This is a genomic window from Providencia sp. 6390 (assembly GCF_058148425.1).
In genome coordinates, this window is record NZ_JBYVYL010000003.1 from 173,015 (window position 1) to 230,685 (window position 57,671).

Here is a 57,671-nt window from a genome sequence, read left to right on the forward strand (position 1 = left end):
CACAGAGTAATGAATAATCGGTAAGTTAATCACACCGATTAGCACTAAAATCGCAACCGCTTTGCCTGCGGTACGGCGGTCTTCAAAGGCATGCCAAAGTGCAATAATACCTACATATAAGAAGAACAAAATCAATTCAGATGTTAAGCGTGCATCCCAAACCCACCATGCTCCCCACATAGGTTTTCCCCATGTGGCACCCGTTACGAGTGCAATAAAGGTAAACACAGCGCCTATCGGTGCCATTGCCATGATGGCTAGTTCAGCCACTTTCATTTGCCAAACTAATCCGATAAAAGCAATGATTGCCATTGTGGCATAGATACCCATTGACCACATCGCTGCCGGCACATGCAAATACATAATGCGATAGCTATCACTTTGCTGATAATCGGATGGTGCAAACCCAAAACCCCAGCCCCAACCTAATGCCAAAAAAATGACACTCAGGGCCACAAACCAAGGTGTTAACCGCCCACATAATTGATATAGGTTGGCAGGAATAGCAAGTTGGTGAAGCTTTTTCCACATATTTTATGGCTCCGATTGATACCGCAAGCAAGCTTTGCGCCGATGCGATACAGCATATCGCCTTATAACAGTTAGCTTATTGATTTATCACAATGATAAATTGAGGCTAGTCAAACAATGACTGTTTAGCCAGCCCCTTCATTACCCATGATTGTTTTACTTAAAAACCGGGTTCAACATCACGCATATCAGGTAGCTTATGGGCTATCCCTTTATGGCAATCAATACAGGTTTTTCCATCAAGAACCGCTTGGTCATGCATTTTGGCCGCAACACTTTTTTGCGCAGTGAAATCCATATATTCAAAGTTGTGACAGTTACGGCACTCCTGTGAATTGTTGTCTTTCATCCGTCGCCATTCGTTTTGCGCCATCTCAAGACGATGTTCTTCGAATTTTTGTGGTGTATCGATGATGCCAAAAACTTTGCCATACAGCTCTTTACTGGCTTTAATCTTTCTCACCATTTTTGGCACAAATTCATGTGGAACATGGCAGTCAGGACAAGTTGCACGCACGCCACTACGGTTGGTGTAGTGGATAGTATCCATATATTCTTCATAGACGTTTTCACGCATTTCATGGCAGCTAATACAGAATTCTTCAGTATTCGCCTTTTCCATTCCTGTATTGAAACCGCCCCAGAAGATCACCCCACCAACAAAACCAATGATCAGCAACGTCCCCAAAGCTAAACGACTTGGACGCCACCACCACTGCCACACACGGCGGATAAAACCTGGTTTATCGTTATTCTTAGCCATAATTTACCCTTATTTTCCAAAACCTTTGGATGGGGTGAAAGTGTTGTCCACAATCGGCGAAGTATCTGACTGCGGTACATGACACTGCAAACAGAAATAACGATTTGGTGAAACTTCCCCTAAGACTTTACCTGTCGCATCAACAAAATGCGTAGGGCTGATGCGAGGTGCCCCCGTTGTACGATAGTTTTCGACACCATGGCATTGCAGGCAACGGTTGGTATTGGTGGTAATTTGATAACCATCAACGCTATGAGGGATCATCGGAGGTTGATTAACATAATTTAAGGCCATTCTTTCCTGCTCTTTAGGAATATGAATGCTACCTTCTTGCGTACCAGAGACTTCTGGCGATTTAGAAAGATCCACTCCATTTGCCGCCCAAGCAAGGCTCGTGGCAATCAGTGCCATCCCAGCCACCCAACGGCTCATTGTTTTAATCAGGGCATGGGTTTTCATCATTTCGCTCCCGAACTCCATCGTAGTGTTATTTTAAAAACATCCTCAGAACACACATCAATGCAGCGACCACAAGTAATGCAATCTTTATCTGAAATGAGTGCTGGGGCTTGTTTATCGAGAACCGGTGCACGCAAAACTTGCGGCTCCGGACAAATATGGAAGCAATCCATGCAGCGAGTACAGTTTTGTTTATTTGTCGCTGCGACTGCCAGTGCGCCTTTACAACTCGCAACACCATACAAAGCGCCTAGAGGGCAAAGGTGACCACACCAACCATGCTCCACAACCAATAAATCAAATAAAAACAAGGCGAGCAGCAATAATGCACCGCTACCAAAACCGAAAATGAGACTTCGGCCCATTAATGAAACAGGATTGATCCACTCCCACAGTAAAGTCCCTGTAATGGCTGAACCGAGCAGGATCACCACTAACAAGACATAGCGGATATAACGTGGGATGGTCGCTGATTGATTAAAATCGAACCTACGCCGTAGCCATGCCGCTGCATCAGTGACAGGGTTAACAGGACAGACCCAACTACAAAACAGCCGTTTTCCGAGCAATGCATACACCAGCAGTACAATCACCGCACCAATCAAAGCAGAAACCGCAGGCAAGTAGCCACTGGCTAAACTTTCTAATGTGATCAGCGGATCGGTGAGCGGTACGGTATCCAACAACAAGCTGCTGCTGTAATTACCATGTAAGATCCACACCCCAAACCATGGTCCACTCAAAAACATTGCCAATACCAATAGTTGACTGATGCGACGCATCCACAACCATTTATGGCTCTGCCACCAGCCTTTTTTTACCAGAGCTTCACGTCCGGCATCGCGCTTACGATTTGCCATCATTTCCCTCCAGCCAGCCAAAGCGGTAGTGATGCCCCAATTCTCCTTTTGCAAGGTTCCTTGGAAGCACTTTGATCGCAGCTTCCTCCAATACACAAGCTTGCTCGCACTTACCACAGCCAGTACAGGCATTGCTATGTACTGTCGGTAAAAAACGTGCGTGCTTACCTGTTCGGTGGTTCTGTTCCAGCTCCAATGTGATGGCTTCATCAATTAACGGACATACGCGGTAGCAAACATCACAACGCAGCCCTTGAAAATTGAGGCAATTTTCCTGATCAAGCAGTACCGCCAATCCCATTCGTGCATCATTGATAGACTCAATGTCCTTATCCAAGGCACCACTTGGGCACACTTTTGCACAAGGGATGTCATCACACATTTCGCAAGGATTTTCACGGGCAATAAAATAAGGTGTTCCCGCTGCTAGCCCTGAAGCCAATGTAGCCAGTTTTAACATGTCATAAGGGCATGCCTGCACACATTGCCCACAACGCACGCAAGCGCTGGCAAATGCATTTTCATTAATGGCTCCCGGCGGACGAAGGTGTACCCCGCTCGCTCGAGAAGTTTGTTGCTGTAGCCCCAGCACCACGCCAACAGCCGCGAGCCCACCTGCTGCGCGAGCAACATCACGCAAAAAACGGCGGCGGCTATTTTGGGGCTTCGGTTTCTGGGACATAAACAATTACACCTTTTCCAGTTTAACGGCGCATTTCTTGTAATCCGTTTCTTTCGAAAGTGGATCGGTCGCATCCAGTGTTAAGTTGTTCACTAGCTGTGACGCATCGAAGAACGCCATGTAAACCAGCCCTTTCGGTGGGCGGTTACGTCCGCGAGTTTCCACAATCGTCGTCACTTCACCGCGGCGTGATACCACTTTCACCTTGTCACCACGACGTAATCCTTTGTCTTTAGCATCAAGAGGATGCATAAATACTAAGGATTCAGGGAATGCGCGATGCAATTCAGGCACACGGCGCGTCATACTGCCAGTATGCCAATGCTCTAATACACGGCCGGTTGATAGCCATAAGTCATATTCTGCATCCGGAACCTCTGCCGCAGGCTCAAATGGCAGCGCAAAGATCACCGCTTTACCATCCGGTTTACCATAGAATTGGTAGCCCGTTCCTGCTTTCACATAAGGATCGTTACCTTCACTGTAACGCCATTGCGTTTCTTTGCCTTCAACAACAGGCCAGCGAATACCGCGTGCTTTGTGATAATCATCGAATGGCGCAAGATCATGACCATGGCCACGACCAAAGCTGGCGTACTCTTCGAACAGACCTTTTTGCAGATAGAAACCAAGTTCTCTTGATTCATCATTAAGTTGGTCTTCAGCGAGTTCAGAAACAGGGAATTTACTGACTGACTGGTTAGCAAATAACACATCGTAGAGAGTCTTGCCGCGATATTCAGGTTTCTTCGCCAGTAGCTCTTCAGGCCAAACATCTTCAGTTTTAAAGCGACGTGAAAACTGCACCATTTGCCATAAGTCAGACTTTGCTTCACCCGGAGCTTGAACTTGTTGACGCCAAAATTGAGTGCGTCGCTCTGCGTTACCATAAGCGCCTTCTTTTTCTACCCACATGGCCGTTGGTAGGATCAAGTCAGCTGAAATGGCACTCACGGTTGGATAAGGATCAGAAACGACAATGAAGTTACGCGGGTCACGCCAACCTGGCATACGCTCTTCATTGATATTTGGGCCAGCTTGCATGTTGTTGTTGCACATCACCCAATAAAAATTGAGTTTACCGTCTTTTAGCGCGCGATCTTGTGCAACCGCATGTAAGCCTACTTTTTCTGGAATTGTACCAGCAGGTAACTGCCATACTTGCTCAACTTTTTCACGGTGTTTTTCGTTAGTTACCACCATATCAGCAGGTAATCTATGGGCAAATGTACCGACTTCACGCGCTGTACCACAGGCAGATGGTTGACCGGTTAATGAGAAAGGACCGCAACCCGGCTGAGAAATTTTACCTGTCAGTAAGTGTAGGTTATAACACAGGTTATTTGCCCAAACACCACGTGTGTGCTGGTTGAAACCCATCGTCCAGTAAGAAACCACTTTGGTTTTTGGATCGGCATACAGCTGTGCGAGGGATTCTAATTGGTCTTTCGGCACGCCTGTCATTTCAGCAGTTTTATCAAGGGTATACTCAGCAACAAAGGCTTTATATTCATCCCATGTCATCGGATCTGATGCATCTGAACCTGGATTTTTGGCTTTTTGCTCTAATGGATGGGTTGGACGTAGACCATAACCAATATCCGTTACACCACGGCGTAGGTTAACGTGCTTATCTAAGAATTCCTGATTAACCGCATTATTCTGAATAATATAGTTAGCAATATAGTTCAAGATCACTAAATCAGACTGTGGCGTAAACACGATGCCATTATCCGCTAGTTCAAAACTACGGTGCTTAAAGGTAGACAGTACGGCAACTCGCACATTTGGATCAGATAAACGGCGGTTGGTGATACGTGACCATAAAATTGGGTGCATTTCCGCCATATTTGAGCCCCAAAGCACAAATGCATCAGCTTGCTCGATATCATCGTAGCAGCCCATTGGTTCATCCATACCAAAAGTACGCATAAAACCAACCACCGCTGAAGCCATACAGTGACGTGCGTTTGGATCTAAGTTATTCGAGCGAAAACCACCTTTAAACAGTTTTGAGGCTGCATACCCTTCCCAGACAGTCCACTGACCTGAGCCAAACATCCCTACGCCTTCAGGACCCTTCTCTTTTAACGTGGTTTTTAATTTTTCTTCCATGACATCAAAGGCTTTATCCCATGTAATTGGGGTAAATTCGCCATTTTTGTCATATTCACCGTCTTTCATACGCAGTAATGGTTGCGTTAAACGGTCTTTCCCGTACATGATTTTCGGTAAGAAGTAACCCTTAATGCAGTTCAAGCCACGGTTAACAGGGGCTTCAGGATCACCTTGGCTCGCAACAATACGACCATTTTGAGTGCCAACAAGAACACCACAGCCTGTACCGCAGAAGCGGCAAGGTGCTTTGTCCCATTTGATGGCCTCTTGTTGCCCAACTACCGCCTTAGCGATGCTGGGTACACCAATCCCTGCCGCCGCAGCAGCGGCCGCAACAGCATTGGCTTTCATGAAGCTACGACGACTGAGTTTCATCATTTTCCTCACATTGCTCATCCTGCTGGTGATAGACCAGCGAAACAGCCAGCACGCCATCAACATTACGTACTGAATCAATAGTATCTAATAAGGTGCTACTGTGTTCTGACTCAACAACCACGATCAATTTACCGGTTTCAGGTGATCTGATTGCCACCTCACATCCAGTTAATTGATTTAACGCGGTCGTGACAGTACCAACCTGTTCATTTTTTACTTGTACAATCAAACTGCATACTTGCCAGCTATTGTGCATTTTCATGCTCCAAGGTAATGGCTGATACAGGGCAACCGGCAACACAGGCGCCACAACCTGTACAACCCTGCTGATCAATTTTGGGCTGATAAATACCAGCCAGTGACGGGCGAAAAGAAATGGCTTGGGGCTCGCAGCTGTCTTCGCAACGCCGACACTCAATAGAGCGATAAGCTAGACAGGTTTGATCAATCGAAATCGAGATATCCCAAGGCTGGGTATTTTGCGGTAAGAATATTGGCTCAGGGCAGGCGGTGGCACATGCATAACAAAATGTGCATTCTCCTTGAGAGAAATCAACTGTAGGGTAACCACCAGGTCCCGAAATTAAAATTGAGGTTTCGCAATGCGTGAGGCATTCTTTGCAACGAGTGCAACTTTCAATGAAGCGATCTTCACTACCACTCCACGGCGGCCTGATAACTGGTGTTGTATTACGCCACGCACCAATTAATACTCCCCGACGGGTAATATCAACCATGTTCATTTCCTTAACATTGCTTAAACAAAATTAACGCAAATATTTAATATTAACCGCAAAATTTATATGTGTATTAATGACAAATATTATCTATTGAAGGGATAAAAATACATACTACCTAGTGGGTAATAATAATGATGATATTATTTATAACGGAATAAATTGAAAGAGCACTCAATTTATCAATCTTTTGACCATAATATGATCTGAATACGAATTAAATCATCTTTACAGAAATCCATTAACATATTTTAAATATAGAAAGCTAAATTTAACGCATTTCTCATGAAAAGTTCATTTAAATAACACACAAACATACCACTAAAGTGGTATATTTAAGCATTCCCCTATCCTTTAAATATTTAAAAATTAGCGTTACCGCACAATTTATTTTTTTACTTTAATATTAACTGGTTATCATTCATCAATCACGAAAACATCAATTAAGTTTTTTTTCGTTGATTATTCTCAACCCTATCTTTAAGAAGATAAAAATGGCATCACAGCACACCTGATTGATTAGTTTATTTTAATCTCAAGTGTGTTTTTCAAACTATATTTACCCCATAAACTCGATATTAATCACAATAAAATGATGACATTTCTTTTAATAAATTTACCTTTGATCAAAAACAATATTTTGTGTGTGGTTATTTGTTAGAGATATTAAGTTGCAATGTCATGATGGCATTAATGTGTATTGCCATCTCTTATAAATAATAATTTAACAGCCAGCGGGATGGCTGGAGGCTCTTATGGTAAAGATAAGAAATAATGCACTGTGCTTACTCAGCCTGCTTGCCAGTCTATTTATCTTTAGCACCTCAGTGCATGCACAAACACCGACAAAGGATACTATATCAACAATCAACACTAAAAATGAATCCTTTGCTCAAGCTCACCCTGATCAATACCATTCATGGCGTGCAACCTCAGAACAATCACAGCGGGAAGATGCGCTCGCAGAAGATCCACGTTTAGTGATCCTTTGGGCGGGCTATCCTTTCTCTCGTGACTATAATAAACCACGTGGGCACGCTTATGCCTTGATCGACGTGCGCGAAACATTACGAACTGGCGCTCCAAAAGATGCTCAAGATGGGCCTCTTCCTATGGCTTGCTGGAGCTGTAAAAGCCCTGATGTCGCTAGGTTGATCCAAGAACAAGGGGAAGATGGCTACTTCCATGGCAAATGGGCTAAAGGAGGCCCTGAAATCGTCAATGTGTTGGGTTGTGCCGACTGCCATAAAACGGATTCTCCTGAGTTCTCCCAAGGAAAACCTGCTCTGACCCTTACTCGCCCCTATGCTGAACGCGCAATGGAAGCGATTGGTAAACCATTCGACAAAGCCAGCCGCTTTGATCAACAGTCGATGGTGTGCGGCCAATGTCACGTCGAATATTATTTTTCGGGTGAAAACAAATCAGTCAAATTCCCTTGGGATAATGGTACTAAAGTCGAAGACATGGAAGTGTATTACGACAATATCGGTTTCTCAGATTGGACAAACTCACTTTCCAAAGCACCGATGCTAAAAGCACAGCACCCCGAATATGAAACATGGAGTGCTGGTATTCACGGTAAAAACAACGTGACATGCATCGACTGCCATATGCCTAAACTGCAGAATGAAAAAGGTGAACTCTACACCAGCCATAAAATCGGTAATCCATTCGATAACTTTGAGCAGACTTGCCGTAACTGCCACACTCAAAGCAAACAAGAGCTACAAGCAGTCGTTGCTGAACGCAAACAAGCCATCCAAGAAATGAAAATCAAAGTGGAGGATCAGCTAGTTCGAGCTCACTTTGAGGCCAAAGCAGCATGGGATGCAGGCGCAACTGAAAAAGAGATGGCGCCAATCTTAGCCGATATTCGCCATGCGCAATGGCGTTGGGATCTGGCCATCGCTTCTCATGGTATCCATATGCACGCCCCTGATGAAGGCTTACGCATGTTAGGTGGTGCAATGAATAAAGCGGCAGATGCACGAACTAAATTAGTTCGTTTGCTCGGTGCTAAAGGCATTACTCATGAAATCGCTATTCCTGATATTTCAACCAAAGAAAAAGCCCAACAGGCCATTGGTTTAGATATGCAAAAAATTAATGCCGAGAAACAAGAGTTCTTAAAAACCGTCGTACCTGAGTGGGATGCACAGGCTCGTAAAAATAATCTATTAAGCCAATAACCATCACCCGCCTTAGCAATGAGGCGGCAAAACCTATGGAGTCAATATGAGCGTATTACGTTCGTTATTAGCCGCTGGCGTGCTGGTATCAGGTTTAATATTGAGCATGGTAGCAAACGCTGCTACACCACCAGCCGATGAAAGCAATGAGCGCTGGGTTGTGACCCAGCAACGCAATCCTGATGCGGCATGCTTAGATTGCCATAAACCCGATAAAGAAGGCATGCATGGCACTCACGCATCCGTCGTTAATCCTAATAATAACTTGCCTGTGACCTGTACCAATTGTCATGGCAATCCAGGGCCACATCACCGTGAAGGCGCAAAAGATGTTATGCGTTTTAATGAACCGATGTATAACGTAGAGCAGCAAAATAGCGTGTGCCTGTCATGCCATTTACCTGAGCAGCTGCAAAAAGCCTTTTGGCCACACGATGTGCACGTCACAAAAGTCGCCTGTGCTAGCTGCCATGATCTTCATCCAAAACAAGACACCATGAAAGTTCTCAGTGACAAAGGACGGATTAAAATCTGTGTCGATTGCCACTCAGACCAACGCAATAACCCTGATTTTAACCCTGCAGCGGTGAAATTGCGTAAGGAGCAACCATGAGTTGTTCGCGTCGTCAATTTATTATTTATGCAGGGGCACTGGCGGCGTCTGGAGGGACAACAGTTCATACTCTAGCAAATAGCATGAAAGTCGATGGCGTACGTTACGGTATGATCCACGATGAAGCTTTATGTATCGGTTGTACTGCGTGTATGGACGCCTGTCGAGAAGTCAATCAAGTTCCTGAAGGCGTTTCGCGGCTCACCATTATTCGTAGTGAACCGATTGGTCAATTTCCTGACATCAAATATCGCTTCTTTAGGCATTCATGTCAGCACTGTGAACACGCTCCTTGCGTCGATGTTTGCCCTACAGGTGCTTCATTTATTGATAAAACCACCGGTATTGTCGACGTCAATCCTGATTTATGTGTTGGTTGCCAATACTGTATAGCAGCTTGCCCTTATCGTGTTCGTTTTATTCATCCAATCAATAAAACTGCCGATAAATGCGATTTTTGTCGTAAAACTAATCTAAAAGCCGGCAAACAGCCTGCTTGTGTTGAGTCTTGTCCAACCAAAGCCTTGGTCTTTGGTAATTTAGATGACCCGAACAGTGATATTTCTAAAATGCTACAACAGAAAACCACATATCGCTATAAACTTGCTCTCGGTACACGCCCCAAAGTTTACCGAGTTCCATTCAAATATGGGGAGGTCAGCCAATGACTACTTCTTCTGCTTTCCATTTTGAATCTCTGGTTTGGGACTGGCCAATTGCCGTTTATCTGTTCTTAATTGGTATTTCTGCTGGGCTCGTGGTGCTTGCGGTATTGCTACGTCAATACTATCCAACTGAAGCAACCAGCCAAAGCACGTTGATGCGAACCACACTGATACTCGCACCTACAACCATTATTTTAGGTTTGCTGATCCTCATTTTCCATTTAACGCGCCCATGGACCTTCTGGAAACTAATGTTCCATTACAGCCCAACCTCAGTAATGTCGATGGGGGTAATGCTATTCCAAGTGTATATGGCGGTGCTTGTCGTTTGGTTAGCAAAAATATTTGAAGTTGAATTAATTGCTCTGCAACAAAAATGGCTGCCTCGCTTTGGTTTTATTGGGCGGATCCTCAATCTACTCACTCCTGCAATGCGAGCGCTCGACATCATTATGTTAGTGCTAGCCGTACTTTTAGGGGCATACACAGGCTTTTTACTGTCAGCACTCAAATCGTACCCTTTCCTGAATAACCCCATTTTACCCGCGCTATTTTTGTTTTCGGGGATCTCATCAGGTATCGCCGTTGCTCTAATCGCTTTGGCTATGCGCTATCGTAAAAATATTCATCATCAAGAGGCTCGTTTTTTACATCGTGTTGAAGGTTTTGTCGTTTGGCTGGAAATCTTCTTGCTTGCAGCTTTTTTTGTCGGCTTAGCACTAGGGGATGATGGCAAAATGCGCGCACTTGAAGCCGCACTAGGTGGAGGCTTCTGGACTTGGTGGTTTTGGATAGGTGTCGTGGGGATTGGTTTTATTGTTCCACTTACTTTGAAAAAATGGGTTGAACACAGCCAAAATGCTTCACGAGTCCTTTTAATCAGTGGCGCAAGTTTAGTTGGCGTCTTTTTGCTACGCTTTTTTGTGCTATATGCAGGGCAATTGACGGTAGCCTAGAGGTTTGATAATTGGAACTATTCTTACCTGAAATTGGCTTTATTAGCTTATTACTAGCACTGTGTATTAGTAGCTATCATGCCATATTTGGCTTGATTGGCCTTTATCAACACGCCCCAAAAACCGTTTTGTGGGGCGTGCGTTGTTCTCTATTACAATTCAGTTTTTTATTAATAGCTTTTGCTTGCCTGACATTCAGTTTTATTCAAAGTGACTTTTCGGTTATCTATGTTGCCCAACATAGCCATCGCCTTTCCCCTCTGGCAATCAAAATTGCCGCTGTTTGGGGAGGCCATGAAGGCTCATTACTGTTATGGGTATTGCTGCTGGCAGGCTGGACACTGATGTTTGCCTACCGTTATCGTCAACAACAACATCCTTTATTTGCTTACTCATTAGCAATACTGGCGGCGATGGCTGCGGTACTACTGTGGTTTATTGTTGTTTATTCAGATCCTTTTGTACGTCTATTCCCCCCCGCCATCGAAGGGCGTGATCTTAATCCTATGTTGCAACATTGGGGCCTCATATTACATCCCCCACTGCTCTATTTAGGCTACGGTGGGTTAATGGTGGTTACTGCCTTGGTGCTGTCTGCCCTTCTTGCTGGTCATTTTAGTCAAGTCATCGCGTGGTTATGTTGGCGTTGGTTAGTGCCTAGCTGGTGCATATTAACGTTTGGCATCATACTAGGTTCATGGTGGGCTTACAGTGAATTAGGATGGGGTGGCTGGTGGTTTTGGGATCCCGTTGAAAATGCGTCATTACTACCTTGGTTATCAGCAACTGCCCTATTGCATAGTTTAGCCATATCAAGAAAACAAGGAAAATATCGCCATTGGTCGATGATATTAGCGATAACCACCTTTATTTTAGCTTTACTGGGAACACTGATTGTTCGTTCAGGCATTTTAGTTTCAGTACATGCTTTTGCACTTGATAATGTTCGAGCTATCCCATTATTTATTCTATTTATTATCATGAGCCTAATGGCGTTATTGGTTTACGCGATCAAAGCGAGACCTTCACCTATTTTAACAAAAAGCCAATTAACGCCACAAGAAACCTTCATACTATTAACGCTTATTTTATTTGTAATAGTACTGTTTATTGTATTAATTGGTACCCTCTACCCAATGCTTTACAGCATGTTTGGATGGGGAAAAATATCTGTCGGCGCACCTTACTTTAACCAAACATTATTACCGTTCGGCTTGCTCATGTTAGCGGTTATTGTTCTTTCAGCAAGATACAAAACGTCTTCACGACTTCGCGGGTATTTATATATCGGTATGACCATTATTATTGGATTAATCTATTACTTAACCACCAATGATAAATTAATTAGCAGTATCGCAACCGTAGCAACACTCCTTTTATTACTACTTTGGTTACGCCCTGTAACGCAAATACAAAAACAATTAGCTTCTTTAGTTGCCCATACTGGCGTGATTGTATTTGCTACTGGTCTCGCCTTTTCAGTTGTCAGCAAACAAGAAATTAGCGCTAATATTACGGTTGGAAATTCTGTCTCACTCGCAGGTTATCAATTTCACTTCAAACAAATCAAACTTGCTGCCACTCCTAACTATACAACTGAAAAAGCCCTAATTACGGTAACTCAGCAGAGCAAATTTATTACCGATCTGGACATTGAACGACGTTTTTATACAGCTCGCCAGCAATTAATGATAGAGCCTGCGATGCATTGGGGATTGCGACGAAATTGGTATGCAGTGCTAGGTGAGAAAACAGGCGATGAACGCTATGCAATACGTCTCTATGTGCAAGATGGCGTCCAATGGATTTGGGGAGGCGCTGTGACGATGTGTATTGGCGTTTTTATTGGTTGGACCAAAGGAAGAGCTAAACATGCGTAAGTTTCACCTTTACCTACTTGCCCTGCTACTGTTGTTGATCAACCTCGCCCATGCCGATATCGTTGATACTTGGCAGTTTACCAATACAGAACAGCAAACCCTGTCATTAAAAATCGCAGCACAACTGCGTTGCCCACAGTGCCAAAATCAGAATTTACTTGGATCTAACGCACCAACTGCGGTTAGCATGCGCCATCAGGTATACAAAATGGTCGCAGAAGGGAAAACAGAGCCACAAATTCTCTCTTACATGACCGAACGTTATGGCGATTTTGTACTCTATAACCCACCATTACAGGCAGGTACATTGATACTGTGGGCGGTGCCATTCGTTGCCTTATTATTCATTTGCTTATTTGCTTGGCGTTTACTGAAACATCGTTCTCTCATAATTTCCTCTCAAATCGAGAAAACAATTGCGGCTCAACGCCAACTATCAAAGCAACTTGAGAATGCGCTCCCTATGCAGACGACTAATAAAACATTTTATCCGCATAATCATTCATTAATAATACTCATTATAATAATTGCTCTAGTAAGTTATTTTTTATTACCTCGTTTCACAGCAACCTATCATGAATATCAACGTCTCTCAGATCCACTACAAATATTAACCCCAATAGAGCAACAACATAATGATTTTCTTCGACTGCAAAGTGATATTCGCCAATCACCTGAAAATGGAGAGCTTTGGGCGATCCTTGGTGAATATTACTTATATCAAAACAGTTATGATAATGCCTTAATCGCTTATACGCAGGCGCTGAAATATTCAGGAGAGAGTGCACAGCTCTATTCGGCTATCGCGACGGTGCTATATTATCAAGCAGGTCAGCACATGACCGATGACACTTTAGTCATGATCAATAAATCATTATCACTTGATAAACATGAAGTTACAGCTTTAATGCTACTCGCATCGGATGCATTTATGAATGCAAATTACGCTGAAGCCATTAATCTATGGCAAATATTACTCGATAGTAATAATTCTAGGATTAATAGAAAACAGTTAATAGAAGCAATTAATATGGCAAAAACAATACAACGTAAATAATAAAATCAATACAACTCTATTTATGAGATAAACTAAAACAAAAAACCATTACTGAAAATAAAAATTAGCACATAATAGTATGTTTAAATAAATTTAACATAACAATTCTTTTTAAATTGTAATTGTTTGTTTTTATTTAGCTATTGTTATTTCCGATCCATATAACCCTACTTTTATCCGTGCTATTTTATGATAGTCAAATAAAGATTGTTTTCACTCAGCAGATAAAAGAGCCATATCATGAAAAAGAACATATTTGCATATTTAATTATCGCGCTTATAGCGGGCGGTTCTTTTGTCGCAGGTATGATAGCAAACTACACGCCCGATCTTGATATCGTAAAAAAATCACAAAAAGCTGTTGAAGATTTCCTACCTTTTCCTGAAACCGCTGAATATAAAAATGTTCACTATTACTCAGTAAGAGAAACCCTTGATCACGGACTGTTAGGCTATGTTTGTGGTGATGTCCTGATCTTCAAGAATGAAAAATCCTTCAGCTATAGACGGTTTTTAGTCAAAACCTATATGCATAACGACGGTAGAAATGTCGTTTCTATCCCTTTGATTGAACGCCCAGAAAACAAATTCCCAAGTGAAGACTTCAATAATGTTTGGAATGATTTTTGCCATGAACAAACCGGTAGTTCACCGACTTATAAAGAATAATAGCCAATTATTATAAGGCATATTTATTATAAGGCTCTATGAGAGAATATTTTTAATTCACCCTAACCTCCTCATAGTTTGAACATTCTCTCTGTTTACTTAAAAATCAGATTGACTGGGAAAAATAATTAGTTGCATATTACAACTAATTGTCAGAGGAGGTTAACATGGATCCTATCAGTGATTTAACCAAGCAAATTCGTTCTTCATCAAGAATCATGGTCCGTGAGTTAGGTTTTATGCACTCAACCCTTGCCGCAACTGATTATAGCCCTTCAGCGGTTCACGCCCTACTTGAAATAGAACAAAACCCGCCCATTACTGCCGCTCATCTCGTCGAAATATTAGGTTTAAAAAAATCAACCGTCAGTCGTCTGATTCAGAAATTGATCCATAACGGTGAAATAGAAGAATCAGCCAATATTGCAGATGGGAGATTAAAAAACTTATCTCTTACCGCTAAAGGTAAAAGCTTAGTCAGTGACATTCATCGTTTTGGTCAACAACAAGTCACATCCGCATTGGCACAATTAGTCTTTAAACAGCAACAAATCGTTGCAGAAGGAATGACTCTTTATGCCAATGCACTTAAACAACAACGTTTAGGACAAACGATAACCTCCCCCCAATCAATCGATATTGTTGAAGGATATCAATCAGGATTAATTGGTCGAATGACCCAAATGCACGCTGAGTTTTACTTTAAGCATGCCAACTTTGGTGATTTTTTTGAAAGACAAATAGCAACAGGCGTTAGTGAATTTATTAATAGAATCAATGAGCCTTGTAATCAGATTTGGAGCGCGGTGCATAATAATCGTATTGTTGGTTCTATTGCCATAGATGGACAAGATCTCGCTAACAGCCATGCTCATTTACGTTGGTTTATTATTGACCAAGAATGCAGAGGAATGGGTGCAGGTAAATTGCTACTCGACAAAGCACTTTCGTTTTGCCACGCACAATCTTTTAATGCGATAGAACTTTGGACATTTAAGGGATTACTTGCCGCCTCTAAGCTTTACCAACAAGCTGGATTTCAACTTGTCCAAGAACAAGAAGGCACTCAATGGGGAACATCCGTCATAGAACAGCACTACATTAAAAAATTTATAGGCTGTGGCTGCTCTGCGTCATAAACGGTGAAGTTTCCCACATCTCAAGCCACTGCCGTCTATACCACGGATTTACGGCTGATTTAGCTAAGTAATTCGAGGTTCAGCTAAGTGACAAGCGAATGAGACGTTAGAAGTAGACATAAGTATGTGACTAGCGCTAGGGAGCGTAGTCACTGATGCCGTACTGAAACTTAAAGTATAACGAGTATAGTTAGCTAATAATCAACTCGCGAAGTGTAATAACATAATATAAGTTAGGTCGCCCATAACACTGCTGTGATACAGGGATTCGAACGGTGAATAAACCATTTTGATAGTTGCAGCAATAGAGTTACCGAGTAGCTCGATGGGGTCAAAGGCTGGCATAGTGTTCTCCTATTTTCTTTTTAGAGTAAGCGACTCTGTCACAACGCTCAATCAGAATAGTAGCAATCATGACTGAATTAATCGCTATTAATAGATTCAATAATTAGAATATATTAAGTTGCTCGCTGATTTGTGAGTTAATTCACATGCCACAACATTGACAGGTAGTCATACTTAATCGATATTTATGTTTTTTTACTCTATTTATTTGTATTAATTGGCAATTCTAAAAAACAAGACAGTAATGAGATTAATTCAATTAAAATCAAATCGTTACAAAAGCTCAACAATTAGCCAATGTGGTTATGCCTTTATTGATTTTCAATAAACCATAGAATTAATAAAATTTTTAAATTATTGAACGTGTATTATCCACTTTTAAAGAGTTAAATTTGATTTTTCCAAATTCTCTTTGAAAATTAACCGCACAAATAGCCAATAAAAGCTTCAATATTATATTTAAATCATATACACTTCTCACGTAACTGTGAAAAGGAATTGTTATGTTTAGGTTTATTGAATCATTTGTTAGTGAATTAACTCATGTGATGTCTGTAAATAGCCGCCGTATCATTGTAGGCATTTTAGCGATTGCGACTCTTTCAACAACGATTACCATGGAGTCAATAAACATCTATTTTATCGCTGCCTTTTTATCCGTCAGCATATCACTTTATCTACCTGAAATTTATAGGTTTTTAATGAATAAAGTCAACTAATCCCAGTATTCGCATGAGCATGGGGAATTCTTTTTATATTATATAATGATTATTCACTATTAGTTATCTTTAGACATTTACATGTTAGCCTCTCATTCAGCTATTTTTCATAATTTATAAAGTAATACATAGGCGATAAAAGAAAATTAATACTCTTCAGCATTAATTTACTACTTTTACCAATAATAACGTTGCGAATTCTGCCAGCGAAGATCATTTAACACCCTATTCAGTCAGGAACTGGTAACTTTTCAGGTGTTATTGATATTAAATCAGAGCTATATCGCGACAGTGTTTAGTAAAACTAGCTAAAAAAACCAGAACGAGTCAGCTCCCCAATACCAGTAATAACAAACTGCACGCCCATACAAACTAGCAAAAATCCCATTAGTCGGGATATTGCATCAATACCACCTTTACCAAAAAACTTCATAATAAGATTTGAGCTTTTTAGACACGCCCATAAAATGACGGCAAAAATCAAAAATACCAATGGTGGCGCAACGATAATAACCCAATGCGGATAAGCACTTTCATTAGTAATTGCAGATGAAGCCATACTGATAATCATCGCGATAGTACCTGGCCCTGCAGTACTTGGCATCGCAAGAGGAACAAATGCAACACTGGATGTGTTATCGACTGTCTTTTCCCCTTCATCATGAGCATTGTTTACGACGACAGGGAATAGCATCCGAAAACCAATGTAAGCGACAATAAAACCCCCCGCAATCCTCAAACCTGGGATAGTGACACCAAAAGTGTTCATGATCGCTTGCCCTGAATACCATGAAACCAACATGATAAAAAAGACATAAACAGGCGTCATTTTTATGGTTTTCTTACGTGCCTCAATCGTCATTCCACCCGATAAACCAAGAAACAATGCAACGGTAGTGAGTGGGTTTGATAATGGCAACAATACCACTAACCCAATTCCTATCGCTGTTAATAGCTCAAACATAACCACCTCTTACCTTATGAATATATACTCGTTATACTTCAAGTTGCAGCGGCGTTGACTACACTACGCTCGCAGAGTCACCGTGTTTTCGATGCTCCCCATCTATCTTCGCTTGTTGCCTACCTGCAACTCGAATTATTTAGAATATAACAAAAAGCCAATAACTTCTTTGGCATATTGAATACTAAAATCAGAATGGTTATTTTCCGAACCATTAAGAACTCTCAATATATTATCTTTATCATCTCTAATTGATACTGCATAAATAACCCTAACCATCAATTCTCTTACCTGCTCTGATTGTGACAATTCATATAAGCTAATCAAGGCAATTAACACGTAAAACTGGTTAATATTTTTATGCTCAGATAATGAATTTACGTTCATTAATAACGTATTACGAATTTTTCTAAGAACTAATTCATTTAATGATAATGTATTTATTTTGCATAAAATAAAATTAACTTTACGTGCTTCTCGCTGCTGTGCACGACTTAATGGGATAATATACAGCATCAAAATGACAATAATGATCGAAAAAATAAGCGCTATAGCAGTATTTGCGAAGAAAACAAAATCAAAATCCATCGGATTAGTAAAATTAATTAAAAATATTATTGAAATACACATAATATGAGAAATCAAAAAAGCTAACTTACCCATCGTTTTTAAGACACCAAGTATGATAAATATTGGGATCATGATCAAGGTAGCCTGTATAAAACTTGATGCTTGGATTAAAAAGAAAAATTTCAACACATAGCTCAAAGCGATAACCAAAAGTGCAACAATAAATACAATGAAAGCAAGCTTATTAGCATTGGGAATGGTAACCCCAAAGGTAAAAGAAATACTCACTAACACAGGTAATATGTAACCATATTCCCAACCCGTATTAAGCCAAAACATCACACTAATCACTAAGCTAACCACTAGCCTTAATGTGTTTAAAAAAGCATCTTTCCAATCAAAAAATGCATAAAACTGACAGTTTGAACCATCTTCAATTTCTTTTTTTAAGTTTAAAAACTGACTATACTTGGCGTACCTTAAAAATTTCCGGTCCACCATGCCAATCACTGACAAAGTCACTAACATCGGCAATTTTAATATTTGGCTACTCGCCTTCTTAAACGATAGAAAATGGCTTTCATACTGGCTCACTTCATCATAAGCAATACTATCCGCAATAATAATGGACAAGCCTTTTATGGTGCCATTCGTATCACCTTTGAATAAACTTGATAACACACTTTTTCTGTCTACCTTTATTTTACCCTTCAGTAGAACTGTTTGTGGTGTATTTGACCGATTTGGCAATGCATAGCTAATAAAGGTATAAACAATGATACCTATCATGACCTCCATTAACCTTTCTTGAGACAAATTAAATATTGTCATTGGCAATGGGTAAACCGAGGTACCAAAAGCTATAATCGCAGAAGTATATCCCGATAATGAAAACATATAAGGCATCATATAACGTGAAATTAATGCCATAAACAAACACACTGACAACCAAACAATAATCAAAGAGGTAAAGAGCCAATGGTCACTGAGACTAATATTCGCGATGAATGTAACTGCGATAACACCAATAAAACTTCCAGCAAGACGTGCTGCCATTTTAGCTAGGCTTAATGACGGATCAGGATAGCCGATGATAGCAACCGTCATCATTGACCAATAAGGTTTATCAAAACCAAAATATGATGAAATATACCAAGCCAATAAAATGGCTAGCGTATATTTAACTGCGAATACCCAATTTAATTTCATTACTTAATCTTCAATAAATACAGTGCAAGTCGTACCTGGAATAAGGGTAATGCCTTGTGTATCTTGTAATGATATCTTAATAGGTACTCTTTGCGCTAACCGAACCCATGGATAATTAGGCTGTACATTTTCAAGTAATTGGCTTCCTGTCGTTGAGTTATTATCGTCAATTGCACGACCAATGCTTTGTACTTTCCCTGCTAATTGATGATTGTTACCATATAGTTTTATCGTTGCCCTATCACCAACAACAACATTAGCCATTTTTGTTTCTTCTAAATAAGCGATAACATAAAAAGAATCTTTATCGACGATAGCAAACAGAGGAGAACCTGCGTTGATATAATTCCCTGCCCGTAAATTCAAATTGGTAATAAAGCCATTCACCGGTGAACGAATTTGTGTTCTTGATAGATCAAGTTTAGCTTTTTCAATCTTCACTTTTGCTAATTCAATTTTTTTAGCTAAGCTTTCTTGACGCGATTTTGCATCGTCTAGCTCTTCCTTCGATATTGCTACCTGACTTAATTTAGTACGCCTTGTTAATTGACTCTTAGCAAAATTGTATTGGACTACTAAATCATTAAGTTCTAATTCTGATTCACGTAGTTTAATTTCATAATCAGTAGGGTCAACAACTAGCAATAACTCACCTTGTTTAACCTCTTGATTATCGATGATCATCAGCTGTTCAACTTTCCCAGAAACCTCTGCGGTCACTTGGTTGATTTCAGCCCTCACTCGACCATCACGGGTCCATGGACTTAATGCATAGTGATCCCATAATAAATATATTGACGAAATGATGATGAATACAGATATTACAATTAATAAATATTTCTTTATATTCATTATATTACCAACCATGAATTAATAATCAAATGCATAATCAAAATACAGAAAAAAAGCATAGCAATGTCAAACAAGCTTCCTGCATATTCATATTTGCTGACTAAATTTGCATAAACAACTCTAATTAATAACCATGAAAAAAAACCTAAAAAAAATACCAAAGCAATGCCTGGTATAAAAACCGTGCCCCCTAAAATTAAATCTTCCATACGGTTATCCCATGAACAAAAAACGACCAAGCAATATTAATCATTATCTTATCTAGATGATTATATTACTAATAAATTACAATGTATAATTTGAAAGCATCAAAAGTTAACTTGTTAGAGTTAAACACCAAATCTAGTCATAATCCATCATTTTACAGATAAATAAAATCACGATAAATACCTGTATTCTCATTAGTCACTTAGTGAGTTTTCTAATTAAATTTACACCGTATAAATAACAACATAGCTCAATTGAGCCCCCTATATTCTAATCAAACAGGTGTTTATTTCGTTCACTGTTAAAGTCAATTACAACAAAAATGAGTAAAAAATATCTACCGTGTAATTCAATACTTATTAAGCCGAAATGACTTTTTGACTTCGCAGGTTTAACCTAAAACCTTTCATCTCATTCGAAAAATAAACATTTCACTCAAACAAGTTGTGACAGAGATCGACTATTCAAACTTTGTGATCATCAGTTAGTGATAAAGCTCTAGTTTTTATCTTTATTGACTAGAACTTGAAATGGAACCGGTCCCATAATTCATCATCAGCTATCGTCAAAGGCAAAGTAACTCGAAGCCGAGGAAAGTTATGAGCAAACAAATCATTGTCGTCACAGCCGCCTATGGGGCAAGTAAAGTCAAACATATGGGTGGGCAGAAGGCGCTATTAGATATTATTCATGAGGCAACCGCTGATGGCGTTGAAATTCGTCAAGAGTTGTTACTTGATGATGACAAACTGCATGAGATTTCAGCTAATTTACAGTCTCGCCAATTAACCGCTGTCTATTCAGTGCCTGACACATTATTTCATGACGGCATTTTGATTGAACAACAAAAATTGCATCGCTATTTAGAGCAAGCTCAGCAGTTGAACGCATGCTTCCTCAAATTATCTTTAGGCTATCTCCCCGTCAGCTATGACCTCAGTTCTATAGTTAATCTATTAAATGATTTCTCAGTACAACTCGTGATTGAGAATGATCAAACTGATGTTGGTGGCCATATTACGCCATTAAAACGCTTTTTCACCGATATCTCATCTCAAAAATTACCGATTAAGATGGCCTTCGATATGGCGAATTGGACTTGGCTTGATGAGGATCCACTACAAGCCGCTCATGAGTTTGCACCTTTCGTTGCCTATATTCATGTCAAAGCGAGTTATCTACGCTCAGATAAACGAATCGCTATTCCTTTAGATGACAGTGATGGCTCTTGGAAAAATGTGTTACTCGCCCTCCCTACAGACGTTCCACGTGGTATTGAGTTTCCTTTAGAGGGTGATGACCTAGTCACAATGACTAAACACTATGTTTCATTATTGAGGGGGATTTGAAACCATGACAAATCAATTAGATGTTATCACCCTCGGTGAAGCCATGATGATGTTCGTCGCAACACAAACCGGTGAATTACATGATGTTGAGTGTTTTCTCCGTCGAGCTGCAGGTGCAGAACTCAATGTTGCCATTGGTCTCTCACGTATTGGGTTGAAAAGTGGCTGGGTGAGTCGAGTGGGTAATGACTCATTTGGTCGTTTTATTCAAGCAACCTTGCATAAAGAGCAAGTTGATAGCCAATGCGTTAAGGTTGACTCGTTATATCCAACGGGTTTTCAGCTGAAATCTAAAGCTGAAGATGGTAACGATCCCACTGTTGAATACTTCCGAAAAGGCTCAGCAGCAAGCCACCTCTCTACAACTGATTTTAACCAGCCGTATTTTCATTCCGCACGTCATTTACATTTAAGTGGTGTTGCAGCGGCTTTATCCACAACCAGCTACGAATTGTGTTTATATGCAGCAAAATGGATGAAAAATGCAGGCAAAACCCGCTCATTTGATCCCAACTTACGCCCTTCTCTTTGGAAGAGTGAACAAGACATGGTCAGTAAACTAAACCAATTAGCCTTCCAAGCAAATTGGGTATTACCTGGCCTCAAAGAAGGGAAAATCCTCACTGGTTTTGATGCGCCTGAAGCGATCGCTGATTTCTATTTATCTCATGGTGTCGAACTGGTTGTTATCAAGACGGGTGAACAAGGTGCCTATTATAAAACCGTAGCCGGTCAACAAGGTGTCGTACCTGCATTTAAGGTACAGAACGTTATTGATACCGTTGGTGCTGGTGATGGCTTTGCTGTTGGCGTCATCAGTGCATTGCTTGAGGGTTTGACACTACATCAAGCCGTTGAAAGAGGTAATTTTGTTGGCGCTCGAGCTATTCAAGTCATTGGTGATAGTGAAGGCTTACCTACTAAAGCACAGCTGCAGCAAGAAATGGTATCACTTACTCCTAGTGTCACTGCCTAACGCGTTAAAGAAGGAATACATCATGACAATGAGAACCCCTGCCGCATCTCGTTGGTGGCGCATCATGCCAATTGTGTTTATCACCTATAGCCTTGCCTACTTGGATAGAGCGAACTATAGTTTTGCTGCCGCTGCTGGGATCAATGCCGATTTAGGGATCACAAAAGGCATGTCTTCACTGCTTGGCTCTCTGTTTTTTCTTGGCTACTTTTTCTTTCAGATCCCCGGTGCCATTTATGCTGAAAAACGCAGCGTACGTAAATTAATTTTTGCCTGCATTTTCTTGTGGGGACTGTTTGCTAGTTTAACCGGTATGGTCAGTAATATACCGATGCTAGTAATCATCCGTTTCAGCTTAGGAGTGGTTGAAGCTGCGGTCATGCCTGCCATGCTAATTTATATCAGTAATTGGTTTACGCAATCAGAACGCTCACGAGCAAACACTTTTCTGATCCTCGGAAACCCAGTCACTGTTCTATGGATGTCAGTTTTATCCGGCTACCTGATCCAAGCTTTTGGTTGGCGTGAAATGTTTATCATTGAAGGAGTGCCTGCCATTTTATGGGCATTCTTTTGGTGGAAAACCGCACGCGACAAACCAAAGCAAGTTAATTGGCTAAGCCAGCAAGAAAAAGATGATTTAGACAAAATACTCAGCGATGAACAAAAAAACATCAAACCTGTTCGCAATTATCGTGAGGCCTTCAAATCACGTAATGTTGTCTTACTGTGTGCACAATATTTCTGTTGGAGTATTGGTGTTTATGGCTTTGTGTTGTGGCTACCTTCGATTATTCGTGGAGCTTCTAACCTTGGTATGATTGAAACTGGTTGGCTCTCAGCGGTGCCTTACCTTGCCGCAACAATTGCGATGATCTTAGTCTCTTGGGCATCAGACCGAATGCATAACCGCAAATTATTTGTCTGGCCAATGCTCCTTATCGGCGCAATCTGTTTCCTTAGTTCTTATCTGCTTGGTAGCAGTAATTTCTGGCTTTCCTATACATTATTAGTGATCGCTGGCGCCGCCATGTATGCACCTTATGGCCCATTCTTTGCCATTATTCCTGAAATGCTACCCAAAAACGTCGCCGGTGGCGCGATGGCATTAATTAATAGCATGGGTGCTCTAGGTTCATTCTTTGGTTCATGGTTTGTAGGTTATTTGAATGGCGCAACTGGCAACCCAAGTGCCTCTTATATGTTTATGGGGCTTGCTTTATTAGCCTCGGTTTTCTTTACTATCATTGTAAAACCAAGCCAAAAACAAAGTGGTAATCTAACTACCATAAAACACGCTTAATCGAGATGAACAGACATGATGAAAAAAAATATTATTTTATATAAAGCCATACCATCTGACCAACTTGAGCGTTTACAACAACGATTTAATGTCACTATTTTCGATGGGATTACCCCAGAAAATGAAGCCGATTTCAAACAAGCGCTGACGACCGCTGATGGCATCATTGGAGCAAGCTACCCCATCACAGTAGATGAACTGTCAATCGCGCCTCATTTAAAAGTCGCATCAACCATTTCAGTTGGCATTGACCAATTTGATGTCGATGCCATGAATGAACGAGGTATCGCTCTAATGCATACCCCCAATGTATTAACAGAAACCACTGCTGACACCATTTTTACCTTAGTATTATGTAGCGCTCGACGGATCATCGAGATGGCCGAAATGGTCAAAAATGGCCAATGGACGAAAAGCATTGATGAAAGCGCCTATGGCAGCAATGTGAATGGCAAAACAATGGGTATTTTAGGTATGGGACGAATTGGCTATGCTGTAGCCAAACGTGCTCATGCAGGTTTTGGCATGCCAATTTTGTATTACAGTAACCACAATCACCCAGAAGCAGAAAACCAACTCAACGCACGCCGTTGTGATTTAGACACCTTACTTGCAGAGTCTGATTTTGTGTGTGTCGTTGTACCACTACTTCCTTCAACAGAGAAGTTGATTGGTAAAAATGAGTTGCAAAAAATGAAATCGAGCGCTTTTTTGATTAATGGCTCCAGAGGAAAAATTATCGATGAAAAAGCGCTGATTGATGCATTGGAACAAGGCACTATCCGCGGTGCGGGCTTAGATGTATTCGAAGTCGAGCCACTTCCATTGGATTCAAAACTACTAACATTACCTAATGTTGTTGCTCTGCCCCATATTGGCTCAGCAACCCATGAAACCCGTTATGCGATGGTTGAATGTGCAGTAGATAACTTAATTGCGGCTTTGGATGGCGATCTCAGCCATAACTGTGCAAATCTGAAATAAACGATACTGATTTGGGTAGTCGGTTACTCGTTACCGACTACTTCGTTCTACAATGTTGTTGAGTTACGTACCAACAACTCACCATTAAATAAATATTGAGTAGGTTCTTTTTCTGGATCTGCTAATTTCTCAAGTAAGCAAGTCACCGCTTTATGACCCATTTCAGCAGTAGGTTGTGAAACAGATGTAATACCTTGCCCTGCGAGAGCGGCCCAATCTAAATTATCGAAGCTAAGAAAGCCAATATCAGCCCCCCAACGTAGCCCTAATTTATTCAAAGCATAAGCCATTTGTAAGGTTAATACGCCATTGGCAGCCACCACCGCTTTACGCATACCGCGATGAGAACGACAAAATTCAGTAATAATCAGCTCTAGGCTGTCGGGATCAGGCAAAGTGACCTCATGATATTCCCCCTTTATCTGCTGATTGTCATGCAGAACGTGTTGAAATGCCTGTAAACGTTCTTGACGCGCACTATTATAAATAATGGGTTCAGTAATCAAACAAATGGCCTCAAAGCCTTGGTCTATTAAATGATGAAATGCCATATTGGCAGAGGCTGGATTATCTAACCCCACCATATCGCAAGGGAAATTAGCAATTTTCCTATCGAGTAAAACAAAAGGTAATGTGGTCTCTGCCAATGCATCAATAAATTGTTGATTAACACCAGCTGAGTTAATAATTAATCCATCAACTCGATAGCTTTTTAGCAGTTGAATAAACTGACATTCTCTTTCAATACTATTGTTTGCATTACAGACTACCGTCATAAAACCTTGTTTTATCGATTCTGACTCAACCCCTTTTAGGACTTCAACTGAAAATGGGTTAGCAATATCAGCAATAATTAAACCAATAAGACCCGTTCTACCTTGTTTTAAGCTACGTGCCATTTGATTTGGGTGGTAATTTAATTCACGGATCGCAGCTTCAATGCGTTGACGTAGTTTGTCTGATAATAAATGGAATTCACCATTTAAATAACGCGAAATACTGGTTTTACCTGCTTGAGCTCTGGCAGCGACATCTTTAATGGTAACAACCTTTTGTGTTTTACGAACCATAGCGTCAAATTTATCCATAACAGGTTTATCTATTTAGCTATCTTAATTGAAAGTAGGCCAATTCACTATAAATCCAATGATAGAAAACACGATGACTGGTGCAATTAAGCGTAGTCACATATACCTTAACAAAAAGCACTGCAATTTGAAGTATGGCGAGTATATCACTTTAGCTCGCTTAGATGCCGCTTAATTGCAGTTGAACACTGCTTAGCATCATCAATAGTGATAATTTTTGGAGAAAAATGTGGGTTTGACGCAAAAAACTGATCTAATTGACGATCAAATTGCTTGGCAAAATCAAGTAATTCAAAAGTATTTGCGACTGTTTCTTTCGGCGTTGTTGCTACTATTTTTGACCATAAGAAGCGCTTAACAATTCGAATCATACAAAGCCAATATGGCGTTTTTAGCCTAATAATCAATGAACAAGATTCAAAAAAAGGCACCATCCGCCTATCATAAGCCCCTTCAACTATCCAAGCATCTTGAGATTTTATATTGGAAACTAAGGATTCAATCACATGCTGATGATTTTTGATATATTCACCACCACTTTTATCCCAATACACATCATCATACCCATAATTTGGAGTATTAAATTCAATAGAAAGCTTTTTAGCTAATGTGGTTTTCCCTGCGCCTGAAATACCAACAATACAAATTTTCACATTAATCCTCTGAAAACAAAAGCAAAAAAACATTATTTAGTACAATAGATGGACGCTATGTTTGATAGTAAAAACATAAACGAATATATTCCCATCAAAGATGTTACACCCGATCATATAAAAAAAATACTATCTGAATTTACCAGTCGTGGAACATTCGCTGGGTAAATAAGGCTAGGTCTAACTTACCTGCTATATTTAACTTTGGGTTAATAGTTCCTGCGTAAATTTATAATATTCTTTAAGTCACGATAACTAAATCATCAAAAAATTAAATTAATCTAGCAACGCAGGATAAATACTATTCTGCTCCGGAAGAAAATAGCTTTACAAAAATAAGCTTGGGGGCATCAGACTGGAAGTCATTAATAGCGCCAATATAACCATACCGACGCTATTGCGATTATTAGAACCCAAACTTTCTCATCGAGGCATAGTTTAGCATAAGGAACGCCGTAAATTAGAAAGCCTTCACGTGACACTCAATCACTAAGGTACGCGCGATAGCAAACCCTAGTTTCATAAAAATAATATTATCTATTTATGGAGTACTGCTACACCTGAAATTTTATCGGATTCACAGCTCGTTATCTTAATAACCGAATTTGATAAATATGCCGTATTCATCAGCTTGAACATGGCTTGTCCGTAATAATTTATAATCGGTTCCGATACAGATATTTCATTTGTACTATCACTTTCATTAGTATTATTATTACGTAACGTTATAGTGAAATATGCCCGTTTATTACTGACATTTTGTGCGCCTAATGTTATTGAAGAGATTCTTTTCTCTTTATTAACATACGAACTACAATTCTCCGCAAATGCTTTATTCGCTTTATTTGTGCTCGCCATAACAAAACTTGGCACCAATAAACACATTAATAACATTATTTTTTTCTTCATTATATCGTTCCTATTTTTCAGAGTTAGTTTTAAAATAATTTACACATCCAGAGTAGCTAACAACAACTGAATTTATTTTATCGCCACTGCTATTTAATATAAAATAGGCTATTCTTTTAAGTACTATTTCGCTTCTTCCATTTTAAACTCTATGACTCAATTCCACTTGAATATCAGTTTTATTATTCATAGCACACTCACCATAATTAAAATCACGAAACAAATATTTATTTATCTTTATTTAACCAAACGATAGAGGGTAAAAGCTATTTTTAAAATTAGTAAGAAATGATGATAATAAACAGTCTATTTTAGAAATTATTCTATTGAAGCACTGTGTTAAATTAAAACCATAAAAAAATACAGACATTACTCACGTTTAATGTCAACAACACTAAAGAGAGGTCAGGCGGAACATTAATACCAAGTATTAGAAAAATATGAATTGATTCTAACACTGCATGGAAAGCCGCACTGAAAAGAGCAGGAATTGAAAAATTCCGCTTTCAGTTTTACAAGAAATGGGTAGATGGGGATCAGTTGATATGGTGAGAAGCTATGTGCACTAAACACCCAATCATTTAACTGAACACACAAAGCAAATAGATACTATTTTCGATACTTGCGCCCCAAAAACATCCCAGCTAGCAAGAGTGGAGAATTTTAAATGATGGTAATTGATTGAGAATTAATGGTACGCCCTACAGGGTTCGAACCTGTGACCTACGGCTTAGAAGGCCGTTGCTCTATCCAGCTGAGCTAAGGGCGCATTGGGGAAATGCTTCAGCCTATCTGGCTGATGGCGTTGAATTATACGGTTGCTACGCGCCGAGTCAATGGCTTTTCTCTACTAAAATAACTATCTGCTCATTTTATGTTACAGATGGGACTGACATTAGTGCTAACTTCTGACAAAATAGATCTATCCCCAAAGTCTCATATATGGATTAAGTCACAGATGTTAGCAAAAATTATTGATGGGAAAACGATTGCGCAGACAATTAGGCAGGAAGTTGCCCAAAAAGTACAACAACGTCTCGAGCAAGGCAAGCGTGCTCCTGGCCTAGCGGTTATTTTAGTCGGTGCAAACCCCGCTTCACAAATCTATGTGGGCAGCAAACGTCGTGCCTGTGAAGAAGTCGGTTTTCTCTCGCGTTCTTATGATTTGCCGGATACCACAAGCGAAGCAGAACTTCTAAAGCTGATTGACGATTTAAACCAAGACACTGAAATTGATGGTATCTTAGTCCAATTGCCACTTCCTGCTGGTATTGATAATGTGAAAGTGATCGAGCGCATCCATCCAGACAAAGACGTTGATGGCTTCCATCCTTATAACGTTGGCCGCTTGTGTCAACGTGCTCCACGTTTGCGCCCTTGTACTCCAAGAGGGATCGTCACGCTATTAGATCGTTATGGTATCAACACTTATGGCCTAAATGCCGTTATCATCGGTGCATCAAACATTGTTGGTCGCCCAATGAGCCTTGAATTATTACTGGCGGGTTGCACCACAACCGTAACTCATCGCTTCACCAAAGATCTAGAACAGCATGTCCGTAATGCAGATTTGTTGGTGGTTGCTGTGGGTAAACCTAATTTTATTCCTGGTGAGTGGGTCAAACCGGGTGCCATCGTCATTGATGTTGGTATTAATCGCCTTGAAAATGGTAAAGTTACCGGTGATGTTGACTTTGATGAAGCCTCAAAACATGCATCTTGGATCACCCCAGTACCGGGTGGTGTTGGCCCGATGACAGTTGCCACACTTATCCAAAACACGCTACAAGCGTGCGAAGAATATCACGATATTTAATGTAATCAGGAGCAGTAATGGAAATTTTCAAACTTGAAGGCTACCCACACATTGAACTGTGTGATTTGCTCAAAATTGAAGGTTGGGCAGAAAGTGGTGCAATGGCTAAAGCGATGATCGCTGACGGTTTAGTTCAAGTTGATGGCGTCATTGAAACACGCAAGCGTTGCAAGATCCCCGCAGGTAAAATCGTTTCTATGGGTAGCCAAAAAATCAAAGTTCAAGATTAAATACAAAAGTAGCTGATACTCGTATCAGCTACTTATCCCCCATTTGCCATTCATATCAAAAATTCACTCCCCTTTATCATTTTGTTGAGAGTTCGATCAAAAACCCTCTTGCTCACCGATAATCTGCCCAATATTTTTGTTTTTTTATTCATGACTAGATCAAAACATCACCTTCAGCAAGCTTCAGCAAAATATCATTTCGAGTGTTAAAATTAGATTGCGATCACATTTATGTATTAATTCATTAGTCATGTGAAGATAATATCGAGTAGATTAATTAAGCAAAACGAAACGATTCAGCGATAATGATAACGATAACAGAAGCATATTAAGTCAAATGCACCGTAATGAAACGACCCTTAGCTGAATCGATTCTACTATCATGATAATGAGGAGTGACTATGTTAAACCTGTCAGTACAAGATATACATCTTGCAGCTGCGGCGGATAGTAAAGAAGAGGCTATCAAGCAAGTTGCCGCAGCGCTAGCTGAAGCAGGCTATGTTAAAGATGGTTATGTACTTGGCATGCTCGCAAGAGAGAGCCAAGCGCCGACTTTCCTAGGCAATGGTATTGCTATCCCTCACGGCACCACAGACACCCGTGATCAAGTGATCAAAACAGGGGTAGCCGTATTCCAATTCCCTCAAGGTATTGATTGGGGGGATGATCAAGTCGCCTACATTGTTATTGGTATTGCAGCACGTTCAAACGAACATCTCGCACTATTGCGCCAACTTACACATGTCATCAGCGATGAAGCGACAGCTCAAACTATGGCGCAAGCAGATTCAGCTGAACTTCTACGTAGCCTTTTAATGGGCGAGAAAACCATTCAGCCGCTCAAGTTTGATGGCACCATGGTGAAATTAAACACCGAAGCTAGCAGTTTAAATTCGCTACAAGTCTTGAATTTGGCTCATCTGCAAGATCATCAAGCCATTAACGCTGAATTTATCTCTCATGTTTTGACCCATGATCCACATTACCTTGGACAAGGTGTTTGGTTAAGTGATAGCCCAGCAGGTAATCTGCACAGCGCAGTCACACTGGCCACAACCAAGTCAGCTCTGAGCTATCAAGATCATCCCGTTAAAATACTGATCACACTCTCATACGCAGATGAACAAGTCGCACTATTTCTTTCTAACCTGAATCAATTACTTCAGCACCAACAAATTGATACTTTGTTGCAAGTCACTGATGCTGATGCACTTGCCTCTTTATTAGCTGGTAGCAACCAACCTGAAACCACAGCGTCTGAAGGTATTACTGAGGAATTTGTAGTTCGTAATCCACACGGACTGCATACACGTCCAAGTACATTATTAGTCAGCACAATTAAAAAATTCGCAAGCAATGTCACTGTGGCTAACCTTGATGGTTCAGCGACCCCTGTTAATGGACGCAGTTTAATGAAAATGGTCAGTTTAGGCGCGAAAAAAGGCCATCGCCTACGTATCAATGCACAGGGGGCTGATGCAGCTGAAGCGATGTCAGCCATCAGTCAAGCTATCAATAGCGGGCTTGGAGAGGAGGTAGAATGAGTCGTAGGGTCGCAACAATCACATTAAATCCAGCCTATGACCTCGTTGGCCTATTACCTGAAATTGATAAAGGTGAAGTCAACTTAGTCAAAACAGCAGGCTTACATGCCGCAGGCAAAGGTATCAATGTCGCTAAAGTCCTTAAAAACCTTGGTATCGATGTCACTGTTGGCGGTTTTCTAGGAAAAGAAAATCAAGATGGTTTTCAAAAGGTTTTCAGCGAAACAGGCATCGCTAACCGCTTCCAAGTGGTCGATGGACGTACACGTATCAATGTCAAACTTACCGAGAAAAATGGTGAAGTCACTGATTTTAATTTTTCCGGTTTTGAAGTAACAAAAGCCGATTGGCAACGCTTTGTTTCTGATTCACTGAGTTGGGCTGGGCAATTCGATATGATTTGCGTTAGCGGCAGCTTACCTAAAGGTGTGGCATTAGAAGAGTTCACCAAATGGATGATGCGTTTACGCAACGAATGTATGTGTGTCATTTTTGATAGTAGCCGTGAAGCGTTTGTTGCAGGTCTAAAAGCCTCTCCTTGGTTAGTTAAACCAAATCATCGTGAACTCGAAATTTGGGCTGGTAAGCCATTACCTACCCGTAAAGATATTGTTGAAGCGGCTAACCAGCTCCGTGCACAAGGGATCGCCCATGTAGTGATTTCTTTAGGCGCTGAAGGTGCCATGTGGGTGAATTCATCCGGCGCTTGGTTTGCTAAACCACCACAATGTGAAGTGATCAGCACAGTGGGTGCGGGGGACTCAATGGTTGGTGGCCTGATCTATGGCCTAATGATGAGTCAAACCAGTGAACATACTTTACGCCTTGCAACTGCCGTATCTGCACTTGCAGTATCGCAACCGAATGTGGGGATCACTGACCGTGAACAACTTGCCCGTATGATGGCACGTGTTGACCTACAACCTTTCAAGCCTGAGTAAGGAAGGACATTATGAAAATATTTATCACAGCAAATCGTCAGCAAAACCCTGCTACGGCTTGGCTTGCGATTGACGCACTAAAAAATGCCGCTTCCACCCAAGAACTCACGGTCACTGAAGATCTATCAGAGGCAGATATTGTTATTGTTGCCGGTGATAGCCTCCCTGAACACTGTGATTTAAAGGGTAAAAAAGTCTATTTCGGCTTCCTCGATAGTGCAGTGCAAAACCCAAATCAATTTATTCAAACTGCACAGCAACAGGCCACTCTCTACCAAGCAACACAGCCCATTGCTGATGTTTCAGCCCCCTTCTCCGTACTCGCCGTCACGGCTTGTCCAACTGGGGTAGCACATACTTATATGTCAGCTGAAGCATTAGAGGCTGAAGCAAAAAAACGTGGTTGGAACATTAAAGTTGAAACGCGTGGCTCCGTCGGTGTTGGTAACGAAATCACAGAGGAAGAGATCGCTAAAGCAGACTTAGTGATTGTTGCCGCAGATATCGAAGTCAATGTCGATAAATTTGCCGGAAAACGCATGTATCGTACGTCGACCAGCGCAGCATTGAAAAAAACCGCTCAAGAGCTCGATAAAGCACAAACAGAAGCCACTCTATTTACACCACAAGGTGGAAAATCAGCAGCACAGGCCGGCAGTAAAAGTGAAAAAAGAGGCGTCTATCGCCACTTGTTAACCGGTGTTTCTTATATGCTACCGATGGTCGTTGCTGGCGGCCTATGTACTGCACTGTCCTTTGCGTTTGGCTTAGATGCATCCAGTGTCGAAGGCTCATTAGCATGGGCACTCAGTTTAATTGGTGGACAAACGGCACTTGCGTTAATGGTACCGGTTCTGTCTGGCTATATTGCTTACTCCATTGCCGATCGAACAGGTTTAACACCGGGCTTGGTGGGGGGCGTATTAGCAACCACTTTAGGGGCAGGTTTTTTAGGCGGGATAATTTCAGGTTTCCTTGCAGGTTACAGTGCGCACTTTATTAGCACTCGCTTGAAATTACCGCAAACTATGGAAGCGTTGAAACCCATCTTAATTGTACCGCTGATTTCAACGTTATTTACTGGTTTAGCGATGATCTATGTTATCGGTCACCCAGTTGCTTGGTTGATGGACTGGCTAACCAACTGGCTAAACACTATGGGAACAACCAATGCGGTCATTTTAGGCGCGATCCTTGGCGCGATGATGTGTACCGATATGGGCGGCCCTGTCAATAAAGCGGCCTATGCCTTTGGGGTTGGTCTATTGAGTTCACAGACTTATGCGCCGATGGCGGCGATTATGGCGGCAGGTATGGTACCACCATTAGCAATGGGCGTGGCGACCTTACTAGCAAGACACAAATTTGTTCCAGCAGAGCGCGAAGCAGGCAAAGCCTCTTTTGTACTTGGTTTGTGTTTTATATCAGAAGGGGCAATTCCCTTTGCCGCTAAAGATCCTATCCGTGTATTACCGACCTGTATTATTGGTGGCGCAATAACTGGAGCACTATCAATGTACTTTGGCATTCAATTAATGGCACCACATGGCGGCTTATTTGTGTTGCTGATCCCCGGTGCTATCAATCATGTATTACTGTACTTACTGGCAATCGTCATTGGTACGTTGGTGTCTGGTATCCTGTATGCCATTATCAAGAAAGCGAGCTCACAAGAGGCGCAACAAGAGATGGCAAGTCTTACTTGATGTTCATATAAACTGAAGTACTTGTATTTTTCCTCCCCCTATATGGGGGAGTTTTTATTTATTAGTACCAACTCGAACTTAGTTTTACTTACCTCGTTGTAAATTACCAAAAATTGGTTCCTCAATACCCGTGCTCCTGTCTGTATAAGCATCTTGCATATATTCTCTAGGTATTTTATAGGATTCTGGCGTTTTTACTGGGATAGGTGGTGGGGTATCATCCTCATCCCGATAATCACTCCATTCGCCTTTACTAGTGCTAATCTTATTTGAGTAAGGTGATCCCTCAGTTTTTTCCATCGCTTTATTTGGCACTGAATAAATGGCCTCATCATCTTTTTTTTCATTCATATTTTTCGACTGAGTTTCAGCTACCTCCGATGAGGATTTTAAAGGAACTACCTGCGGAGACTGATATTGATCTATAAGATCATAATCACTATCAGTACTGAATTCGATGTCATAATCAACACTTGGTGATGCTGTCGATGATGGCGGTAATTTTTGCGATGTATTATCTACATGCCTAGAAATAGAACTAATAGTAGCTAAATCAGTTGTATGAGCTACTGTTTTTTCTCTTTGAATTGAGCAAATTCTCAAAACAGAGTTAATCATAGAAGTGATAGTTTTTTTGACTGTTGCTGCAAATGCAGCAAATCTAGAAGGTGCCGTATCAGACACATTTTTTGTGCTTTTAATATTATCTGTAAAGCGACTTCCTGTTTCAGCGATTCCATTTGATTGTTCTTTCGGGCATTGAACATTCTTCGCTGCTCCAGAATTCCTAGATAATACTTGATTCAATACGTTAAAGTCATTTAAATTCAATTTATTTGGTATAGTACTGTTCATATTATTCCCTTCTTTTTTACCTTGAAAAAGGTAATCTGCTAATTCGTATTACATATTCTTTACCCTCATTATTAACTGTGGCTAAATTAAACTCTTTCAAATTTAGCCACTGTATTGATTGTTTAATTATTTATTCAAACAACTTAAAGTATCCAATTCCCCATTAAACTATTTTAGGTTCCAACTCTGTTAATGTTTGATACTGTTCTTCTGTCTGCACCATATGTGGTGTCCCTGTCTCACGTAACGACTTAACCACTTTATGGGTTGAATATTGATTATCTGGTTGAACTAATTGCATTGCTGCAACAACCGTTCCCGCACGCCCAGAACCTGACATACAATGAATAACTGGCAGATCACCCTCACCTTTAGCATATTGATTAATATCCACTGCTAGTGCGCGAAGTGCCTCTGCTGAGATCGTTCTTCTATCCCCCCAATCAGTAACATGAATAACGGGAAGCGCTACTTTTTGCCCATCTTGCCCATCTTTAGTTAACGTTAACTGATAAAGATCCGCACTAACTTGGCTTGCATATTTCACTGTGCCATTGGCCTCTGATTTGACCTCAACAGAACCATATTTAGCATGTTCAGCATAATAGGGTGGCAAATGCATTTCTTTGTTTGGTTTTATACTTTCCCCATCAATATCATTTTTTGAAGCAATAACTACTAGCACACTCGGTTTTTCTGCCATCAACATTTTTAAATGCTGTTCGATAGATAATGTATTATTTTTAGGATACTGGGTACGTATAGCAATATTTTTATCAGCAACTTGTAAATAGTTTGCTGGTAAAGGTATTAACTCACCCGTCGTTTCATCCTTAATAGAGACTTGTGTTTTAACTGCGGTTTTTATATCAGGGTAGCGACTTGAAGCAATGCCAGTGTAGTTGTCACTATGTTTATCAGTTTCTTTTTCAAGTTTTTGAAAGCCGGATAGTTCTTGACTAGGCTGAGTTTGCGGCAAACTAGATAAATTTAGTGTTAACTTTGGCCTTCTTTTTGCCAAACCGTTTGGCACAGACGTATTTTTTATCTCCGCTACCTGATTTAAAACTGAGGTAGGGTTAATTAAATCAGTTTTAGTGTTTGATTGGTTAGGGGTCAATGAAGTGGTTGGCGTTTTTGATGCATTTGAAATAGAAAACATATAAAATCCTTGTCTTGAGAATAATAATCACCAAAAGTCATTCCTGTTACACTTTTGTGAAAAAATTATTCATAAAGCAAGGCTAATTAGCTTGCAAATTTAGCTAATACCAATAAAAAACCCGTTAACAGTGCCAAACACCATTAACGGGCTGATTGATTATTTTAATATAGAAACTTACTTACGACGCCAGATAGTCCCTTGTGCACCATCTTCAAGCACAATACCCATTGCCGTCAGTTCATCGCGTGCTGCATCTGCTAAAGCCCACTCTTTGCTTTGACGTGCATCATTACGTTGCTTGATCAGAGCTTCGATTTTAGCCACTTCATCATCGCCTTCACTTTGTGCATTCCCCTGTAAGAAGGCTTCAGGTTCTTGCTCCAGCAGTCCTAACACATTAGCCAGCTTGCGCAGCTCTGCGGCTAACGCATTAGCAGCATTCATATTTTCTGATTTCAGACGGTTAACTTCACGCGCCAGATCAAACAGTACCGAATAGGCTTCTGGGGTATTAAAATCATCATTCATCGCTTCTTCAAAACGCTGTTTAAATACCTCTCCGCCAGCTGCTTCAACGGATTTATCAGTACCGCGTAATGCAGTATATAAACGTTCAAGCGCAGTGCGAGCCTGCTTTAAGTTCTCTTCTGTATAGTTTAACTGGCTACGATAGTGGCCCGATAATAAGAAATACCGCACTGTTTCTGCATCGTAATATTCCAGCACATCACGAATAGTGAAAAAGTTGTTTAGCGATTTAGACATTTTTTCGCGATCAACCATCACCATGCCTGAATGCATCCAGTAATTAACATACGGTCCATCATGTGCACATGAAGATTGAGCAATTTCATTCTCATGATGCGGGAACATCAAGTCAGAACCACCGCCATGGATATCAAAATGGTTGCCTAATGCCTTGCTGTTCATTGCCGAACATTCGATATGCCAACCAGGACGGCCTAATCCCCAAGGAGACTCCCAGCTAGGCTCGCCTTCTTTCGACATTTTCCACAACACAAAATCCATTGGGTTGCGTTTTACATCAGCCACTTCAACGCGAGCACCTGCTTGTAACTGTTCCAAATCTTGACGCGACAGCAAACCATAGTTTTTATCAGTTTTGACTTCAAACATCACATCGCCGTTATCTGCCACATAAGCGTGGCCACGCTTGATTAGCAGGTCAGTGATTTCAATAATTTCTTCGATATGTCGTGTCGCACGTGGCTCGCTATCAGGGCGTAAGATATTTAATGCATCGAAATCTTTATGCATTTCAGCCAACATGCGAGTGGTCAGCTCATCAACGGTTTCACCGTTTTCCGCCGCACGTTTGATAATTTTATCGTCAATATCGGTCACGTTACGCACATAGTTCACATCGTAACCTAAATAGCGTAGGTAGCGGCTAATCGCATCAAACGCGACAAATGTGCGCCCATGACCAATATGACACAAGTCGTAAATGGTAATGCCACACACGTACATCCCAATTTTCCCTGAGTGAATAGGTTTAAATTCTTCTTTTTGGCGACTCAGTGTATTAAAAATCTGTAGCATCTGATTATTCCATGTTATCTGTACGTGTGTTTTAGAGCTTCGCTTACTTAAGCGAATAATAAGAATAAATTATAACTATATTACAAAAGGCACTAGTTTTTATAAAATAACACATTATTCAAACCTGAACACAGCAATAATGCAAGGTTTAACCACAGTATTTATCTGTCTATTTTTCATCAGTGGATCAAGCTCCGTCACTTCAAGTTGGGATTCATCTGTGATATAAACTTTCTGACAATAACGCCTTCATCTGAAGGTGTGTAAAATACAATTATTCAGGATAGCTATTATGGTGACTTTTCATACCAATCACGGTGACATTGTTATTAAAACTTTTGACGACAAAGCGCCAGTAACCGTCGAAAACTTTTTAAATTACTGCCGTGAAGGTTTTTACGATAATACCATTTTCCACCGTGTTATTAATGGTTTCATGATCCAAGGCGGTGGTTTTGAGCCAGGCATGAAGCAAAAAGACACAAAAGCACAAATCAAAAACGAAGCTAACAACGGCTTAAAAAACACACGTGGTACGCTAGCGATGGCACGTACTAACGACCCACATTCAGCAACCGCACAATTCTTCATCAACGTGGTTGATAACGACTTCCTTAACTTCCGTTCAGAACGCCCAGATGGTTGGGGTTACTGTGTATTTGCAGAAGTGGTTGAAGGTATGGACGTCGTTGACAAAATCAAAGGCGTTTCAACCGGTAACAGCGGTTACCACCAAGACGTTCCACGTGAAGATGTTCTGATCGAAAAAGTGACTATCAGCGAGTAATTCGACGCAATATGTCCACTTATATCATTGCAGATCTGCATTTGAGTGAAGATGAACCGGCGATCACCGCCGGTTTTATCAATTTTATTCATCAGCAAGCCATCCATGCTGACAGCCTATATATACTGGGTGATTTTTTTAATTATTGGATTGGCGATGATGATAAAACGGAGCTCCACCAGCAAGTCGCTGACAGCTTAAAAATGCTCAGCGGGCGAGGAATTCCTTGCTACTTTATTCATGGTAATCGTGACTTTTTATTGGGTAAACGCTATGCCAAACAATGTGGCATGACCATTTTGCCTCAAGAAACCCTACTTGAATTGTATGGAAAGCGGGTACTTATCATGCATGGTGATACATTGTGCATTGATGACCAAGCCTATCAAGATTATCGTAAAAAAGTGCACTCGCCGTGGATCCAACGAATTTTCCTAACACTACCTTTATTTATTCGTCGCCGTATTGCTGAAAAAATGCGTAAAAACAGCCAATATGCCAGCAGTATGAAAGCAGAATCGATTATGGATGTGAACCCGCAAGCGGTTGTTAACGCATTAACTCACTATCAAGCAGATTGGATGATCCATGGGCACACTCACCGCCCTGCCATTCATGAAGTTTCTGTAGGTGATAAACAATGTTATCGTGGTGTTTTAGGCGCATGGCACCATGAGGGCTCTGCATTTGTGATCAATGAACAAGGTATTGATTTAATTTTTTTCCCATTCCAATCCGCATAAATAATCATCCTAACCTCTCTCGTTTGCTGACTTTTTAACCACGCAAACGTTTTCCTTACTCAGTTACCATGATATGATCAGGCCAATTCATTTTTCCCACCTCACGGTGAAAATTTATTAACCACAGGGATCACACCACATGACTGCCCAAGTACCTGCTCAATCTGCGGCAAAAATCGCCATTGTTATGGGTTCTAAAAGTGACTGGACGACCATGCAACATGCCGCTGATGTCTTAACTGAGCTGCAATTGCCGTTTCACGTTGAAATAGTCTCCGCACACCGTACCCCAGACAAACTGTTTTCCTTTGCTGAACAAGCGAAAGGCAATGGCTTCAATGTGATCATTGCAGGTGCTGGTGGTGCAGCCCACTTACCGGGTATGTTAGCGGCAAAAACGTTAGTACCTGTATTGGGTGTGCCTGTACAAAGTGCTGCATTAAGTGGTGTCGATAGCCTCTACTCCATCGTACAAATGCCTAAAGGGATCCCTGTTGGTACATTAGCAATTGGTAAAGCAGGTGCAGCAAATGCAGCGCTATTGGCGGCTCAAATCCTTGCAACCACTGACGCAGCTATTTTTGCTCGCTTATCGACTTGGCGTGAAACCCAAACTAACGATGTGCTAAATAACCCAGATCCTCGGGAGGCACAATGAAACCGGTTTGCGTCCTTGGCAATGGTCAACTCGGTCGGATGTTACGTCAAGCTGGTGAGCCATTAGGTATTGCGGTATTCCCTGTTGGTTTAGATGCCGAGCCTGAAGCGGTTCCCTATCAACAAAGCGTGATCACCGCAGAAATTGAACGTTGGCCTGAAACCCCTCTGACGAAAGAGTTAGAGCGCCATAACGCTTTCATTAACCGTGATATCTTTCCGCGCTTAGCCGATAGATTTCCACAAAAAAGCCTGTTCGATTCATTGAATTTATCAACTGCACCATGGACAAGACTTGAGTCAAAAACACAATGGCCTGAGTTATTTGCCACACTCGGTGATTTCTTGATCGTTAAACGTAGAACTGGCGGTTATGACGGACGAGGCCAATGGCGAGTTCGCCCCGGTGATGAAGTTGATCTCCCTGAAGAAATCTATGGTGAATGCATTGTCGAAAAAGGGATCCCATTTGATGCAGAGGTCTCAGTAATTGGCGCTCGCAATCGCGCAGGTGACTGTGTATTTTACCCAATCACCCATAACCTTCACCAAGAAGGTATTTTACGTACCAGTGTCGCCTTCCCTAAAACATCTAACTCGCAGCAACAACAAGCTCAGCACATGCTAAGCGCAGTGATGAATGAGCTTGATTATATCGGTGTGATGGCTATGGAGTGCTTTGTAGTTGGTGATAAACTGCTGATCAATGAGATTGCACCTCGGGTACATAACAGCGGTCACTGGACACAAAATGGTGCTTCGATTAGCCAGTTTGAGCTGCATTTACGTGCTATTTTAGATTTACCGATGCCATCACCAGAGGTTTTCAGCCCATCAGTCATGGTGAACCTGATTGGTACAGCGGTTAATCCACAGTGGTTAAGCTTACCGTTAGTTCATTTGCATTGGTATGAAAAAGAAGTTCGCCCCGTCCGAAAAGTCGGTCATTTAAATCTGACGCACAGCGATGCATCTGTTTTGGCAAACACGCTCACTTCGTTGGCAAGCATGCTACCAAATGAGTACAAAAGTGGCATTGAGTGGGCAAATGCAAAATTAGACTGGCACTGTAACTCATAAACAGCGAAAATACCGTCATTCGATGCCCGATTTTTCGGGCATCTTGCGTTTTACATCACTGTCGTTTTAGCCAACAAAACAGGCAGTGTGATTGGAGTTGACATGGCAACCACAAATTCCTCGCTGTTTAGCCCACTGTATCAGTGGAGTATCCTGATCCTATTAGGAATGGTGTATTTCCTTGCCACAGCAACCACCTTTACCTCACTTGGTGTCGTGCTGCCCGGTATGATTGGTGAGTTAAAATGGAGTTGGACTGAAGCCGGTTTTGGCTTCACATTACTGGGTTTGACCTGTGGCCTTGCCAGTTTTCTCCCTTCTTTATTGATCCGCAAAATCGGTGTTCGCCTGACACTATTGTTAGGTACCTTAGTATTTGTTGCCGGTTTTTATAGCCTCTATTCAACCGAAACCATTAGCCGCTATTTTCTCGGCACTGCCTTGATTGGTATTGGTTTTACTCTGCTGGCGACTGTACCGGGAACCTATGTACTCTCCCGATTATTTGAAAAGCAATCACTGGCCTTTGGCCTTTACTTCACTATTGGCGGTTTAGGTGGAGTCGCAGGGCCTTGGATCTATTTCTACGCTTCAAATCAACTTGGCTCATGGCGTATGCACTGGGTGCTATGTGCGATTTACCTCAGCGTAGTCACCTTGATCACCATACTGGCGTTACGTGAAGGTAAACGTGAACAAGAGCATGCTAAAAATATCATGCAAAAACAGGTCAGCGACGCTAGCAAACCCGTCTACCGTACCAAAGAAGTTTGGACAGTACGCCGTGCCTTACGCACTTGGCAATTTTATTTGATTGCCGCCACCTACACCTCCTTTTTATGGTGTGGGATCACCGTAAACAGTTTTGCTGTCGCCCATATTGAAGAACGCGGTTTTGGCATGACCGTTGCCGTTTCCCTGCTCAGCACTATGGCTTTTGTAAATGCGTTCTCTCGATTTATCGGTGGCGCTGCGGGCGAATGGCTAGAGCCTAAAAAATTACTGATAGGCAGCCTGATCATCATGGTGTTTGGTGTCATTTGCTTGAGCATCGCGACTTCATGGTTATGGCTGATTTTATTTGTGCTGTGTGTTGGAATTGGTTATGGCATGACCTTTTTGGCTTCGAGCGTATTACTTTCAAACTATTTTGGCCGTGGCCCTTATTTAGAATTGTTTTCAGTGGTCAATTTGATCTCCACTGTTGCTTGCCTTGCGCCATTTATTGCTGGTGCAGTTAAAGACTATACCCATAGCTTTACCCCTGCATTTTTAATTATTGCTGCGCCAGTCCTTGTGATCCTCATACTCACTTTAATGATGAAACCGCCTGTTTTGTCTGCAAAAAAATAAAAAAACTCGGGTGATGAGCCCGAGCAAAATCAATAAACAAGGAAATTAAGGATTTAACAACGCAGGCACTTTCAGCAAGATAAATTCGTTATCATCCGCTTGGTTTGGCTCACGGCTAGATGAAAATGGGTAGTTATTGTCGTTGCCAACAATGATGTGCTCATTATCAACAACATCAACGTTTTCAATGGTAAAGAATGGGAAGGTAAATACGCCATCATTTAATGGTTTTTTGGCGACACCTTCTGGGTCTTTAATATTCATTAAATCAATGTAAGCTTGCTTATCAACCGGTGCACCTTGGTTTTTATCTGAAAACTCAATACGGTAAACACGTTTGAATTTAGCTAAATTGCTAAAGCAGTTGGTGGTATCTGTTACCCCCTCCGCGCAAGCTTTATCAGCAGTTCCTTCGCCATTATCTCGTTCAATAATCAATCCATGGCTATCATCGATCATATTGAAATCGCCGATCGCATTTTGATTGTCTTCAAAGACATACAGCCAGCTACGGCCTGTCCATTGCTGATTTTTTACATCGAATTCAAGAATTCGTGCAGCGCGTTTACCATCAACATTTTCATAGTCTTGTTTTTCTTCATTCCATAAAGCGCCTTCTAGCATTGGATACAGCTTGCTGCCATCAGGTGAAGAAGCCATTCCTTCAAAACCTTTTGAACGATTGACTTGGAAACTCACTTTATCAGTAGGTTTACCCGGTGTGGTGACTTGATAGTGATCAGGTGAAACCACTTTTTTGCCATCAACTTGGGTTTCAAATAGCGCTAATACCTTACCATTGAGATCCATTTTTATCAGATAAGGTCCAAACTCTTCCCCGACCCACAGTGCACCATCTGCAAATTGGAAACTTTCAGGATCAAAGTCACTACCAGTTAAATAGCGCTTATCGCTACTTTCATTAATAATATGAAATGGAATGATTTTATCCGGATCATGGAAAAATACCGTTTTTAATGGATCCACTTTGCCTGTTTTAAAATCAATATCATATTGCGTTAAGTAAAGCATCGAGTCTGGTGAATTCACTTTATTACCATAACCATTATCGGTTAACACCCAATAAGTGCCATCGGCCATGCGTTTAATACCTGAGTGACCTTGCAGTGGCTGACCTGTGATTGGCACATGCATACCAGTCGGACGATCGGCTGACTTACCTTCAACCTTGCCTAACTGATCAATACGATTACCCGTCGTATATTTACCGCTAACTTGTAAATCTTTTGGCGCATCAGCAGGCGCGGGTACGGTAGAATCAACCGCTAAAATTGAGTGGCCAGCCAACGTTGCTGGTACTTCTTGTTGAGCATACCCTGTGGTAGAAAAGGCAACCAAAGTTGCAAGTAGTGATAATGAACTCAGTTTTATGGTACGGTGCGGCTGCATTATTTTGTTCCCATTCGTAACGTTTATCATTATTGACGATGGGATAATAAGCAGGATAAATGACAGTTTGGTGATGATTATAAGACGATTATTTGAATGGCTTCTTGCTTTATCAACAACAAGAAGCCACTAAGATCACACTGACATTCGGCGATGCTGATTGCCTGTACCTAGCAAACGCAGCCCAAGCCAGCTGCCACAGACTGATAATAGCAACGCAGCACATAGCGGTAACAATAACCACATTGACCATTCAGGCTGCCAAGGGAAATCAAACACTTTCGTTTGTAACAACCATAATGCCACTTCAGCACCAAAGGCCGCCGCTAGCCCAGCCATCAGTCCTAATAACACAAATTCGCTCCATAGCGTGCGACGCATCAGCTTTTTGCTTGCTCCTAATGTACGGTAAACCACTAACTCACGTTCTCGTTGGCTCATACCGACTTGAATTTGCGCCAATAACAGTAGTAAACCGCAGAAAATCACTAGCACTACCATCACTTCTAGCGCTTGGCTGACTTGCTGTAAGATCTGCTGAATTTGTGCGATCAATGCCCCTATATCTAATACATTGATTGTTGGGTAATTGCGGCTTAAATCAGTCAGTAACTTGCCATCGCCTTCATAGTGGAAACTGCTCATCCATGTCGCGGGCACATCTTTCAAGGTGCCTTCAGAGAAGATAAAGAAAAAGTTAGGCCGCAAGCTCTCCCAATCAACAGTGCGAATACTGCTTACCGTAGCGCTAAACTCCTGAGCACCTGCATTAAATGTCAGTTTGTCACCAATTTTAATGCCAAGCTCTTTCACGACGGTTTGTTCAATTGAAACTTCACCCACTTTCGGTGGCCATGTGCCTTGATCTAACACATTGGCTTCAGGCAACTTCGCTTGCCATGTTAAGCTTAATTCACGACGCACCGTGTTATTATCAGGGTCACGAGCGTCCGCCCACTCAATCGCCGATGTGTCATTAATCTCAGCTAAACGCGCTAACACAACTGGATAGAAATCCGTCGGTTTGACTTGGTTTTGAACCAATAATTCAGTAACCGGTTTGATCTGGCTTTCATTCATGTTGATCAGGAAATAATTTGGGCTATCGGCTGGCAATTGTTGCTGCCAGCGATCCAATAAATCCCCTCTGACTAAAATCAACAACGCTAACAACATAAATGACAGCGAAAATGCACTCATTTGCGTGATCGTCTGTAGCGGCTGGCGCAGCAAACGACTGACAGAAAGGCGCAAACTGAGTTGTTTGAACTTAAATTGGCGCAGTACCCATAAACCTAGCCAACCAATTAACGCCAATAGAACCGCAACAATCACAATACCAATTAGAATTGACCATAGCAGTGGGTTGACTCCTGCAAATAAAAATAACCCACCAACCACAATTAACGTAACAATAGGCAGATAGTAACGTAGTGGCCAAATTGGTGAAGCAGCATCCTCACGCAACACACGCGATGGCTGGGTTGCCATTAATTGGCGATACGGGCGGATCCCAACAATAATCGCAATCACAAATAAAGTGCCAATCGCCCACACCCAAGGCCATAAACTGGCTGATGGTAAGGCCTTAGGTAACATGGCACCCAGTATTTGCATTAAAATACCTTCAAACGCTAACCCAAGCAGTGAGCCTAACAAGGCTGCCGCAATGAGTATGACTAGCCACTGACCGATAATCCATTTTTGTAAAGCTGAACGACCCGCTCCCAATGTTTTCAGCACCGCAACTAACTGATGACGGCTACGGCAATAGTGGCTCATTGAAACCACCACGGCGGCTATCGCTAACAGCAAGGTCAGTAATACAGACAGCAGCAAAAACTGTTGAGCGCGCTGGAAAGTTTTGCCCACCGCGCCACTATTATCTTTTAAGGTATACCAACGCTGATCGGTTCTCAGTTGTTTGTCATATTGGGCTTCAAAAGCATCAATCACTGCCGTGTCACCTGCAAACATCTCACGATAGGTTAAACGGCTGCCAACTTGCACAGCACCTGTTGCTTGTGCATCATCGAGCGAAATCAATACACGAGGTGCAATTTGAAAAGGATTAAAGCCACTATCAGGCTCTTGAATTAACTGCCCTGCTACTTTCAATGTGGCATCACCGATATCGATGTCATCACCAATTTTGAGGTTGAGTAATTCAAGCAGGCGTGGCGTAACCAAGATCTCCCCTTTGGTTGGGCGAAGACCCGCTGGCTCAGTGACTAAATCACCGTATAACGGATAGGCAGCATCGGCAGCTTTAACCAGCACCAATTGTGGTCGTAAGTTTTCATCTGCCGTTGAATAAGCCATCGTCGAAAATGACATTTGCTGGCTGAGTTTCAAGCCATCGTCTTTAGCCTGTTGTAACCAAGTTGCCTCACTGGGTTGAGAGGAGCGCAAAACGAGATCGCCCGCCAGTAGCTCACGGCTCTGATAACTCATGCTATTTTCAATGCGATCGCTAATTCGTCCCAATGCCAAAACGCACGCAACCGCTAATGTTAGCGCCAGCCACACAATCAGCAGTGATGGCGTTTTCCATTCACGCCAAAACCAACGCCAAATCATGACTCTTCCCTCAACACACCATCAACTAACCGTAAACGGCGCTGACAGCGTGCCGCCAGCTCATTATCATGGGTGACAAGGATCAACGTTGTGCCGTGCTCTTTATTCATTGAAAACAGTAAATCTGCGATTTTATCCCCTGTGTGGCGGTCAAGGTTGCCAGTGGGCTCATCAGCAAACAAGATTTTTGGTCGACCATTGAATGCTCTGGCTAATGCCACTCGTTGTTGTTCACCACCTGAAAGTTGTGCAGGCATGTGTTTTAAACGGTTTCCTAGCCCCAGCTCCGCTAATAAATTGGCAGCTTGTTGTTGGCTGGCGGATTCAGGCTCACCACGCAATAAAGCAGGTAGTTGCACGTTTTCTAACGCATTTAATGTGGGTATCAACATAAAAGATTGAAAGACAAAGCCAACACTTTGTGCTCGCAAAAAGGCACGTTGCTCCTCATTCATTTGGGTGAGCTCTTGCCCCAGTAAACTGACGCTACCGCTACTACCATCATCTAAACCGGCAATAATGCCTAATAAGGTGGATTTCCCCGAACCAGACTCGCCGATCAAAGCAATTGTTTGACCAGACTCGACAATTAGCTCAACACCTTGCAATATAGTGAGCTCATGTTCACCCTGACCAACACGTTTAACGAGATGATGAACTTCAAGAATATTTTCCGCCGACATTTACTGGTATTTCTCCTGTTATTTGTCGCGAGTGGTCAAACACTCGCAGCCACAAAACTATTGATCCTTGGTGACAGCCTAAGTGCTGGCTATCGCTTACCGGCAGAGCAGGCATGGGCCTCATTACTCGCCGAGCGTTGGCAAAAACTGTCACCGCCCGTTATCGTGATTAACGGTAGTATCAGTGGCAACACCTCTGCACAAGGGCTAGAGCGTCTTCCTGCTTTACTTGAACAACACAAACCTGATTGGGTGCTGATTGAGTTAGGTGCCAATGATGGTTTACAAGGGCTATCTGTCGAGCAGATGGAAAACACTTTACAACAAATTATTCAACAAATAACCCAATCAGGCGCTAAACCGCTTTTAATGCAAATTCGCATACCGCCAAACTACGGTAAACGCTATACTTCTAGCTTTGAAAAGGTCTACTCTACATTGGCAGAAAAAAATGCGATTCCGTTACTGCCTTTTTATATGGAAAACATCATTACTCGGCCTGAGTGGATCCAACAAGATGGCATTCACCCAACCGTAGAAGCCCAGCCAACCATTGCTGATTTTATGGAAACACAACTTAAGCCCTACCTTGTACCATCAGCAAAATAGTTTGGTTCTAGCTTTAATTGAAGACAGTAAAACAGTTTTTATCTTAATTAGCGCCTACAGGTAGGTAAAGTTATGCAAAAATCGGTCTTTATCACAGGTGCATCCAGCGGTATCGGCTTTTGTGCCGCTCAAACTCTTCGTCAGCGTGGCTACCATGTCATCGTCGCTTGCCGTAAGGAAAACGATGTCTTACGCCTAAAAGAGCTTGGCTTTGATGCTGTCACACTTGATGTTGATGATTACCTTAGCATAGATCGTGCAGCCGAAGAGGTGCTGACACTGTGCCATGGGCGACTTTTCGGATTATTCAATAATGCAGGTTTTGGTGTTTATGGTGAACTGACTAGCATCAGCCGTGAGCAATTAGAGGCACAATTCTCGACTAACTTTTTCGGCGTTCACCAATTGACCCTGAAACTGCTCCCTGCCATGCTACAACACCATGAAGGGCGTATTGTCCAAACCAGTTCAGTCATGGGGATCATTTCGACCCCCGGTCGTGGTGCCTATGCCGCCAGCAAATACGCCTTAGAAGCTTGGTCTGATGCATTACGCTTAGAGCTCAAAGGCTCGGGTATTCATGTCAGTTTAATCGAACCGGGGCCAATCCATACTCGTTTTACCAACAATGTTGCTCAAACCCAGCAAGACAAACCCGTGAAAAACCCCGGTATTGCAGAGCGTTTTACCCTGACACCTGAACATGTGGTTGCAAAATTAGTGCATGCGCTGGAAAGCCCTCGACCACGTATTCGCTACTCAGTGACACTATTGACCGTCGTGGTACGGTTTTTAAAACGCATACTTCCTGACTGCCTAATGGATAAAATACTGGCTGGACAAGGCAAGAAGGCTTGAAAAAACACAATCTAGCCCCACCTTTAAAGTATTAAATAATTATTTAAAAGAGATCAACTATGCAAGCTTTTGCCCAAATCGTGGATGTTAATGAACAAAACCTGCACCAAGTGGTAGAACAATCAATGAACATGCCTGTTATGTTCTATTTCTGGTCAGCTCAAAGCCCCCACTGCCAAGAGTTTGGCGCGACACTTGATAAAATTGCCAATGACTACGCAGGTCTATTTATGTTAGCGCGTGTTAACTGTGATGTTGAACAAAACGTTGCTGCGCAATTTGGCCTTAGAGCGATCCCAACTGTTTATATCTTACAAGAAGGCCGCCCTGTTGATGGTTTCCAAGGCCCTCAGCCTGAAGACGTCGTATTAGAAATGCTGTCTCGCGTATTACCAAGTCCAGAAGAGCTGAAAGCCGCACAAGCAGCCGAGCTAATCGCGGAAGGGAAACTGCAAGAAGCGCTACCGCTACTCAAAGAAGCACACCAGTTAAATCCCAAAAACAGTGACATCACATTTTTGCTAGCCGAAACGCAAATCGGCCTAGGCCAAGTGGATGATGCTGAAAAAACACTGTCAGTCGTTCCGATGCAAGATCAGGACAGCCGTTATCAAGGGCTAATTGCACAAATCGAGCTATCACGACAAGCGGCAGATACCCCTGAAATTCAACAATTACAGCAACAATTCACAGAAACACCCGAAAATGCCACCCTTGCTGTGCAATTAGCGCTAAAATTACATGAAGTGAATCGTAACGAAGAAGCGCTAGAAATTTTATTTAGCTTCTTGAGAAAAGACCTTGGTGCCGGAGACGGCGCTGTGAAAAAAACCATGATGGATATCATGTCTGCGATGGGTACAGGGGATGCTGTAGCCAGTAAATACCGCCGTCAAATGTATTCATTACTTTACTAATTAAGGGTTAACAATGGACTTGTTCGCATATGGTGCAATACCAATAATCATTTTTATTGCCATTGTTATTGTTTTTACCTGTGTAAAAACCGTACCACAAGGCTACCAATGGACCGTTGAACGTTTCGGCCGCTATACCCGTACGTTACAACCGGGGCTACATATCCTAGTGCCATTTATGGATAGGATCGGTCGCCGCATCAATATGATGGAACAAGTTCTTGATATTCCTTCACAAGAAGTTATCTCTCGCGATAATGCTAACGTGACGATTGATGCCGTATGCTTTATTCAAGTGGTCGATCCGGTTCGCGCTGCTTATGAAGTCAGTAACCTTGAGTTATCCGTTCTCAACCTCACCATGACCAATATCCGTACTGTACTCGGTTCAATGGAATTGGATGAAATGCTCTCACAGCGTGACTCGATTAACTCACGTCTTTTACATATTGTCGATGATGCGACCAACCCTTGGGGGGTTAAAATCACCCGTATCGAAATCCGTGATGTAAAGCCGCCAAAAGAGTTGATCAACGCCATGAACGCACAGATGAAAGCTGAGCGAACTAAACGTGCTGATATTCTTGAAGCGGAAGGTATTCGCCAAGCGGCGATCCTCAAAGCCGAAGGTGAAAAACAATCACAAATTTTGCGTGCTGAAGGTGAGCGTCAATCAGCCTTCTTACAAGCAGAAGCACGTGAAAGAGCCGCTGAAGCCGAAGCAAAAGCCACTCAAATGGTGTCTGAAGCCATTGCGGCGGGTGATGTGCAGGCTATCAACTACTTCGTTGCTCAAAAATATACCGATGCGCTAACCAGTATTGGTTCCGCTGAAAACAGTAAAGTGATTATGATGCCACTTGAGGCAAGCAACCTGATGGGTGCGATAGGTGGGATCACAGAACTTATCAGCGAAAGCAAAAAAGTCGGTGCTGATAAGAAGCAGGCTAAGCCATGATAGAGCTGATCAGTACCCAACCGGCATGGTTTTGGCTATGCCTTGGTGGTTTATTGCTAATTGCTGAATTATTGGGTACAGGCGGTTATCTATTATGGTCGGGGGTCGCCGCAGTTGCCGTGGCGATCATCGCACTGGTATTGCCTTTCATTGGTTGGGAATGGCAAGGCATTTTGTTTGCTATCTTAACCATTGTCTGTGCCGTGTTGTGGCGTAAATGGCTTAGCTTACGCAAAAACCCTCAGGCCGATGATGTTAACCAAAAAAGCCACCAGCTCATTGGTCACAAAGTACGTTTAATTTCAGATACTGATGAAGGTTTTAGCCGTGTCAAACTTGCCGATGGCAGTTGGCGTGCCTATAGCGAAATTCCACTGAAAGCAGGTACTGAGGTGGTGATCACCTCAGTTGATGGTATTACACTGCACGTTAAGCCTTGCCATGATGGCAGCAGCTTCGAGCCAAGTGATCAATAATCGGGCAATCTGCCCCTTCATCACCGGGGCAGGCATCCACTAAACTTTGCAGAGTCTCTTTAATGGCAGACAATTTAGCGATTGTCTGCTCTAACTCGGTAATTTTTGCCATCGTAGCACTTTTAACGTCTGCGCTATGCCGCGAAGGGTTACGGAATAGCCCTAATAGCTCCCCGCACTCTTCCAAAGTAAAACCAACATCTTTTGCCTGCTTCAATAAGCTCAATTCATCAACATGACGCTCTTGATAGTAACGGTAACTATTTTCACCACGCTCAGGTGGTGTGATCAAACCTTTGTCTTCATAAAAACGGATCGCCTTTGCGGTAAGCCCCGTTTTTTTGGCAATTTCACTAATATTCATATTTCCCTTGACCTTACCCTTGTGGGAGGGTTTAACCTTCTCTATATATCGAGATCCATTAGATTCTGCCATGATAATCAAAAAGACAGGATCCGTCATGAGTTAAGGAGATTTCACTTATGAGTAGCAAAATCATTCTCTCCCTGCAAGGACTAAGTTGCATGCACTGTGTTGGCACAGTGACCAAAGCACTCGAAGCCCGTTCAGACATTAATCAAGTCAAAGTCACCATTGAATATGCGGTCATTGACAGCGATGCCTCCACGCAGTCGTTGATTGAAACCATTGAAGCGGCTGGCTACCAAGCAAAAGTGGCTGAGCAACCAGATACGATATTACAACTTTCAGGTCTGACTTGCATGAAATGCGCAGCCAAAACGCAACAAGCTCTCGAAGCGGTTGATGGCGTTGCCGCCGCGATCGTCGATACACAGCAAGCCAAAGTTTATGGCGTAGCGACTGCTGATGTCTTGATCAGCGCCGTCGAACAAGCAGGTTACAAAGCCAGTATTGAGCAACCTAATACACTGGTTTTAGCACTCTCAGGACTAAACTGCATGAAATGTGCAGAGAAAACCCGCTTAGCACTGGAAGCCGTCGATGGTGTAGAACAAGCAGATGTGGATACCACGACAGCCACTGTTCGTGGTACAGCATCTGCGGACGCCTTAATCGCCGCTGTTGTCGCTACGGGTTACCAAGCAACACTTACCTCTAAAGAGAATACGTCCCCAAAAACTGAGCCGCTGACAACACCAACTGAGCAACCGGAAACTGACTCAGCGGCAATCTGTGATATTCCGGCACAGCAAGCTGATTTGGGTGAACAACCTGAAATATCACCGTCAGATGACAGTGTTCAGTTACTGCTAGATGGCATGACCTGTGCAAGCTGTGTGAACAAAGTGCAAAAAGCCCTCAGCAGCGTGCCAGGGGTTGAAAACGCTCGCGTAAACCTTGCCGAGCGCAGTGCATTAGTGACAGGTACTGCGCAACCAGCAGCCTTGATCGCCGCAGTTGAAAAAGCAGGCTATGGTGCTGAAATTATTCAAGATGAAACTGAACGCCGTGAACGTCAGCAACAAGTTGCTGACGCCAATATGCGTCGTTTTCGTTGGCAATCAGCGCTAGCACTCGCTTTGGGGATACCCGTCATGATTTGGGGCATGATGGGTGATAACATGATGCTTAGCCCACAAAATCATTCCATTTGGCTAACCATTGGTGTGTTAACTTTAGCTGTCATGATATTTGCTGGTGGCCACTTCTATAAAAATGCGTGGCAAAGCCTAAAAAATGGTAGTGCAACCATGGATACCCTTGTTGCATTGGGAACTGGCGCTGCATGGCTTTATTCTATTGTGGTCAACTTATGGCCAGATATGTTTCCTGAACAAGCACGCCATCTTTATTATGAAGCCAGTGCCATGATCATCGGTCTTATCAACCTCGGCCATGCACTTGAGCAACGAGCTCGTCAGCGCTCTTCAAAAGCCTTGGAAAGATTGCTTGATCTAACGCCACCTACCGCTCGGGTCGTGACAGAGCAAGGTGAAGTAGACATGCCTCTTGAGCAAGTAAAACAAGGCATGGTATTACGCCTTGCAACAGGTGACCGTGTTCCCGTTGATGGTGAAATCATTGAAGGTGAAGTTTGGCTAGATGAAGCCATGTTAACGGGTGAACCTATCCCTCAGCAAAAAAGCAAAGGCGATCAGGTTCATGCAGGGACTGTGGTACAAGACGGAACCGTACTGTTTAAGGCAGCGGCAGTGGGCAGCCAAACTACATTGGCACGAATTATTCACCTCGTTCGCCAAGCGCAAAGCAGTAAACCACAAATTGGTCAGCTTGCCGATCGCATCTCAGCCATATTTGTTCCTGTCGTGGTCGCTATCGCCATTATTTCAGGATTGATTTGGTATTTTGTTGGCCCTGCCCCGCAAATTACCTATGCATTGGTCATTACCACAACAGTTCTGATCATCGCTTGCCCATGTGCATTAGGTTTAGCCACACCGATGTCGATCATTTCAGGTGTCGGACGTGCGGCTGAGTTTGGCGTGCTGGTACGAGATGCCGATGCTTTACAACAAGCTAGTGAATTAGACACCATCGTGTTTGATAAAACCGGCACATTGACAGAAGGTATGCCTCAAGTTACTGACATACACACGTTCAATGATTTTTCACAAGATGAAGCCTTACAGCTTGCTGCTTCGTTGGAAAGTGGCTCCAACCACCCATTAGCCAGAGCGATTGTGGGTCGCGCGAAGGAATTAACCATTCCAGCAAGTGAACAATTTAGAACACTCGCAGGGCTTGGTGTTAGTGCGGTCGTTAATGGCAAAACCATTTTGCTCGGTAACCAAAAACTATTAACACAAAGTAATATTGATACCAGTGCTGTCGAAGAAACCTTACATCAACAAGCCTCAATGGGGGTTACCCCTGTGTTGTTGGCGGTTGATGGTAAAATTGCTGCATTACTGTCTATCCGTGATCCTCTACGTGAAGACAGTGTCAGTGCGCTGGCACGCTTACACAAACAAGGCTTCCGCTTAGTGATGTTGACGGGTGATAACCCTGTGACCGCTAAAGCAATTGCTAAAGAAGCAGGTATTGATGAAGTGATTGCTGGTGTGATGCCTGATGGCAAATCAGCAGCCATCGAAGCATTACAAGCAAAAGGCCACAAAGTGGCGATGGTAGGTGATGGTATTAATGATGCCCCTGCTCTTGCCCGCGCCGATGTAGGGATCGCGATGGGTGGCGGTAGTGATATCGCAATAGAGACAGCATCAATTACATTGATGCGCCAAAGCTTACATGGTGTGGCTGATGCGGTTGCGATTTCAAAAGGCACGCTACGTAATATGAAACAAAACCTGTTTGGTGCCTTTGTGTATAACTCCTTAGGTATCCCAATCGCTGCGGGTATCCTTTATCCATTAACAGGAACCTTATTAAATCCAGTGGTGGCAGGTGCGGCGATGGCATTATCATCGATTACCGTAGTCACTAACGCAAACCGATTACTGCGTTTTAAACCAAAACAGGATTAATCATTTATCAAAAGACCCGAGCCATCGGGTCCTTTATTTTATTAACTAATCTTTCTCAGCCACTTTCTTATGTAATGCAATAATTTCGCGGCCAAGTTCAGTTAACATAATTGCATTCATTAGATGGTCTTGGGCGTGTACCATCACAATATGCATCGGTACCTTACCGGTACCTTCATCCATCTCAATTAACTTAGTTTGTGTATGGTGTGCGGTGGATAACGCCTCTTGCGCTTGCTGCATTAAATTCTCTGCTTGCGCAAAATCACCCTCCTCACGCGCTACCGCTATTGCTTGAAAAACCAAACTGCGTGCATAGCCTGCATTGGTGATCAGCTCCATCACTTCGTTTTCTAAATCCATAACCTCTCCTTAGTCTATCAATGCCAATGCTTGATCGAGGACTTTGTCCCCTTTTAAGGTGCCATAGGCCATCATATCAATACACTCGACTTTTTTACCTGCCGCAGCGGCTATTTGTTGGCATTCTGCCAATTTATAACGAATTTGTGGGCCCAGTAAAGCAACGTCAAAGTCTGCTACACAAGCTTTGTAATCACGTACCGATTTGGCGGTAATTTCGGCTTCAATACCACGTACCTTGGCGGCTTCTTGCATTTTTTTCACCATTAGACTGGTGGACATGCCTAAATCACAAATTAATAAGATCTTTTTCATGTTACTTCTCCAAATCGTTCATAATATGTTGAATTAGCAGTGGAATAGGACGACCCGAAGCGGTACTGTAGCCATTTTCACGCCACAAAGCGGTTCCACTGACATCCAAATGCGCCCAAGGTACCTGTTTAGGACAAAATTGACTTAAAAAGTAGGCGGCTGAAGCACTGATTGCCGCGTTATTACTGGGTGTATTACACAAATCAGCAATATGACTCTTCACCTGCCCAGATAAACGTTGATCCAATGGGAGTTGCCACACTTCATCACGGCAATCCAAGCCCGCCTGCAATAAATCTGCACTCAATGGTGGATTTGATGACATCAGACCCGTTAAGTCATAGCCTAATGCTTTGACTACTGCACCAGTCAGCGTTGCCACATCAATAATGTATTGCGGTTCCAATGAAGCTGCATAAGCGATACCATCCGCCAGTACTAATCGCCCTTCCGCATCCGTATTGTTGATTTCTACCGTCAGCCCTGCGTAACTGGTTGCAACCTCGCTTGGGCGCATCGCATCGGGGCCAATCATGTTTTCAGCTAACATTAATACACCAATCAGATTGACGGGTAATTGCAATTCAGCGGCAGCCACCAGCAGGCCAAACACATTGGCAGCACCACACATGTCATACTTCATGGTATACATGCCTTCGCCACTTTTTAGCCAATATCCACCCGTGTCATAAGTTACCCCCTTGCCAACATAGGCACGATAAGCTGCATCTCCAGCACCTTGATAGCGCAATACCACCATTCTTGGCGGATTGGTTGCCCCTTTACCTACCGCATGTAATAACCCTAAACCTTGCTGCTGGATATCCTGTTCATCAAACACGGAAACTGAAATTTTCGGGTAAGCACTGACCACAGAAGAAACCGTATTAGCAACAAATTCAGGGGTACAAATATCACTGGGTATGTCGGCTAGTTGTCGTGCATCAACCATGCCTTTACTCACAGCAAAAGCATATTCAGCCAATTTTTTGAGTGCTTCAGCTTGATCCTGTTCGCTGTATAACAACAAAGAAGCGATTTTCTGCGACGGTGCAACAGTTGTTTTAAACTGTTGCTCATCAAGCTGATAGCCATGATTAAACAATAAGATCAACAGTTGCTGACACGCCGCTTGATGTTCTCTTTGTTGTAAATTAAATAATCGGCAATCCATCAATAGCTCTGTTGATGGCATTTTCAATAAGGCGCGTACGTCAACCAACAGCTTACCGTCAGGCCATGATAGCCAATCAGTGGTCGGGATCACCGTGATTTTTCCGAGAGGCTCACAAGCAAATTGGCTCTGGGCTACTTTGCCTGTTTCTGCATAGGCATCGAGCTGTTCTGCCAATGTTGTTGAACAGCCTAGCTGTTTTAACAAACCGCTATTTGAATAAGTGACAACTTGCGTATTCGCTAATGAATGGGTGAATACTTTACTGTCACTGATGACTTGGAAGTTAATCATAATGTAGCGCTCCATCGATTGGCTCACGGATCCGCTGTTCATAATCTTGCAGCCAATCACTATCTGCTAGGGTGTATGTGGTATGTTCTTCAAGACGTTCAGCAAGGTAAACTGTCGGCGGCGTATTGGCAGTTGCAATCACAAATGAGAAGGTTTTGATATTGGTCGAAACGCCAAATTCACCATCTTTATTCATGCAAACAACCGATAAATCACCACAGCGACCAAACCGCTTCATGAGTTTATCTTCCAGTTCAAACACCACTGAATCAGCCGCTTGTTGTGGTGTCATTCCTTCGGCCATGCGTCTGACAATTTCATAACTAGTGCAACCTTTCATTAGGTCTTCACCAACACCGGTTGCTGTTGCACCACCAATTTCACTGTCACAATAAAAGCCTGAACCGATGATTGGCGAATCACCAACACGACCGCGCCGTTTCATAAACAATCCGCTGGTAGAAGTCGCCACGCTCATACTGCCTTGTAAATCTAATCCAACCATACCCACAGTATCGTGCCCATCATAAGGGCTTAACCCTTTGTCGATGGTGTCCCGACAACGCTTTCGATAATGGGCGATTGCCCTATCTGTGAGCATTTTTTTCTGTGCAAAGCCTTGCTCTACCGCCCATTCACGAGCGCCACGTCCAACCAATAATGAATTAAAGCGTTCACGACTTAAGGCATGAGCCACACGTACTGGATTGGCGATATCCACTAAATTACCAACGGCACCAAAGGCCAGTGAATCGCCATCCATAAAGGCAGCATCTAGCTCTACTTCACAGTTCTCGCTAGGTAAACCACCATAACCAACTGATTTGTATAGCGGAAAATCTTCGACATCGGAGACAGCCTCAACCACTGCATGAGCGGCACTCTCTCCACGGTTCAACAGGGCTGTAGCACGCGTTACGCCTTCTAAAGCCATACGCCATGTTGCAATCATTCCCCACATAACAACTCCTTGAGTTTCCAATAAAACAACGGATTACCCTTGTTTTTCTGTCGCTAAATACTGTTTATCGATAATGCGTAAGAATGGCAGGTAGATCATCGCACCAATCAATAAGTTAATGATTTGCATAATACTGCCGCTGATATGGCCCGTGACGATAAAGCCACTGATCACTGGTGGTAATGTCCACGGAATGAATACCCCTGTCGTTGATGCAACTGCACCAAGGCTCATGGCAATATATTGCGTGGTGATCAATACCAATGGCACAAGGTTAAATGGGATCAACATGATCGGGTTCATGATAATTGGCAGGCCAAATAAGATAGGCTCATTGATATTAAAAATAGATGCACCGGCCCCCAATCCCCCTA

Annotated in this window: 57 protein-coding genes, 1 tRNA gene and 1 pseudogene (2 of these 59 running past the window's edge); 30 read left to right on the top strand and 29 right to left on the bottom strand. The window is 42.3% G+C overall.

Annotated features, from left to right (window positions below):
• From AC3Z9T_RS08175 to napF, 8 genes are all read right to left on the bottom strand, one after another.
• On the bottom strand, nt 1–531 hold the 5' portion of the coding sequence (locus AC3Z9T_RS08175) for a heme ABC transporter permease (RefSeq protein ID WP_490125702.1). 207 nt of this gene lie to the left of the window's left edge; only the first 531 of its 738 coding nucleotides appear in the window; the start codon lies at nt 529–531; its stop codon lies off the left edge, out of view.
• 160 nt (nt 532–691) lie between these two features.
• Nucleotides 692–1,294 (bottom strand): cytochrome c-type protein NapC, encoded by a 603-nt coding sequence (gene napC / locus AC3Z9T_RS08180; protein WP_490125703.1) that lies wholly within the window; start codon nt 1,292–1,294, stop codon nt 692–694.
• 9 nt (nt 1,295–1,303) lie between these two features.
• Nucleotides 1,304–1,753, bottom strand: coding sequence for a nitrate reductase cytochrome c-type subunit (napB, locus tag AC3Z9T_RS08185; protein WP_490125908.1), 450 nt, complete (start codon nt 1,751–1,753; stop codon nt 1,304–1,306).
• Nucleotides 1,753–2,613 (bottom strand): quinol dehydrogenase ferredoxin subunit NapH, encoded by an 861-nt coding sequence (gene napH, locus AC3Z9T_RS08190; protein ID WP_490125909.1) that lies wholly within the window; start codon nt 2,611–2,613, stop codon nt 1,753–1,755. The genes napB and napH overlap by 1 nt, the downstream gene beginning before the upstream one ends.
• Complete coding sequence (gene napG, locus AC3Z9T_RS08195; protein ID WP_490125704.1) at nt 2,600–3,295, bottom strand: ferredoxin-type protein NapG; 696 nt, start codon at nt 3,293–3,295, stop codon at nt 2,600–2,602. Before napG ends, napH begins: the two co-directional genes overlap by 14 nt.
• A 6-nt stretch (nt 3,296–3,301) precedes the next feature.
• Complete coding sequence (gene napA, locus AC3Z9T_RS08200; RefSeq protein ID WP_490125910.1) at nt 3,302–5,788, bottom strand: nitrate reductase catalytic subunit NapA; 2,487 nt, start codon at nt 5,786–5,788, stop codon at nt 3,302–3,304.
• The gene (napD, locus tag AC3Z9T_RS08205) at nt 5,769–6,047 is read right to left on the bottom strand and encodes a chaperone NapD (protein ID WP_490125705.1); all 279 of its coding nucleotides are present in this window, start codon (nt 6,045–6,047) and stop codon (nt 5,769–5,771) included. Before napD ends, napA begins: the two co-directional genes overlap by 20 nt.
• Entirely contained in the window at nt 6,037–6,528 is a 492-nt protein-coding gene (gene napF, locus AC3Z9T_RS08210) for a ferredoxin-type protein NapF (protein ID WP_490125706.1), read from the bottom strand. The genes napD and napF overlap by 11 nt, the downstream gene beginning before the upstream one ends.
• Nucleotides 6,529–7,283: 755 nt before the next feature.
• On the opposite strand from napF, the gene nrfA reads away from it, so the two are divergent.
• From nrfA to AC3Z9T_RS08250, 8 genes are all read left to right on the top strand, one after another.
• Nucleotides 7,284–8,720 carry an ammonia-forming nitrite reductase cytochrome c552 subunit gene (gene nrfA / locus AC3Z9T_RS08215; protein WP_490125707.1) on the top strand — a complete coding sequence of 479 codons (1,437 nt, stop codon included), beginning with the start codon at nt 7,284–7,286 and terminating at the stop codon, nt 8,718–8,720.
• Nucleotides 8,721–8,766: 46 nt separating this feature from the next.
• The gene (gene nrfB / locus AC3Z9T_RS08220; RefSeq protein ID WP_490125708.1) at nt 8,767–9,333 is read left to right on the top strand and encodes a cytochrome c nitrite reductase pentaheme subunit; all 567 of its coding nucleotides are present in this window, start codon (nt 8,767–8,769) and stop codon (nt 9,331–9,333) included.
• On the top strand, nt 9,330–10,001 hold the full coding sequence (gene nrfC, locus AC3Z9T_RS08225; protein WP_490125709.1) for a cytochrome c nitrite reductase Fe-S protein: 672 nt from the start codon (nt 9,330–9,332) through the stop codon (nt 9,999–10,001). The genes nrfB and nrfC overlap by 4 nt, the downstream gene beginning before the upstream one ends.
• Nucleotides 9,998–10,954: a cytochrome c nitrite reductase subunit NrfD gene (gene nrfD / locus AC3Z9T_RS08230; RefSeq protein WP_490125710.1), complete on the top strand. Its 957-nt coding sequence runs from the start codon at nt 9,998–10,000 to the stop codon at nt 10,952–10,954. The genes nrfC and nrfD overlap by 4 nt, the downstream gene beginning before the upstream one ends.
• 11 nt (nt 10,955–10,965) lie before the next feature.
• On the top strand, nt 10,966–12,834 hold the full coding sequence (locus AC3Z9T_RS08235; RefSeq protein WP_490125711.1) for a heme lyase CcmF/NrfE family subunit: 1,869 nt from the start codon (nt 10,966–10,968) through the stop codon (nt 12,832–12,834).
• Nucleotides 12,827–13,891 carry a heme lyase NrfEFG subunit NrfF gene (gene nrfF, locus AC3Z9T_RS08240; protein WP_490125712.1) on the top strand — a complete coding sequence of 355 codons (1,065 nt, stop codon included), beginning with the start codon at nt 12,827–12,829 and terminating at the stop codon, nt 13,889–13,891. Before AC3Z9T_RS08235 ends, nrfF begins: the two co-directional genes overlap by 8 nt.
• A gap of 240 nt (nt 13,892–14,131) precedes the next feature.
• Entirely contained in the window at nt 14,132–14,560 is a 429-nt protein-coding gene (locus tag AC3Z9T_RS08245; protein ID WP_490125713.1) for a hypothetical protein, read from the top strand.
• 167 nt (nt 14,561–14,727) lie between these two features.
• Nucleotides 14,728–15,699, top strand: a complete 972-nt coding sequence (locus AC3Z9T_RS08250) for a bifunctional helix-turn-helix transcriptional regulator/GNAT family N-acetyltransferase (RefSeq protein WP_490125714.1) — start codon at nt 14,728–14,730, stop codon at nt 15,697–15,699.
• A 201-nt stretch (nt 15,700–15,900) separates the two neighbouring features.
• Here the strand turns inward: AC3Z9T_RS08250 and AC3Z9T_RS08255 are convergent, their stop codons facing one another.
• Nucleotides 15,901–16,044 (bottom strand): hypothetical protein, encoded by a 144-nt coding sequence (locus tag AC3Z9T_RS08255; RefSeq protein WP_490125715.1) that lies wholly within the window; start codon nt 16,042–16,044, stop codon nt 15,901–15,903.
• Between the two features lie 503 nt (nt 16,045–16,547).
• Here AC3Z9T_RS08255 and AC3Z9T_RS08260 point away from each other — a divergent pair.
• Entirely contained in the window at nt 16,548–16,763 is a 216-nt protein-coding gene (locus tag AC3Z9T_RS08260) for a hypothetical protein (RefSeq protein ID WP_490125716.1), read from the top strand.
• 304 nt (nt 16,764–17,067) lie between these two features.
• On the opposite strand, the gene AC3Z9T_RS08265 is transcribed toward AC3Z9T_RS08260, so the two are convergent.
• The 4 genes from AC3Z9T_RS08265 to AC3Z9T_RS08280 form a co-directional block, all read right to left on the bottom strand.
• The gene (locus AC3Z9T_RS08265; RefSeq protein WP_490125717.1) at nt 17,068–17,727 is read right to left on the bottom strand and encodes a MarC family NAAT transporter; all 660 of its coding nucleotides are present in this window, start codon (nt 17,725–17,727) and stop codon (nt 17,068–17,070) included.
• A gap of 135 nt (nt 17,728–17,862) precedes the next feature.
• Complete coding sequence (locus tag AC3Z9T_RS08270; RefSeq protein WP_490125718.1) at nt 17,863–19,506, bottom strand: FUSC family protein; 1,644 nt, start codon at nt 19,504–19,506, stop codon at nt 17,863–17,865.
• A gap of 3 nt (nt 19,507–19,509) precedes the next feature.
• Nucleotides 19,510–20,358 carry an efflux RND transporter periplasmic adaptor subunit gene (locus AC3Z9T_RS08275; RefSeq protein ID WP_490125719.1) on the bottom strand — a complete coding sequence of 283 codons (849 nt, stop codon included), beginning with the start codon at nt 20,356–20,358 and terminating at the stop codon, nt 19,510–19,512.
• Nucleotides 20,358–20,567 (bottom strand): hypothetical protein, encoded by a 210-nt coding sequence (locus tag AC3Z9T_RS08280; RefSeq protein WP_490125720.1) that lies wholly within the window; start codon nt 20,565–20,567, stop codon nt 20,358–20,360. Before AC3Z9T_RS08280 ends, AC3Z9T_RS08275 begins: the two co-directional genes overlap by 1 nt.
• A 597-nt stretch (nt 20,568–21,164) precedes the next feature.
• Between AC3Z9T_RS08280 and AC3Z9T_RS08285 the strand changes: the two genes are divergently transcribed.
• The 4 genes from AC3Z9T_RS08285 to AC3Z9T_RS08300 are packed head-to-tail and all read left to right on the top strand — an operon-like array spanning nt 21,165 to nt 25,177.
• Complete coding sequence (locus AC3Z9T_RS08285; RefSeq protein ID WP_490125721.1) at nt 21,165–21,914, top strand: sugar phosphate isomerase/epimerase family protein; 750 nt, start codon at nt 21,165–21,167, stop codon at nt 21,912–21,914.
• Nucleotides 21,915–21,918: 4 nt separating this feature from the next.
• Nucleotides 21,919–22,890, top strand: coding sequence for a sugar kinase (locus tag AC3Z9T_RS08290; protein ID WP_490125722.1), 972 nt, complete (start codon nt 21,919–21,921; stop codon nt 22,888–22,890).
• A gap of 22 nt (nt 22,891–22,912) precedes the next feature.
• Nucleotides 22,913–24,193 carry an MFS transporter gene (locus tag AC3Z9T_RS08295; protein ID WP_490125723.1) on the top strand — a complete coding sequence of 427 codons (1,281 nt, stop codon included), beginning with the start codon at nt 22,913–22,915 and terminating at the stop codon, nt 24,191–24,193.
• A gap of 18 nt (nt 24,194–24,211) precedes the next feature.
• Nucleotides 24,212–25,177, top strand: coding sequence for an NAD(P)-dependent oxidoreductase (locus AC3Z9T_RS08300; protein WP_490125911.1), 966 nt, complete (start codon nt 24,212–24,214; stop codon nt 25,175–25,177).
• A gap of 47 nt (nt 25,178–25,224) precedes the next feature.
• On the opposite strand, the gene AC3Z9T_RS08305 is transcribed toward AC3Z9T_RS08300, so the two are convergent.
• The 3 genes from AC3Z9T_RS08305 to AC3Z9T_RS08315 all read right to left on the bottom strand — a co-directional run bounded on the left by AC3Z9T_RS08305 (nt 25,225) and on the right by AC3Z9T_RS08315 (nt 27,827).
• On the bottom strand, nt 25,225–26,265 hold the full coding sequence (locus AC3Z9T_RS08305) for a LacI family DNA-binding transcriptional regulator (protein ID WP_490125724.1): 1,041 nt from the start codon (nt 26,263–26,265) through the stop codon (nt 25,225–25,227).
• A gap of 146 nt (nt 26,266–26,411) precedes the next feature.
• Nucleotides 26,412–26,918: an NB-ARC domain-containing protein gene (locus AC3Z9T_RS08310; RefSeq protein ID WP_490125725.1), complete on the bottom strand. Its 507-nt coding sequence runs from the start codon at nt 26,916–26,918 to the stop codon at nt 26,412–26,414.
• A gap of 537 nt (nt 26,919–27,455) precedes the next feature.
• Nucleotides 27,456–27,827 (bottom strand): hypothetical protein, encoded by a 372-nt coding sequence (locus AC3Z9T_RS08315; RefSeq protein ID WP_490125726.1) that lies wholly within the window; start codon nt 27,825–27,827, stop codon nt 27,456–27,458.
• Between the two features lie 411 nt (nt 27,828–28,238).
• On the opposite strand from AC3Z9T_RS08315, the pseudogene AC3Z9T_RS08320 reads away from it, so the two are divergent.
• Nucleotides 28,239–28,498 (top strand): annotated as a pseudogene (locus tag AC3Z9T_RS08320) (integrase); the annotation flags it as partial.
• 21 nt (nt 28,499–28,519) lie between these two features.
• Here AC3Z9T_RS08320 and AC3Z9T_RS08325 read toward each other — a convergent pair.
• A tRNA-Arg gene (locus tag AC3Z9T_RS08325) sits at nt 28,520–28,596 on the bottom strand.
• A gap of 189 nt (nt 28,597–28,785) precedes the next feature.
• Between AC3Z9T_RS08325 and folD the strand changes: the two genes are divergently transcribed.
• The 5 genes from folD to fruA all read left to right on the top strand — a co-directional run bounded on the left by folD (nt 28,786) and on the right by fruA (nt 34,067).
• Nucleotides 28,786–29,643 (top strand): bifunctional methylenetetrahydrofolate dehydrogenase/methenyltetrahydrofolate cyclohydrolase FolD, encoded by an 858-nt coding sequence (folD, locus tag AC3Z9T_RS08330; RefSeq protein ID WP_490125727.1) that lies wholly within the window; start codon nt 28,786–28,788, stop codon nt 29,641–29,643.
• Between the two features lie 17 nt (nt 29,644–29,660).
• On the top strand, nt 29,661–29,873 hold the full coding sequence (gene ybcJ, locus AC3Z9T_RS08335; protein WP_490125728.1) for a ribosome-associated protein YbcJ: 213 nt from the start codon (nt 29,661–29,663) through the stop codon (nt 29,871–29,873).
• Nucleotides 29,874–30,274: 401 nt separating this feature from the next.
• Complete coding sequence (gene fruB, locus AC3Z9T_RS08340) at nt 30,275–31,420, top strand: fused PTS fructose transporter subunit IIA/HPr protein (protein WP_490125729.1); 1,146 nt, start codon at nt 30,275–30,277, stop codon at nt 31,418–31,420.
• Nucleotides 31,417–32,361, top strand: coding sequence for a 1-phosphofructokinase (fruK, locus tag AC3Z9T_RS08345; RefSeq protein WP_490125730.1), 945 nt, complete (start codon nt 31,417–31,419; stop codon nt 32,359–32,361). Before fruB ends, fruK begins: the two co-directional genes overlap by 4 nt.
• Before the next feature lie 11 nt (nt 32,362–32,372).
• Complete coding sequence (fruA, locus tag AC3Z9T_RS08350) at nt 32,373–34,067, top strand: PTS fructose transporter subunit IIBC (RefSeq protein ID WP_490125731.1); 1,695 nt, start codon at nt 32,373–32,375, stop codon at nt 34,065–34,067.
• Nucleotides 34,068–34,151: 84 nt separating this feature from the next.
• On the opposite strand, the gene AC3Z9T_RS08355 is transcribed toward fruA, so the two are convergent.
• The 3 genes from AC3Z9T_RS08355 to cysS form a co-directional block, all read right to left on the bottom strand.
• Nucleotides 34,152–34,922 carry a hypothetical protein gene (locus tag AC3Z9T_RS08355; protein ID WP_490125732.1) on the bottom strand — a complete coding sequence of 257 codons (771 nt, stop codon included), beginning with the start codon at nt 34,920–34,922 and terminating at the stop codon, nt 34,152–34,154.
• Between the two features lie 163 nt (nt 34,923–35,085).
• Nucleotides 35,086–36,084 (bottom strand): protein-tyrosine phosphatase family protein, encoded by a 999-nt coding sequence (locus AC3Z9T_RS08360; protein ID WP_490125733.1) that lies wholly within the window; start codon nt 36,082–36,084, stop codon nt 35,086–35,088.
• 177 nt (nt 36,085–36,261) lie between these two features.
• Nucleotides 36,262–37,650, bottom strand: coding sequence for a cysteine--tRNA ligase (gene cysS, locus AC3Z9T_RS08365; RefSeq protein WP_490125734.1), 1,389 nt, complete (start codon nt 37,648–37,650; stop codon nt 36,262–36,264).
• 292 nt (nt 37,651–37,942) lie between these two features.
• Here cysS and ppiB point away from each other — a divergent pair, with 292 nt between their 5' ends.
• The 5 genes from ppiB to AC3Z9T_RS08390 all read left to right on the top strand — a co-directional run bounded on the left by ppiB (nt 37,943) and on the right by AC3Z9T_RS08390 (nt 42,270).
• A complete protein-coding gene (gene ppiB, locus AC3Z9T_RS08370; RefSeq protein ID WP_490125735.1) occupies nt 37,943–38,437 on the top strand; it encodes a peptidylprolyl isomerase B in 495 nt (164 codons plus the stop codon).
• A gap of 11 nt (nt 38,438–38,448) precedes the next feature.
• Nucleotides 38,449–39,180, top strand: a complete 732-nt coding sequence (gene lpxH, locus AC3Z9T_RS08375) for a UDP-2,3-diacylglucosamine diphosphatase (RefSeq protein WP_490125736.1) — start codon at nt 38,449–38,451, stop codon at nt 39,178–39,180.
• A 139-nt stretch (nt 39,181–39,319) separates the two neighbouring features.
• Nucleotides 39,320–39,838 carry a 5-(carboxyamino)imidazole ribonucleotide mutase gene (gene purE / locus AC3Z9T_RS08380; RefSeq protein ID WP_490125737.1) on the top strand — a complete coding sequence of 173 codons (519 nt, stop codon included), beginning with the start codon at nt 39,320–39,322 and terminating at the stop codon, nt 39,836–39,838.
• Nucleotides 39,835–40,917 (top strand): 5-(carboxyamino)imidazole ribonucleotide synthase, encoded by a 1,083-nt coding sequence (purK, locus tag AC3Z9T_RS08385; RefSeq protein ID WP_490125738.1) that lies wholly within the window; start codon nt 39,835–39,837, stop codon nt 40,915–40,917. The genes purE and purK overlap by 4 nt, the downstream gene beginning before the upstream one ends.
• Before the next feature lie 102 nt (nt 40,918–41,019).
• A complete protein-coding gene (locus AC3Z9T_RS08390) occupies nt 41,020–42,270 on the top strand; it encodes an MFS transporter (RefSeq protein WP_490125739.1) in 1,251 nt (416 codons plus the stop codon).
• A gap of 45 nt (nt 42,271–42,315) precedes the next feature.
• On the opposite strand, the gene AC3Z9T_RS08395 is transcribed toward AC3Z9T_RS08390, so the two are convergent.
• From AC3Z9T_RS08395 to ybbA, 3 genes are all read right to left on the bottom strand, one after another.
• Nucleotides 42,316–43,680 carry an esterase-like activity of phytase family protein gene (locus AC3Z9T_RS08395; protein WP_490125740.1) on the bottom strand — a complete coding sequence of 455 codons (1,365 nt, stop codon included), beginning with the start codon at nt 43,678–43,680 and terminating at the stop codon, nt 42,316–42,318.
• A 135-nt stretch (nt 43,681–43,815) separates the two neighbouring features.
• Nucleotides 43,816–46,260: a putative ABC transporter permease subunit YbbP gene (gene ybbP / locus AC3Z9T_RS08400; protein ID WP_490125741.1), complete on the bottom strand. Its 2,445-nt coding sequence runs from the start codon at nt 46,258–46,260 to the stop codon at nt 43,816–43,818.
• Nucleotides 46,257–46,943 (bottom strand): putative ABC transporter ATP-binding protein YbbA, encoded by a 687-nt coding sequence (gene ybbA, locus AC3Z9T_RS08405; protein WP_490125742.1) that lies wholly within the window; start codon nt 46,941–46,943, stop codon nt 46,257–46,259. The genes ybbP and ybbA overlap by 4 nt, the downstream gene beginning before the upstream one ends.
• Between ybbA and tesA the strand changes: the two genes are divergently transcribed.
• The 5 genes from tesA (at nt 46,911) to AC3Z9T_RS08430 (ending at nt 50,761) form a co-directional block, all read left to right on the top strand.
• Nucleotides 46,911–47,552, top strand: coding sequence for a multifunctional acyl-CoA thioesterase I/protease I/lysophospholipase L1 (tesA, locus tag AC3Z9T_RS08410; protein WP_490125743.1), 642 nt, complete (start codon nt 46,911–46,913; stop codon nt 47,550–47,552). The two genes, ybbA and tesA, sit on opposite strands and share 33 nt — an antisense overlap.
• 72 nt (nt 47,553–47,624) lie before the next feature.
• Nucleotides 47,625–48,410 (top strand): SDR family oxidoreductase, encoded by a 786-nt coding sequence (locus AC3Z9T_RS08415; RefSeq protein ID WP_490125744.1) that lies wholly within the window; start codon nt 47,625–47,627, stop codon nt 48,408–48,410.
• A 59-nt stretch (nt 48,411–48,469) separates the two neighbouring features.
• Complete coding sequence (locus tag AC3Z9T_RS08420; protein WP_490125745.1) at nt 48,470–49,327, top strand: co-chaperone YbbN; 858 nt, start codon at nt 48,470–48,472, stop codon at nt 49,325–49,327.
• A gap of 13 nt (nt 49,328–49,340) precedes the next feature.
• Nucleotides 49,341–50,285, top strand: a complete 945-nt coding sequence (locus AC3Z9T_RS08425) for an SPFH domain-containing protein (RefSeq protein WP_490125746.1) — start codon at nt 49,341–49,343, stop codon at nt 50,283–50,285.
• A complete protein-coding gene (locus tag AC3Z9T_RS08430) occupies nt 50,282–50,761 on the top strand; it encodes an NfeD family protein (protein WP_490125747.1) in 480 nt (159 codons plus the stop codon). Before AC3Z9T_RS08425 ends, AC3Z9T_RS08430 begins: the two co-directional genes overlap by 4 nt.
• Here the strand turns inward: AC3Z9T_RS08430 and cueR are convergent.
• Nucleotides 50,715–51,125 (bottom strand): Cu(I)-responsive transcriptional regulator, encoded by a 411-nt coding sequence (gene cueR / locus AC3Z9T_RS08435; protein ID WP_490125748.1) that lies wholly within the window; start codon nt 51,123–51,125, stop codon nt 50,715–50,717. The genes AC3Z9T_RS08430 and cueR overlap by 47 nt on opposite strands.
• Nucleotides 51,126–51,244: 119 nt before the next feature.
• Between cueR and copA the strand changes: the two genes are divergently transcribed.
• Complete coding sequence (gene copA / locus AC3Z9T_RS08440; protein WP_490125749.1) at nt 51,245–54,190, top strand: copper-exporting P-type ATPase CopA; 2,946 nt, start codon at nt 51,245–51,247, stop codon at nt 54,188–54,190.
• Nucleotides 54,191–54,235: 45 nt separating this feature from the next.
• Here copA and AC3Z9T_RS08445 read toward each other — a convergent pair whose 3' ends face one another.
• The 5 genes in view from AC3Z9T_RS08445 to celB are tightly spaced (at most 33 nt apart) and all read right to left on the bottom strand, a layout consistent with a single transcriptional unit that may run on beyond the window.
• Nucleotides 54,236–54,553: a PTS lactose/cellobiose transporter subunit IIA gene (locus AC3Z9T_RS08445; RefSeq protein WP_490125750.1), complete on the bottom strand. Its 318-nt coding sequence runs from the start codon at nt 54,551–54,553 to the stop codon at nt 54,236–54,238.
• A 9-nt stretch (nt 54,554–54,562) separates the two neighbouring features.
• Nucleotides 54,563–54,868, bottom strand: a complete 306-nt coding sequence (locus AC3Z9T_RS08450; protein WP_490125751.1) for a PTS sugar transporter subunit IIB — start codon at nt 54,866–54,868, stop codon at nt 54,563–54,565.
• A 1-nt stretch (nt 54,869) separates the two neighbouring features.
• A complete protein-coding gene (locus AC3Z9T_RS08455; protein WP_490125752.1) occupies nt 54,870–56,378 on the bottom strand; it encodes a M17 family metallopeptidase in 1,509 nt (502 codons plus the stop codon).
• On the bottom strand, nt 56,329–57,297 hold the full coding sequence (locus AC3Z9T_RS08460; RefSeq protein ID WP_490125753.1) for a glycosylasparaginase: 969 nt from the start codon (nt 57,295–57,297) through the stop codon (nt 56,329–56,331). Before AC3Z9T_RS08460 ends, AC3Z9T_RS08455 begins: the two co-directional genes overlap by 50 nt.
• Before the next feature lie 33 nt (nt 57,298–57,330).
• On the bottom strand, nt 57,331–57,671 hold the 3' end of the coding sequence (gene celB / locus AC3Z9T_RS08465; RefSeq protein WP_490125754.1) for a PTS cellobiose transporter subunit IIC. It continues 943 nt past the right edge of the window; 341 of the gene's 1,284 nt are visible here — the last part of the coding sequence; the start codon falls outside the window, past its right edge; it ends in the stop codon at nt 57,331–57,333.

Coding starts and splice junctions, on each gene's coding strand:
- AC3Z9T_RS08450 (WP_490125751.1), bottom strand. CDS start 54,868: ATGAAAAAGATCTTATTAATTTGTGATTTAGGCATGTCCACCAGTCTA.
- AC3Z9T_RS08290 (WP_490125722.1), top strand. CDS start 21,919: ATGACAAATCAATTAGATGTTATCACCCTCGGTGAAGCCATGATGATG.
- AC3Z9T_RS08360 (WP_490125733.1), bottom strand. CDS start 36,084: ATGTTTTCTATTTCAAATGCATCAAAAACGCCAACCACTTCATTGACC.
- cueR (WP_490125748.1), bottom strand. CDS start 51,125: ATGAATATTAGTGAAATTGCCAAAAAAACGGGGCTTACCGCAAAGGCG.
- napA (WP_490125910.1), bottom strand. CDS start 5,788: ATGAAACTCAGTCGTCGTAGCTTCATGAAAGCCAATGCTGTTGCGGCC.
- AC3Z9T_RS08255 (WP_490125715.1), bottom strand. CDS start 16,044: ATGCCAGCCTTTGACCCCATCGAGCTACTCGGTAACTCTATTGCTGCA.
- AC3Z9T_RS08415 (WP_490125744.1), top strand. CDS start 47,625: ATGCAAAAATCGGTCTTTATCACAGGTGCATCCAGCGGTATCGGCTTT.
- purE (WP_490125737.1), top strand. CDS start 39,320: ATGACTGCCCAAGTACCTGCTCAATCTGCGGCAAAAATCGCCATTGTT.
- AC3Z9T_RS08275 (WP_490125719.1), bottom strand. CDS start 20,358: ATGAATATAAAGAAATATTTATTAATTGTAATATCTGTATTCATCATC.
- cysS (WP_490125734.1), bottom strand. CDS start 37,650: ATGCTACAGATTTTTAATACACTGAGTCGCCAAAAAGAAGAATTTAAA.
- napD (WP_490125705.1), bottom strand. CDS start 6,047: ATGCACAATAGCTGGCAAGTATGCAGTTTGATTGTACAAGTAAAAAAT.
- AC3Z9T_RS08305 (WP_490125724.1), bottom strand. CDS start 26,265: ATGGATAAATTTGACGCTATGGTTCGTAAAACACAAAAGGTTGTTACC.
- nrfC (WP_490125709.1), top strand. CDS start 9,330: ATGAGTTGTTCGCGTCGTCAATTTATTATTTATGCAGGGGCACTGGCG.
- ybbA (WP_490125742.1), bottom strand. CDS start 46,943: ATGTCGGCGGAAAATATTCTTGAAGTTCATCATCTCGTTAAACGTGTT.
- napG (WP_490125704.1), bottom strand. CDS start 3,295: ATGTCCCAGAAACCGAAGCCCCAAAATAGCCGCCGCCGTTTTTTGCGT.
- purK (WP_490125738.1), top strand. CDS start 39,835: ATGAAACCGGTTTGCGTCCTTGGCAATGGTCAACTCGGTCGGATGTTA.
- AC3Z9T_RS08425 (WP_490125746.1), top strand. CDS start 49,341: ATGGACTTGTTCGCATATGGTGCAATACCAATAATCATTTTTATTGCC.
- fruK (WP_490125730.1), top strand. CDS start 31,417: ATGAGTCGTAGGGTCGCAACAATCACATTAAATCCAGCCTATGACCTC.
- AC3Z9T_RS08250 (WP_490125714.1), top strand. CDS start 14,728: ATGGATCCTATCAGTGATTTAACCAAGCAAATTCGTTCTTCATCAAGA.
- copA (WP_490125749.1), top strand. CDS start 51,245: ATGAGTAGCAAAATCATTCTCTCCCTGCAAGGACTAAGTTGCATGCAC.
- ybcJ (WP_490125728.1), top strand. CDS start 29,661: ATGGAAATTTTCAAACTTGAAGGCTACCCACACATTGAACTGTGTGAT.
- nrfF (WP_490125712.1), top strand. CDS start 12,827: ATGCGTAAGTTTCACCTTTACCTACTTGCCCTGCTACTGTTGTTGATC.
- lpxH (WP_490125736.1), top strand. CDS start 38,449: ATGTCCACTTATATCATTGCAGATCTGCATTTGAGTGAAGATGAACCG.
- folD (WP_490125727.1), top strand. CDS start 28,786: ATGTTAGCAAAAATTATTGATGGGAAAACGATTGCGCAGACAATTAGG.
- ppiB (WP_490125735.1), top strand. CDS start 37,943: ATGGTGACTTTTCATACCAATCACGGTGACATTGTTATTAAAACTTTT.
- napH (WP_490125909.1), bottom strand. CDS start 2,613: ATGGCAAATCGTAAGCGCGATGCCGGACGTGAAGCTCTGGTAAAAAAA.
- nrfB (WP_490125708.1), top strand. CDS start 8,767: ATGAGCGTATTACGTTCGTTATTAGCCGCTGGCGTGCTGGTATCAGGT.
- AC3Z9T_RS08445 (WP_490125750.1), bottom strand. CDS start 54,553: ATGGATTTAGAAAACGAAGTGATGGAGCTGATCACCAATGCAGGCTAT.
- AC3Z9T_RS08270 (WP_490125718.1), bottom strand. CDS start 19,506: ATGAAATTAAATTGGGTATTCGCAGTTAAATATACGCTAGCCATTTTA.
- AC3Z9T_RS08300 (WP_490125911.1), top strand. CDS start 24,212: ATGAAAAAAAATATTATTTTATATAAAGCCATACCATCTGACCAACTT.
- AC3Z9T_RS08285 (WP_490125721.1), top strand. CDS start 21,165: ATGAGCAAACAAATCATTGTCGTCACAGCCGCCTATGGGGCAAGTAAA.
- AC3Z9T_RS08395 (WP_490125740.1), bottom strand. CDS start 43,680: ATGCAGCCGCACCGTACCATAAAACTGAGTTCATTATCACTACTTGCA.
- AC3Z9T_RS08315 (WP_490125726.1), bottom strand. CDS start 27,827: ATGAAGAAAAAAATAATGTTATTAATGTGTTTATTGGTGCCAAGTTTT.
- AC3Z9T_RS08390 (WP_490125739.1), top strand. CDS start 41,020: ATGGCAACCACAAATTCCTCGCTGTTTAGCCCACTGTATCAGTGGAGT.
- napF (WP_490125706.1), bottom strand. CDS start 6,528: ATGGTTGATATTACCCGTCGGGGAGTATTAATTGGTGCGTGGCGTAAT.
- AC3Z9T_RS08420 (WP_490125745.1), top strand. CDS start 48,470: ATGCAAGCTTTTGCCCAAATCGTGGATGTTAATGAACAAAACCTGCAC.
- ybbP (WP_490125741.1), bottom strand. CDS start 46,260: ATGATTTGGCGTTGGTTTTGGCGTGAATGGAAAACGCCATCACTGCTG.
- AC3Z9T_RS08460 (WP_490125753.1), bottom strand. CDS start 57,297: ATGTGGGGAATGATTGCAACATGGCGTATGGCTTTAGAAGGCGTAACG.
- AC3Z9T_RS08295 (WP_490125723.1), top strand. CDS start 22,913: ATGACAATGAGAACCCCTGCCGCATCTCGTTGGTGGCGCATCATGCCA.
- napC (WP_490125703.1), bottom strand. CDS start 1,294: ATGGCTAAGAATAACGATAAACCAGGTTTTATCCGCCGTGTGTGGCAG.
- AC3Z9T_RS08265 (WP_490125717.1), bottom strand. CDS start 17,727: ATGTTTGAGCTATTAACAGCGATAGGAATTGGGTTAGTGGTATTGTTG.
- nrfA (WP_490125707.1), top strand. CDS start 7,284: ATGGTAAAGATAAGAAATAATGCACTGTGCTTACTCAGCCTGCTTGCC.
- fruA (WP_490125731.1), top strand. CDS start 32,373: ATGAAAATATTTATCACAGCAAATCGTCAGCAAAACCCTGCTACGGCT.
- tesA (WP_490125743.1), top strand. CDS start 46,911: ATGATGAACTTCAAGAATATTTTCCGCCGACATTTACTGGTATTTCTC.
- AC3Z9T_RS08430 (WP_490125747.1), top strand. CDS start 50,282: ATGATAGAGCTGATCAGTACCCAACCGGCATGGTTTTGGCTATGCCTT.
- nrfD (WP_490125710.1), top strand. CDS start 9,998: ATGACTACTTCTTCTGCTTTCCATTTTGAATCTCTGGTTTGGGACTGG.
- AC3Z9T_RS08245 (WP_490125713.1), top strand. CDS start 14,132: ATGAAAAAGAACATATTTGCATATTTAATTATCGCGCTTATAGCGGGC.
- AC3Z9T_RS08455 (WP_490125752.1), bottom strand. CDS start 56,378: ATGAACAGCGGATCCGTGAGCCAATCGATGGAGCGCTACATTATGATT.
- AC3Z9T_RS08260 (WP_490125716.1), top strand. CDS start 16,548: ATGTTTAGGTTTATTGAATCATTTGTTAGTGAATTAACTCATGTGATG.
- fruB (WP_490125729.1), top strand. CDS start 30,275: ATGTTAAACCTGTCAGTACAAGATATACATCTTGCAGCTGCGGCGGAT.
- AC3Z9T_RS08355 (WP_490125732.1), bottom strand. CDS start 34,922: ATGAACAGTACTATACCAAATAAATTGAATTTAAATGACTTTAACGTA.
- napB (WP_490125908.1), bottom strand. CDS start 1,753: ATGAAAACCCATGCCCTGATTAAAACAATGAGCCGTTGGGTGGCTGGG.
- AC3Z9T_RS08280 (WP_490125720.1), bottom strand. CDS start 20,567: ATGGAAGATTTAATTTTAGGGGGCACGGTTTTTATACCAGGCATTGCT.